Here is a 56,486-nt window from a genome sequence, read left to right on the forward strand (position 1 = left end):
GGCGGCGGCAACGGGCATCGTAGCGAAGACACGGTCGCTGGAAAAAGATGCAGGAGGCGCATCGCCGGCGAAAAACAGGTACAGAAAGGCAAGGAACTCGATCATGCAGAGCGGCATCGAAAGGGAGCTTACGGGCGACCTCCCATTTCCTGGAACTTTGGTCGGAGCAAACGAGATGGCGGTCTCCAGCGACGCGGAACAGAAGTTCGACCGGGTCAAGGCCCAGTTGAAGGCGCGCCTGGGAACCGAAGTCTATTCAAGCTGGTTCGGCCGCATGAAGGTCGCGGAAGCTTCCAAGGGCATTGTCCGCATCTCCGTGCCCACCGCGTTCCTGCGCTCGTGGATCAACGGCCACTATCACGATCTCATTTCCGAGCTGTGGAAGCACGAGGATCCCGAGCTTCTCAAGATCGAAATCGTCGTGCGCACCGCGACCCGTCAGGGGCGCAGCCAGCCCGAACCGGAATTGGCGCCGGCGCGCAAGATGACGCGGCAGACGCAGACGGCGCTGGCCGCCGGCACCGTCAGCCCAGGCAGGGTCGAGCGGTCTCCCGTGCCGCGTCCGGGTGCGCCGGTCGAGAGCGAGTTCCGCCACAATGTGCTGGGGTCACCGCTTGATCCGCGTTACACGTTCGGCTCCTTCATCGAAGGGCCCTCGAACCGCGTGGCTTTCGCCGCCGCCAAGGCCGTGGCGGAATCTCAATCGAGCGCGGTGCGCTTCAATCCGCTTTTCCTGCATGCCACCGTCGGGCTCGGCAAGACACATCTCTTGCAGGCCATCGCCGCGGAATCGCTGAAGCAGAATCCGAAGTCGCGCGTCGTCTATCTCACCGCCGAGTATTTCATGTGGCGCTTCGCCACCGCGATCCGCGACAACAACGCATTGACGCTCAAGGAGCAGCTGCGCGACATCGACCTCCTGATCATCGACGACATGCAGTTCCTACAGGGCAAGTCGATCCAGCACGAATTCTGCCATCTGATCAACATGCTGCTCGACAGCGCCAAGCAGGTCGTCGTCGCGGCCGACCGGCCACCGTCGGAGCTGGAATCGCTCGAACCACGGGTCCGTTCGCGCCTCAATGGCGGCGTCGCGCTCGAAATGTCGGCACCCGATTTCGCCATGCGGCTCGGCATGCTCAAACTGCGCCTGGCCACAGCCAGGGTCGACGATGCGTCGCTCGACATTTCCGAAGAGATCCTCAACCACGTTGCCCGCACCGTGACAGGCAGCGGACGTGAACTGGAAGGCGCCTTCAACCAGCTCTTGTTTCGCCAGTCGTTCGAGCCGCAGATCACCATCGACCGCATCGACGAGATCCTCGGCCACATCTATCGCACGGGCGAACCGAAGCGGGTCCGCATCGAGGACATCCAGCGCATCGTGGCGCGCCACTACAACGTCTCGAAGACGGAACTCTTGTCCAACCGGCGCACGCGCACCATCGTCAAGCCACGACAGGTCGCCATGTACCTGTCGAAGGTGATGACGCCGCGCTCGCTGCCGGAGATCGGGCGGCGCTTCGGCGGCCGCGACCACACGACGGTGCTGCACGCCGTGCGCAAGATCGAGGACCTTTCCGGCGCCGACAACACACTGGCACAGGAACTGGAATTGCTGAGAAGGCTGATCAACGACCAGGCCTGACCGGCCAGAAACGGCCCGCTTGCAGGGTTGACCAGCTTTATCCCCAGAAAGCCCGCGTAACCGGCCCGAACCGGTGGCGCGGGCTTGCGTTCACTGGTTTTTTCCTGTCAGTTTGCGTAGATTCTGAAGCCTGTTCAGACCTTTTGCGGGGCGCCGTCAGCCGGAGACCCGTTCATTCATTCAAGCGAGCCTGTTTCGTCATGCGTGTTATCCTGGAACGGTCAAATCTCCTGAAGTCGCTCAACCACGTGCACCGCGTGGTCGAACGGCGCAACACCATACCGATCCTGTCCAACGTGCTGCTCAGCGCCGAAGGCGCCAGCCTCGAAATGAAGGCCACCGACCTCGACCTGGAGGTGACGGAAGCGACGCCGGCCAAAGTCGAGCGCGGCGGCGCGACGACGGTGCCCGCGCACCTGCTCTACGACATCGTGCGCAAGCTTTCCGACGGCGCCGAGGTGATGCTGAAGACGGATGAGGACGGCAACGCCATGACGGTGACGTCGGGCCGCTCGAGCTTCCGCCTGCAGTGCCTGCCGCAATCCGACTTTCCCGAGCTTTCGGCCGGATCCTTCTCGCATATCTTCCGTCTCGACTCGGTGGCGCTAAAGGGCCTGATCGAGAAGACGCAGTTCGCCATCTCCACCGAGGAGACGCGCTACTATCTCAACGGCATCTACCTGCACACGCATGAAGTCGGCGGCAAGCTGAAGCTGCGCTCGGTGGCGACCGACGGCCATCGCCTGGCGCGTGCCGAGATCGACGCGCCGGCTGGCTCCGAGGGCATGCCTGGCATCATCATTCCGCGCAAGACGGTGAGCGAACTGCAGAAGCTGGTCGACGATCCGGATGTCGCCGTGACCACCGAACTGTCCGACACCAAGATCCGCTTCACCATCGGCAGCGTCGTCCTGACCTCGAAGCTGATCGACGGCACCTTCCCGGACTATCAGCGGGTCATTCCGACCGGCAACGACAAGAAGCTGATCCTCGACCGCCAGAGCTTCGCGGCCGCGGTCGACCGCGTCTCGACCATCTCTTCCGAACGCGGCCGCGCTGTGAAGCTTTCGATCAGCGAAGGCCAGGTGACGCTTGCCGTCAACAATCCGGATTCGGGCAGCGCAACGGAAGAACTGGCGGCCGACTATTCGTCCGACCCGATCGAGATCGGATTCAACGCGAAATATCTGCTCGATGTCGCCGCGCAGCTGACCGGCACGGAAGCCAAATTCATGCTCGCCGATGCGGGTTCGCCAACGCTGATCCACGACATGGCCGACGAGACCGCGCTTTACGTGCTGATGCCGATGCGGGTATAGCCGGCGCGGCGTCGCCCGACGATACGACCGGCGGCGGGCATTGGTTGCGGTGACGTCTACAGGTGGATAGCGGTTGCCGGCACAAACCCACATAAGTAAGCTTACGCTTACCAATTTTCGCAATTATGCGACCCTGGCGATAGATGTTGCTCCAGGCGCCGTGGTCTTTTCCGGCGACAATGGTGCCGGCAAGACCAATCTCCTCGAAGCGATCTCCTTTTTGACGCCGGGGCGCGGCTTGCGCCGCGCGCCTTACGGGGATGTCGCACGCGAGGGTGGCGATGGCGGTTTTGCCCTGCATGCCCGGCTCGACGGACCTGACGGCGAGGTCGAGATCGGCACGGGCATCTCCGGGGGCGACACGGCGGAGAGCGGCAGGCGGGTGCGTATAAACGGAGCCGCCGCGCGGGCCGAGGACATGCTGGAATGGCTGCGGGTCGTGTGGCTGACGCCAGCGATGGATTCGTTGTTCACCGGACCAGCCGCGGATCGCCGGCGGTTTCTCGACCGGCTGGTGCTGGCGATCGATCCCGGACACGGCCAGCGTGCGCTCGACTACGAGAAGGCGATGCGTGGCCGTAACCGTTTGCTGACGGAAGGCTCACGCGATATCGGCTGGTTCGAGGCGATAGAGACACAGATGGCGGAGACCGGCGTGGCGATCGCCGCGGCGCGCTCCGAGATGGTGCGGCTGCTGGCCGCCATGATCGGCAGGCTGCCCGACACGGGGCCGTTTCCGCAGGCCGATATCGGCCTTTCGGGTGACCTGGAGGCCGACATTGCCGGTGCACCGGCGGTCGATGTCGAGGAGCGGTTCCACCGGGCGCTTGCCGATGGCCGAGACCGTGACCGCGCCGCCGGACGTACCCTCGAAGGCCCGCACCGCTCAGACCTCATGGTCCGGCACCGGCCCAAGGCGATGCCGGCCGAACTCTGCTCGACCGGCGAACAAAAGGCGCTGCTGGTCGGCATCGTGCTGTCGCATGCGCGGCTGACCGGCGAAATGTCCGGCCTGACGCCGATCCTGCTGCTCGATGAGATCGCGGCGCACCTCGATGGCGGTCGGCGCGCGGCGCTGTTTTCGATCCTGGAGGACCTGAACTGCCAGGCTTTCATGACGGGAACCGATGCGGCGCTGTTTTCCAGCCTGCATGGCCGCGCGCAGTTCCTCACGGTCGACCATGGCACGGTTGGGCCAACCGAAGACCCCTGACAAGGTTTTTCGTCCGCTATATGGTCCCGATATGACCACTGCGCTGACCGCCGACGAGATCGAACGCTATGCCCGCCACATCGTGCTGCCGGAGGTCGGCGGCGCGGGCCAGCAGAAGCTCAAGCAGGCGCGGGTCCTGGTGATCGGCGCCGGCGGGCTCGGTGCGCCGGTGCTTGAATATCTCGCCGCGGCCGGTGTCGGCACGCTCGGCATTGTCGACGACGACACAGTTTCGCTCTCCAACCTGCAACGCCAGGTCATCCATGGCACCGATACGATCGGCATGCTGAAAACCCAGAGCGCCGGGGCGGCGATCACCCGCATCAATCCCAACATATCAGTCGAAACGCACACATTCCGGCTGACCGCGGAGAACGCCCCCGCCCTCGTCGCCAAGTACGACATCGTCGTCGATGGGTCCGACAATTTCGAGACGCGTTATGTGGTGGCCGATGCATGCGCGGCCGAAGGGAAACCGCTGGTGCATGCAGCCGTCGGACGTTTCGACGGCTCGGTGACCGTGCTGAAGCCTTTCGAAAGCGGCAGCGACGGCAAGCCGAACCCAAGCTATCGGGATCTGTTTCCCGAAGCACCGCCGCCGGGCCTGGTGCCGTCCTGTGCCGAGGCCGGGGTGCTGGGCGCATTGACCGGGGTCATCGGCACGCTGCAAGCGATGGAGGCGATCAAGCTGATCACCGGCATAGGCGAGCCGCTGATCGGCCGGCTGCTGCTCTATGATGCGCTGGCCGCGCGCTTCGAGACTATCCGCTACAAGAGACGCTGACCTTGGAACAATGCCGTGTTTCGATCACGCGGATCCCGGCCGATTTCGGCCGCTGGGGCGATGTGCTTGCCCTCATCATGCGTGCCTTCGCCTTCATGGACGGCATCATCGACCCGCCGTCGTCGGCTCACCTGCTCACAGTCGATGCGCTGCGCGCCAAGGCCCTGCGGGAGACAGGCTTTCTGGCACTCGACGGCGACAGGATCGTCGGCTGCGTTTTTGCTCTCGAAAGGGCTGACGGTTTTTATGTCGGCAAGCTCGCCGTCACCCCGAACCGCCAGGGCCAAGGCATTGGCCGGCGGCTGATGCAAGCGGCCGAGGATCTGGCCCGCAGCCATGGCAAGGCGGCCATCGAGCTCGAGACGAGGATCGAGCTCACCGCCAACCATGCCGCCTTTGCCCGGCTCGGCTTTCACGAGACCGAACGGACGGCGCATGAGGGCTATGACAGGCCGACCTCCATCACCATGCGCAAAACGATCTCGTAAACGGCGAGCCGAGCCCTGGAAGGTTTCAGGTTCTGAGCGGCAGCACGCGGTCCGGCGGGCGATGGCCGTCGACGAAGGCGCGGATGTTGATGATGACCTTCTCGCCCATGTCGATACGGCCCTCGAGCGTGGCCGAGCCCATATGTGGCAGAAGCACGACCTTGTTCCTGGCGGCGAGCTTCAAGAGCTTGCCGTTCAGGGCCGGCTCGTGTTCGTAGACGTCGAGGCCGGCACCGGCGATCTTGCCGTCCTGGATCAGCTTGACCAGCGCTTCTTCATCGATGATGTCGCCGCGGGCGGTGTTGACGATATAAGCGGTGGGCTGCAGCAGCGCCAGCCGCCGTGCCGACAGAAGATGGAAGGTCGCCGGCGTCGACGGACAATTGACCGAGATGATGTCCATGCGGGCGAGCATCTGGTCGAGACTTTCCCAATAGGTCGCCTCCAGACCGTCCTCGACCGCCGGCAGCACGCGGTGGCGGTTATGGTAGTGGATGGACAGGCCAAAAGCCTTGGCCCGCCGGGCAACGGCCGTGCCGATGCGGCCCATGCCGACAATGCCGAGCCGCTTGCCCCAGATGCGCCGGCCAAGCATCCAGGTCGGCGACCAGCCGGCCCATTTCTTGTCGCCGGTAAGCACGCTGGCGCCTTCGGCCAACCGGCGCGGCACCGCAAGCATCAGCGCCATGGTCATGTCGGCGGTATCTTCGGTGAGCACATTGGGCGTGTTGGTGACCGTGATGCCTCTCTTGGCCGCCGCCGCCACGTCGATCTTGTCGACGCCGTTGCCGAAATTGGCGATTAGCTTGAGGTTGTCGCCGGCCTGGGCGATCAGCGCGGCATCGATCTGGTCGGTCACGGTCGGTACCAGCACGTCGGCTTCCTTGACCGCTGCGACCAGTTCCGGCTGCGTCATCGGCCTGTCCTTGACATTCAGCCTTGCGTCGAACAGTTCGCGCATGCGGGTCTCGACCGGGTCGGGCAGCTTTCGCGTGATGACCACGAGAGGCTTCTTTTTGCCTGGCATTGTTTCCCTCGTTGAGACCTCTTTAACCAAGACCGGCGAAACTGAAAGCTGGTCGCGGCAGCCGATTTACCCATGTAACAAGCGGTGCCGCCGAAGACAAAGAAAAAGGGGTGCCGCAACCGTCGGGCCGGCGCCGAAAGGAACGAAAGTGTCTGGTTTCGCGTCGCTTCGCCTGGCCTTCAGCGCAGCATTTCTCGGCGCTTTCCTCTATTCTCCGCTTGCCGGCGCGCAGAGCGCGGCCGCCCCTGCCCAGAGCGCCATCACGCTCGGACCGAGCGGCCTGCCGCTGCCGCGATTCGTCAGCCTGAAATCCGGCCGCGTCAACTCGCGCGTCGGCCCCGGCGCCAACTATTCGGTCGACTGGATGTATATGAAGGCTGGCCTGCCGATGGAAATCATCCAGGAGTTCGACACGTGGCGGCGTGTGCGCGACGCCGATGGCTCGGAAGGATGGATCAACCAGTCGCTGCTGTCGGGCCGGCGCACGGCGATCATCGCGCCCTGGCAGCGCGGCAAGGGCGGCCAGGTCAATCTTCTGAAAGGTCCCGACAAGGATGCAAGGGTGGTGGCGATCGTCGAACCCGGCGTGATGGGCACGATCAAGTCCTGCGACGGCCAGTGGTGCGAAATGACGCTCGACGGCCACACCGGCTGGCTTGCCCAGTCGGTCGTCTGGGGTGCTTATCCGGGCGAGCGGGTCAAGGACTGAACGTTTCGCGTTTGCGCCCGATAGCGCCAAGATGGGTATCCTGAAACCCTGTCGACAGCTTCAAGCCGTAGCCGAGTGCACGGTCGATCGCGATATGGGCGATCCATATCAGTGCGATGGCGCTGCCGACCGCACTGCCGGCGAGATGCCCGGCAAGCAGCAGAAGCACCGGTACGAGCAGGGTGTGCAAGGCGTTGTAGGCAATGGCTCCGAGGCGCGGGCCCGCCAGATAGAAGACCATCGACAGGTCCGGCGCCAGGATGAGCAACGCGAAGAGCCACCAGGAGACGCCTGTCGCGCCATAGAAGACGATTGCGGCAACCGCCACGACGGCCCATTCGAGCCGGACTATCCAATCGAGGGACTTCATCCCAGACGGATTATTCCGGCCAGACGGATTATTCCGGCCAGGCCGATTATTCCGGCCCGGCTGATTGTTCCAGCATAGCCAATTATTTCGGCCTCGCCGGTCATTCCGGACGCTTGGGACGGAGCCTCACCACGATATCGACATTGGCTATTTCCATACCCTCGGGCGGGTCCGGCAGATTGGAGACCGTTACCGGACCGTTGGCGATGTCGAAAATCCTGTTTTCGCCTTCGATATAGAAATGATGGTGGTCGGAGGTGTTGGTGTCGAAATAGGTCTTGGAACCTTCGACGGCGAGGATACGCAGCAGCCCCGCCTGGGTAAACTGGTGAAGCGCGTTGTAGACGGTGGCCAGCGACACCGGCACGCCGGCGGCCTGCGCCTCCTCGTGCAGTTCCTCAGCCGACAAATGGCGGTCGCCCTTGGCGAAAAGCAGGTCGGCCAGCGCGATACGCTGACGCGTCGGCCTCAGGCCGGCTTCACGTACCCGCTTGTCCACAGCGACATTTTCCTTCCGGCAGCCCCGGTCCATCTGGTCTTCCAAGCTCACAGTCCCGCTTCAAGACACGCCCAGAATGGCAAAAAAATGAATGTCTGCCGAAACCGGACCCCTGTTGACATATATTCTGTCGCCCGAATGCGATCAATAGCGCGCATTGACCCGGGCAGACTGGCGGGTTAAGCGCAAACGCCGGTTTCCGGCCTGAAACAGATTGTGTTAGGACACCAACGACAAGGGCGCGCTACCGCCCGGACGATATGGGGAAGAAATTGATGGCGGGTTCGAAATCCAGCTACGACTACGAAGAATTGCTGGCCTGCGCCCGCGGCGAGCTGTTCGGAGAGGGCAATGCCCAGTTGCCCTACCCGCCGATGCTGATGTTCGACCGTATCACCGAGGTCAGCGAGACCGGCGGCGCCTTCGACAAGGGTTTCATTCGCGCGGAATTCGATATCAAGCCCGACCTGTGGTTCTTTGCCTGCCATTTCATCGGCAATCCGATCATGCCAGGGTGCCTCGGCCTGGACGCCCTGTGGCAATTGACGGGCTTTTATCTCGGCTGGCTAGGCGAACCCGGCAAGGGAATGGCGCTGTCGACCGGAGAGGTCAAGTTCAAGGGCATGGTCACGCCGTCGGTCAAGAAGGTCGAGTATGGCGTGGATTTCAAGCGTGTGATGCGCGGCCGGCTGGTGCTCGGCATCGCCGATGGCTGGATGAAGGCGGATGGCGAGCCCATATATGCGGCGACAGACCTGAAGGTCGGCCTGTCGAAGCAGTCGGCGGTCGCTTGACCGCAGCCCTGGCCCGCCCATTGGCCAGTATCCCTGGAAGGAGTTGCGAATGAGACGTGTCGTAGTCACAGGCCTCGGCATCGTGTCGTCGATCGGCAACAATGCCAACGAGGTGCAGACCTCGCTGCATGACGCCAGATCCGGCATCAGCTTTTCCGATTCCTTTGCCGAGCATGGCTTCCGCTGCCAAGTCTGGGGCGCGCCGACGCTCGACCCTACCGCCATGATCGACCGCCGCGCGATGCGCTTCCTGAGCCAGGGCGCGGCCTGGAATCACGTCGCCATGGACCAGGCGATCGCGGACGCCGGCCTTGACGAAAGCGACATCACCAACGAGCGCACCGGCATCGTCATGGGTTCGGGCGGCCCCTCCACCCGCACCATCGTCGAGGCGGCCGAAACCACGCTCAAGAACGGCAGCCCCAAGCGCATCGGTCCCTTCGCGGTGCCGAAGGCTATGTCGTCGACCGCGTCGGCGACGCTGGCCACATGGTTCAAGATCCATGGCGTCAACTATTCGATCTCGTCGGCCTGCTCGACCTCGGCGCATTGCATCGGCAACGGCTACGAGTTGATCCAATGGGGCAAGCAGGACATAGTCTTTGCCGGCGGCCACGAGGATCTCGATTGGACAATGTCGGACCTGTTCGATGCCATGGGCGCCATGTCGTCGAAGTTCAACGACAGGGCCTCGACCGCATCGCGCGCCTATGACGCCAATCGCGACGGCTTCGTCATTGCCGGCGGCGCCGGCGTGCTGGTGCTGGAAGAGCTGGAGCATGCCAAGGCGCGCGGCGCCAAGATCTACGCCGAGATCGTCGGCTATGGCGCGACCTCGGACGGCTACGACATGGTGGCGCCCTCGGGCGAAGGCGCGGTCCGGTGCATGCGCCAGGCGCTGGCGACGGTCTCCACGCCGGTCGACTACATCAACACCCACGGCACCTCGACGCCGGTCGGGGATTCCAAGGAAATGGGCGCGATCCGTGAAGTGTTCGGCGAGAAGATGCCGTTCATCACGTCGACGAAGTCGCTGACCGGCCATTCGCTGGGCGCGGCTGGCGTGCAGGAATCCATCTATTCGATCCTGATGATGCAAGGCGGCTTCATCGGCGAAAGCGCCCATATCGAGACGCTCGATCCGGAATTCGAGGGGATGCCGATCGTGCGCAAGCGCATCGACAACGCAGGGATCGACACTGTCCTGTCGAATTCCTTCGGTTTCGGCGGCACCAACGCAACGCTCGTTTTCCAGCGCTATTCCGCATAGGGCCAAGTTTTTTATACAAGGATTTGCCGGCCATGGACGGATTGATGAAAGGCAAGCGCGGGCTTGTCATGGGTGTCGCCAACGATCATTCGATCGCCTGGGGCATCGCCCGGAAATTGTCCGAACATGGGGCGGAACTCGCCTTCACCTACCAGGGCGAGGCTTTCGGTCGCCGCGTCAAGCCGCTCGCCGACAAGCTTGGCGCTTCGCTGGTCGTTCCTTGCGACGTCGAGGACAGCGCTTCGGTCGCAGCCACGTTCGAGACGCTTGGCAAGGCCTGGGGCGGCCTGGACTTTGTCGTCCATGCCATCGGTTTCTCAGACAAGAACGAGTTGAAGGGCCTCTACGCCGACACCAGCCGGGACAATTTCGTCCGCACCATGGTGATCTCCTGCTATTCCTTCACCGAGGTGGCCCGCAATGCCGCGCCGCTGATGACCAATGGCGGCTCGATGATCACGCTGACCTATGCCGGCTCGGTCCGCGTCATGCCGAACTACAATGTCATGGGCGTCGCCAAGGCTGGGCTCGAGGCCAGCGTGCGCTACCTCGCCAACGATTACGGTCCGCGCGGCATCCGCGTCAACGGCATCTCGGCCGGTCCGGTGCGCACACTGGCCGGCGCCGGCATTTCCGACGCCCGCCACATGTTCTCCTACCAGCAGCGCAACTCGCCATTGCGCCGGACCGTGACGATCGACGAGGTCGGCGGCTCCTCGCTCTATCTCCTGTCCGACCTTGCTTCTGGTGTCACCGGCGAAATCCACTATGTCGATTCCGGCTACCATATCGTCTCGATGCCGACGCTCGACGAGTTGAAGCAGACGGATGGCGGGCGTGACTGAAAAGCGGGCCCGCCAACCGGGTCTTTGCCAGTAAAGAAAATAATCCTCTCCAGTAAAATTGGATTCATTCGCGGAAACTCATTTTAAGGAGGTTTCCGCTATAGAGATCCCCGATCTGGGGGACCTTTTCATGCCTGCCGTCAGCAACCCGAAGCGAACACCTGTGTTCCGACTGCTCACGATAGCAAGTTCGGGCATTGGCAGTTTCGTCCTCGGCATCTGGGGCCTGAAGCACGGTCTCGGCGACGGGTTTGCCGGCATATCGGCTGATATGATGGCGTCGGTGATGGCCGCGCTTTGCGCGTTGGCGGCATCGGTGGCGGCGATGTCCTTCTTCGCCGGCGTCGATGAATCGGCGGATTTCGTCTTCAACGAAACCCATTTCGACAAGCTGACCGGACTGCTGGCGCGCCCGGCAATGGTCGGCAAGATCGCCGAGGCGGCATGCGCGACTAGCCGCACCGGGGAACCGGTGTTCCTGATCGACATCGACATCGACCGGTTCAAGCAGATCAACGACGCGATTGGCTACACCCAGGGCGATGAATTGATCCGCGCCTTCACCAAGCGGCTGCGCAGCTGCGTGCCCGCGCGCGCCCTGATCGGCCGCATCGGGGCCGGCGAGTTCGCGGTGCTGCTCCCGGACCATCTGATTCGGGGGACCCTGGAAAGCATGGTCGAGAGGCTCATCGACGAGATGATGGAGCCGTATGAGCTCAGCAGTCACCAGCAATCGGTGAGCCTGTCGGTCGGCATCGTGGCGATGCCCAAGGACGGTATCGATCCGGTCCTTATCCTGCGGCGCTCCAACCTGGCGCTACAGAATGCGCGTGCCAGAGGGGTTGGCAACTGGTCGGTCTTCGACAGCGAGATGGGGCGCGTCGCCGACCATCGCCAATGGGTCGAATCCGAACTGCATAGCGCCTTTGAACGCGGTGATTTCGACCTGCACTATCAGCCACAGCTCGACCTCCCGACCGGCCGCATCGTCGGCTACGAGGCGTTGATCCGCTGGAAGCATCCCGAACGCGGCATGATCCCGCCGATGGAGTTCATCCAGATCGCCGAGGAGACCGGCATGATCAACCCGATCGGCGAATGGGTGCTGCGCAAGGCCTGCAGCGATGCCCGCCACCTGCCGGACGACTGCTTCGTCGCCGTCAACATTTCGCCGGTCCAGTTCATGACCAAGGACTTCGTCGGCATTGTGCGCGACACGATGCGGGCCACCGGCATCAAGCCGTCACGGCTGGAGCTGGAAGTCACCGAGACGGCGATGATGCAGGACCGCGACCGCGCGGCCGCCATCCTCAAAGAGCTTGCCGAGATGGGCATCTCGGTCGCCGTCGATGATTTCGGCACCGGCTATTCCAACCTCAGCTATCTGATCGACTTCTCGTTCGGCAAACTGAAAATCGACCGTTCCTTCGTCAGCCGCATCGATACCGATGCCAGCTCCGGCGCGGTCGTGTCGACCATTGTCGGGCTTTCGCGGGCGCTCGGCGTCAGCATCATCGCCGAAGGCGTCGAGACCGAAAGCCAGGCGACGCTCTTGCGGGCAGCCGGCTGCGAGGTGGTGCAGGGTTATCTCTTCGGCCGGCCAGCGCCGCTCAAGATCAGCGTTGGCGACGGGCATGTCGCCGAAGACATGAGGCGCGTCGCCAATCTGCATTGATAACCCTCCGCACCGTATTACCGGCGCGCGACAAACACCTTGAACATGCCGTCGCGGGCAAGCTCCGCATGACTGGCAAAGGCGGCCGACAGCACCTGCTCATAAGGAAGCTGGCGGTTGGCGACCATGAACAGGCGTCCACCGGGCTTCAGGGCCTTGGCGGCCGCGCGGATCATGCCGGCACCGATCTCGGGCTCCGCCGCACGGCTGCGATGGAAGGGCGGGTTCATGGCGATGACGTCGTAGCGGCGCTCGACAGGCTCGGCGAGCAGATCCATCCAGAAGAAGCCCTGCGCCACGGTGTTGCCGAGATTGCCCCTGGCTGCCTCCAGCGCATCGAAATCGGCCTCGTAAAGATCAAGGGCCGACAAGCCCGACGAGCGGGCCGCCATCTCGGCTGCCACATAGCCCCAGCCGGCGCAGAAATCGGCCGCACTGCCACGCAGATCGCCGGGCAGGTTGTCGACCAGTAGTTTCGAACCGGCATCAATGCGGTCGAAGGAGAACATGCCGGGTGCGGTGTGGAACCGGTCCCCGACCAGCAAGGCGGGATTGGCGGTGCGAAGCGCGGCCGCGGCTTGCATGGCGGCCGGGCGGCGCAGCCAGAAGGCAATGCCGTGATATTTCGGCATGTGGCCTTCGATCGGCACGAGATCGCCGACGCGCTTGCGCAGGCTGGCGACGCCATCCTCCTTGCCACCGGCAATGAGGATCAATCCGCCCTCGGCCACGCGCTCGAGAACCTCGGCGATGCGCAGTTCGTTCTGGCCGCGATGGCGGCCGGCAAGCACGAGCGCGGCATCAAGACCATCGCCGGTCGATTGCGGCGTGACCGTGAAGCCCGCCGCCTGCAATGCACGGAAATGCGGCCGGAAGCCCTGTACGAGATCGAGCGTCGCCTCGAAAGCCGGCGGCAGGCGCAGGCCGGGTTCGGCGCCAAGGAAGAGAACGCGCTCGCCCTTCCGCGGCAAGGAAAGAGCCTCGGCCTCGAACGGGTGAAAAAGCGTCTTCAGCGCTTCAGCGGACATAGCCGTGCTCCATAAACAAAAACGGGCGCGACCTAAGCCGCGCCCGTCTTATTTTTCCGTCAGATCGCTCAGGCGGCGTTTTCTTCGCCTTCGGTCTTCTTGTCGCGGGCGATTTCCTTGCCGGTGGCCTGGTCGACGACCTTCATCGACAGACGAACCTTGCCGCGCTCGTCGAAGCCCATCAGCTTGACCCAGACCTTGTCGCCTTCCTTGACGACGTCCGAGGTCTTGGCGACCCGGTCGTTGGCGAGCTGCGAGATGTGGACGAGGCCGTCACGCGGACCGAAGAAGTTGACGAAGGCGCCGAAGTCGGCGGTCTTGACGACCGTGCCTTCGTAGATTTCGCCGACTTCCGGCTCGGCGACGATGGTGTGGATCCACTTCTTCGCCGCCTCGATCTCCTTGGCGTTCGAGGAAGCGATCTTGACCGTGCCGTCGTCCTCGATGTTGATCTTGGCGCCGGTCTTCTCGACGATCTCGCGGATGACCTTGCCGCCCGAACCGATGACGTCGCGGATCTTGTCGGTCGGGATGTGCATGACCTCGATGCGCGGCGCGAACTCACCGAGTTCCGAACGCGCGCCGGAGAGCGCGTGGCCCATTTCGCCGAGGATATGCAGGCGACCGTCCTTGGCCTGGCCAAGGGCGATCTTCATGATCTCCTCGGTGATGCCGTCGATCTTGATATCCATCTGCAGCGAGGTGATGCCACCTTCGGTGCCGGCGACCTTGAAGTCCATGTCGCCGAGGTGATCCTCGTCACCAAGGATGTCGGAGAGCACGGCGAAGCGCTCACCTTCCTTGATCAGGCCCATGGCGATGCCGGCGACCGGCTTGGCCAGCGGCACGCCGGCATCCATCAGCGCCAGCGAGGTACCGCAGACGGTGGCCATCGACGACGAGCCGTTGGACTCGGTGATCTCCGAGACGACGCGCAGCGTGTAGGGGAACTGGTCGGAGGTCGGCAGCATCGGACGGATAGCGCGCCAAGCGAGCTTGCCGTGGCCGATTTCGCGACGGCCCGGCGAACCCATGCGGCCGGTCTCACCAACGGAGTAGGGAGGGAAGTTGTAGTGAAGGAGGAACTTCTCCTTGTACATGCCGGTCAGCGAATCGACGTACTGCTCGTCCTCGCCGGTGCCGAGCGTGGCAACGACCAGCGCTTGGGTCTCGCCGCGGGTGAACAGCGCCGAGCCGTGGGTGCGCGGCAGGACGCCGACCTCGGAGACGATCTTGCGAACCGTCTTCAGGTCGCGGCCATCGATGCGCGAGCCGGTGTCGAGAATGTTCCAGCGCACGACCTTGGCTTGGAGTTCCTTGAATACCGAGCCGATCTGTTCGGAGGTGTACTTTGCGTCCTCGCCTTCGGCCGGGGCAAACGCTGCCTTGACCTTCGCCTTGACAGCGTCGACCGCGGCGTAACGCTTCTGCTTGTCGACGTTCTTGTAGGCATCGCTGAGCTCGTCGCCGACGATCTTCAGCATCTCGGCCTCGAGCGCGGAATAATCCGGCGCGGTGAAGTCGCGCGGCTCCTTGGCGGCAACTTCGGCCAGCTTGATGATGGCGTCGATGACCGGCTGGAAACCCTTGTGGCCAAACATGACGGCGCCGAGCATCAGCTCTTCGCCAAGTTCCTTGGCTTCGGACTCGACCATCAGCACGGCGTCGGCGGTGCCGGCGACAACGAGGTCGAGCTTGGATTCCTGCATCTCGTCGACATGCGGGTTCAGCACATATTCGCCATTGATGTAACCGACGCGGGCGCCGCCGACCGGGCCCATGAACGGAACGCCGGAGAGCGTCAGAGCGGCCGAGGTGGCAACGATCGACAGGATGTCCGGGTCATTTTCGAGGTCATGCTGGACGACGGTGACGACGATCTGCGTGTCGTTCTTGTAGCCCGCCGCGAAGAGCGGGCGGATCGGGCGGTCGATGAGGCGGGAAACCAGCGTTTCCTTTTCGCTCGGACGGCCTTCGCGCTTGAAATAGCCGCCCGGGATCTTGCCGGCGGCATAGGTCTTTTCCTGGTAGTTGACGGTCAGCGGAAAGAAGTCGAGGCCGGGCTTCGGCTCCTTCATCGAAACGACGGTGGCCAAAACCTTGGTCTCGCCGTAGGTGGCGAGCACCGCGCCGTCGGCCTGGCGCGCGATCTTGCCGGTTTCGAGGATGAGCGGACGGCCGCCCCATTCGATTTCCACTTTGTGGTGATTGAACATGTCTTGTCCTTGATAAGCGGAAAGGGGCGCGCCGTTTCACGGTGCGCGGATGCCCTTTCCCTGGCTTCCTTTCTCGGGCAGCCACGGGCAAGACAACGGGAAGCTCGGATGATTTAGGCGCGACGAGCGCGCACGAGCGTCCTGCAATCCTGCCCCATGACCGTCCATGGGCGGTTTCGAGTGGCCCTCTGCACGCTCGAAACCGGGTCTGGCCAGCCGATATGACTGGCAGAATGTGTGACCGGCGGACTTCCCTGGGAAAGTCCGCCGGTCAATTCGTCAACGGCGCAGACCGAGCTTCTCGATCAGTGTCTGATAGCGCGCGTCGTCCTTGCGCTTGAGATAATCAAGCAGGCTGCGGCGCTGGGACACGAGAGCGAGCAGACCACGGCGGGAATGGTTATCCTTCTTGTGGTCCTTGAAATGGTCGGTCAGGTTCTTGATGCGCTCGGAAAGGATGGCCACCTGGACTTCCGGAGACCCGGTATCGCCCTTGGCGGTTGCGAATTCACCCATCAATTCCTGTTTGCGCTCGGCAGTAATCGACATCGTGTTTTTCCTTATCTGTTTGAGGAAACGGGTCGCCCACAGCCGGGATGTCGTCCAGCAGGGGCCGTGCATGCAAAGCGTCAATGCGCAATGCTGCGGCGCATATAGTGCAATTCCCCGAAAAACACCAGCCCAATTCACAAGCCGGCTTTTGACGCTCAAATGGCAGGTTCAATCCCAGTCAAAGCCACTTCTTCCATTTGAAGAATGCAATCAGCCCGACAACGATGGCAGCCATGAACAGCAGCGACAAGGGATAACCGTAGTACGCCTTCAGCTCCGGCATGTTCCAAGGCGAGCTCGCGGGGTCGAAGTTCATGCCCCAGATGCCGACCAGGAAGGTGAGCGGCATGAAGATGACCGAGACGATGGTAAGATAGGAGATGACGTCGTTGGTGCGGGCCTGGCTCAGCGACAGATGCATTTCGATCAGGCCGGTCAGCATATCGCGCTGGGTCTCGACCAACTCGATCAGCCGGAGCGAATGGTCGAGCGTGTCGTTGAGGAAGACCTTGGTCTCGGCTCTGACATAGGACACGTCGTTGCGGATCAGCGTCGCCAGCGCATCGCGCATCGGCCATAGCACGCCTTTCAGGACATTGGCATCGCGCCGCAATTCGTGAAGTTGCCGCATCTGATGCTTATGCGTCGAATGCAGCATCTGGTCCTCGATGCTGTCTACAAGGTCGCCGGTGGCCTCGATCGGCGGAAAATAGCTGTCGACGATGGCGTCGATCAGCGCGTAGGCGAGATAGTCGGCGCCGCGCGTGCGCAGCCGGTTGGGCGCCGAACTCTCGATGCGCTTGCGCACGGGATTGAACGGATCGCCCTCGCGCTCCTGGAAGGTGACGACGAAGTTCTCGCCGAGGAAGAGAGCGATCTGTTCGTAGCGATGCGACGTGACATCGTCGATCATGCGCATGACGACGAAGGCGTGATCCTCGAAGAAGTCGACTTTCGGCCGCTGGCCGGTGTTGACGACATCCTCCAGCGCCAGCGGATGCAGGCTGAAGATGCGGCCGATCTCCTCGATCAACTGGATGTTGGCGAGGCCTGTGCAGTCGAGCCAGATGACCGGCCATTTCCGGCAATTGGCCGCGACATCGTCGATGCTGGCATTCTCGATCGTCTTGAACTTCTGCGGCGAGATCAGGGTCAGCCGCAATTCGGAGCGCCGCGCCGCCGGATCGGCGATCAACGTGCCCGGCGAGGCGCCGACAGGCGGCCGCCTCGTCTTCACCGGCGCACGTTTCTTGACCGTGTCACCCTTTGCCATGGAGCCCTCTGCCGCGATGTCGCACCGACACTAGATGAGTGGCATCACCCGGCAAAGACCCGCTTGGGCTTGAACATGCCTTGCTCGATCGCGCCGATGGCGACCAGCTTGCCGCGTGACGTCGCGCAGGCCTCTTCGGCCTCCACCGGCGCGTCACGGCCACGGATGATGACCGGATTGCCGAGGCGGATCTTTGTCGCCGCATCGTCGCTTATGGCGATCTGCGGCAGGCAGTCGAGAGCAGCCGAGGTGTCGACCAGGAGCGTGTCGATGGCGCCGAAGTCGATCGGCTTGGCCACCGCGTCAGCCGGGTCGGCTTCGTCGGCCGCTTCCAAATTCTCATCGCCAGTGGCGCCGAAGCGGGCGGCCTCGAGTTCGGCGATGGTGACGAAGTCCTCCGGCGTGAACGGCTCGACCTCGACCCGGCGCAGCTCGCTGATGTGGCCGAAGCAGCCGAGGTCGCGGCCCATGTCGCGGGCCAGCGAACGCACATAGGTGCCCTTGCCGCATTCGACTTCGAAAATCGTCTGGTCCGGCTTGTGCTCGACAATATCGAGCCGGCCGATCTCGATCTCGCGTGCGGGTATGTCGACCGCCTCGCCTTCGCGGGCGAGGTCGTAGGCGCGCTCACCCGCAATCTTGATGGCCGAGAATTGCGGCGGCGTCTGCATGATGACGCCGGTGTATTTCGGCAGCAGCGCCCGCACTTCGGCTTCCGCCGGACGCAGGTCGGAGCTCTTCGTCACCGGCCCTTCAAGATCGTCGGTGGAGCGCTCATCACCCCACGCAACGGTGAAACGATAGACCTTGGCGCCGTCCTGCACGTAGGGCACTGTCTTGGTGGCCTCGCCGAGTGCGATCGGCAGCATGCCGGAGGCAAGTGGGTCGAGCGTGCCGGCATGGCCGGCCTTTTCGGCCTGAAACAGCCATTTGATCTTGGAGACGGCCTCGGTCGAGCCCATGCCGACCGGCTTGTCCAGCACCACCCAGCCGGAGACCGGCCGGCCCTTCTTCTTGCCGCGACGCGCCATTATTCTTCTTCCTTGTTGTCGTCGCTATCCAGATCGCGCGCCACTTCGGGCGACTTCAAGAGGTCGTTGATCCTGGCGAAATTGTCGAAGGAGGTATCCAGCCGGAAGCGGAACTCCGGCATGTATTTCATCTGCCTGAGCGCGCCCGAGACACGGCCGCGCACGAACTTGGCATGCTTGTTCAGCGCCTCGATCACCGCGTCGGCATCCTTGGCGCCGAGCGGCGAAACAAAGGCGGTGGCGATCTTGAGATCGGGCGACATGCGCACTTCGGAGACCGAAACGACCGAGTTTTCAATCAACGGGTCGATGATCTCGCCGCGCTGCAAGGTTTCGGAGAGCGCATGACGCACCTGCTCGCCGACGCGCAGCATGCGCTGGGATGGGCTTGATGTCGTGGAACGGGGCATTGTTCTCAATCCTGAAAGCGTGAGGCGCGGGATAGGACCGTGCCGCATGTCTCAAACGGTCATTCTCAATAGCACTGGGGCGGCGGTCTTTCGACCGCCGCCCGATATCGACAAGCCACTCGAACTCAGAGCGTGCGGGTCACCATCTCGACGCGGAAGCACTCGATGACGTCGCCGACGCGCATGTCCTCGTAGTTCTGGAAGGCCATGCCGCACTCCTGGCCGCCCGGAACTTCCGAAACCTCGTCCTTGAAGCGCTTCAGGGTCTTCAGCGTGCCTTCGTGGATGACGACGTTGTCGCGGATCAGGCGTACGCCCGCGCCACGCTCGACCTTGCCTTCGGTGACACGGCAGCCGGCGATCTTGCCGACCTTGGTGATGTCGAAAATCTCGAGGATCTCGGCATTGCCGATGAAGGTCTCGCGACGCTCCGGCGACAGCAGGCCCGACAGAGCCGCTTTCACATCATCCACCAGGTTGTAGATGATCGAGTAGTAGCGGATCTCGATGCCAGCGGCCGCGGCCGCGGCACGCGCCTGCACATTGGCACGGACGTTGAAGCCGATGATCGCCGCGCCGGACGTTTCCGCTAGCGAGACGTCGCTTTCGGTGATGGCGCCGGCGCCGGAATGGACGATGCGCGCACGCACTTCGTCGGTGCCGAGCTTGTCCAGGGCAGCATTGATCGCTTCGATCGAACCCTGCACGTCGCCCTTGATCACCAGCGGGAATTCCTTCAGCCCGCTCGTCTGCAACTGCGACATCATCTGTTCGAGCGAGCCGCGCTGGCCGGCATGCCTGGCCACCGCTTTCTCGCGCGCCAGACGCTGGCGATATTCGGTGATCTCGCGGGCACGGGCCTCGTTGTTGACCACGGCGAAGCGGTCGCCGGCCTGCGGGGTTCCCTGAAGGCCGAGCACCTCGACCGGCATTGCCGGCGGCGCCTCCTTGATCTGCTCGCCGCGATCGTTGACCAGCGCGCGCACACGGCCCCATTCGTTGCCGGCGACAAGGATGTCGCCCGGCATCAAGGTGCCGGTCTGCACCAGCACGGTGGCGACGGGACCACGGCCCTTGTCGAGCTGCGCCTCGATGACGACGCCTTCGGCGGTGCGGTCGGGGTTGGCCTTGAGGTCGAGGATTTCGGCCTGCAGCAGGATCGCTTCGAGCAACTTGTCGAGATTGGTGCCCTTGGTCGCCGACACCTCGACGTCCAGCACTTCACCGCCCATCGATTCGACGAACACCTCGTGGCGCAAGAGTTCCGAGCGCACCTTCTGCGGATCGGCATCATGCTTGTCGATCTTGTTGATCGCCACGATGATCGGAACGCCGGCCGCCTTGGCATGGCTGATCGATTCGATCGTCTGCGGCATGACGCTGTCGTCGGCGGCCACCACCAGGATGGCGATGTCGGTCGCCTGGGCGCCACGGGCGCGCATCGCCGTGAAGGCGGCGTGCCCGGGCGTGTCGATGAAGGTGATCTTCTGACCGTTCTTCTCGACCTGATAGGCGCCGATATGCTGGGTGATGCCGCCCGCCTCGCCGGAAACGACATTGGCGTTGCGGATGGCATCGAGCAGCGACGTCTTGCCGTGGTCGACGTGGCCCATGATGGTGACGACCGGCGGACGCGACACGAGGTCTTCCGGACGGTCGGCGATGTTGAATAGGCCTTCCTCGATGTCGGACTCGGCGACGCGGCGGACCGTGTGGCCGAATTCGGTGGCCACCAGTTCGGCCGTGTCGGCGTCGATGACGTCGCCCGGCTTCAGGATCTGGCCCTGCTTCATGAAGTACTTGACCAGGTCGACAGCGCGCTCGGACATGCGCTGCGCCAGTTCCTGGATGGTGATGGTCTCGGGCAGGATCACTTCGCGCATGACCTTCTCGCGCGGCTCGTTGTGCATCGCGCGCTTGAATTTTTCCTGGCGGCGACGCATCGACGACAGCGAACGGGCCCGCGCATCCTCGTCGGACAACGCGGAATTCAGCGTCAGCTTGCCACGGCGGCGGTCTTCCTCGCTCTTGGTGGGCTTGGCCGGGCGCGCCACTTCGGGCGTGACCAGGCGGCGCACCGGCGCACCGGCGGTCGCCCGCTTCGGCTTGGCCTCTTCCTCCTCGTCGGCGGTCGCCAACTCAGCGGCTTGCGGCGCGCGACGGCGTGCCTCTTCCTCGGCGCGACGGCGCGATTCGGCCTCGGTCTGCAACCGTGCCTCTTCCTCGGCCTGGCGGCGCGCGGAGTCCTCGCGTTCGCGCTTGCGGCGCTCTTCGTCCTCGGCGCGGCGCTTGGCCTCTTCGGCGGCGCGCTGACGGTCTTCGACCTCGCGGACCTTCGAGCCCTCGAGCGCCCTGCGGCGCGCTTCCATTTCGCTGCGCGACAGTTCGTTCAGCACCATGCCGCTGCGCTCGACCGGAGGCGGCGGAGGCGGAGGCGCCTTGGGCGCTTCCTGCACGACGGGTGCCGCCACGACCGCCGGCTTCGGCGTGAAGACGGGCGCAGGCGGAGCCGCAGCCAGCTCCGGCTTGTCGCCGGGCAGCGAGAACTTGCGCTTCTTGGTCTCGACCACGACCGACTTGGTACGGCCGTGCGAGAAGTTCTGGCGCACAGTGCCCTGTTCCATGCCGGGGCGCTTCAGCGTCAAGGTCTTCTTCGGCGTAACACTCAACGTCTTGTCGTCGCCCGATTTCGTATCGTTCATTCCATATCCTCTGCAGCATCATCTTCGTCAGCAACGGCCGCAAGCATTGCAAGATCGTCCGGGGTTCCGCCCCGATATCGGTCGAGCGCAACCATGCGCTTCTGGACCGCCTTACCCGCGTCTCCCGCGAGGACGGCAGCATGTATCACATTTGTACCCCCCAATGCCAAGCTCAACTCGGCCTCGGAGAAAAGTTTGTAGGCAAGGATGGAAGGGCCGCCTATATGGACGGTCGCCCGCCGCGCCTGGCTGATCTTGCGTACGCCATCCTCGGACGCTTCGGTTGCGTGGAGCACGAAAAGCGCCAGCCCGCCGCGCACCGCGCTCTCGACCTTGGTAGCGCCTAGCGAAATCGCGCCTGCCTTGCGGGCAAGGCCCAGCATGCCCAGAGCGGATCTGGAGAGCAACCCGTCGACCATGCCGCCGAGATCGGCCGGCACGACCACCTGTGCCTTGAAGGCGCGGGCAAAAAGGTTCTTGGCCGCCGCCTTCTCGATATGTAGGCGGTCGGCACTCACCCAGCAACCACGGCCGGGCAGATTTCTCTTGAGATCGGGAACGACGGCCGAATCCGGACCGACGACGAACCGGATCAGTTCATCCGGTTCGGCCTGTTTTCGGGTGACGATGCAGGTGCGATCGTTCATCTCGTCCAAGGGCGGGTTGTGTGCGATGCGGTTTCACCTCACGCACCAACGGCTTCGTCAGCCGTTTCTTCGGCCGCAAGCTCGTCTTCTGTGATCCAGCCGGCCTTGAGGCGAGCGGCCAGAACCATCTGCTCGGCATCGGCGCGCGAAACGCCGTGATTGGCCAGCACGCCGGGATAGACCTTGGTCTCGCCGTCCTTGCGTTCCTTCCAGCCGGTGAGGTCGTCGGCGGCATAGCCGGCGAAATCCTCGATCGTCTTCACGCCGTCCTCGCCGAGCGTCACCATCATGGCGGTGGTGACGCCGGGAATTTCGCGCAGATCATCCGAAACGCCCAGCGCCTTGCGCTTCTCGTCATGCTCGGCTTCGATCTTCTCCAGATATTCGCGGGCGCGGGTCTGGATTTCAGAGGCGGTATCCTCATCGAAGCCGTCGATCGAGGCGATTTCGCCGGCATCGACATAGGCGACTTCCTCGACGCTGGTGAAGCCTTCGGAGGCCAGCACCTGGCCGACCATCTCGTCGACATCGAGGGCTTCCATGAACAGCGCGGAGCGCTCGACGAATTCCTTCTGACGGCGCTCGGATTCCTCTGCCTCGGTCAGGATGTCGATGTCCCAGCCGGTGAGCTGCGAGGCAAGGCGCACATTTTGGCCGCGGCGGCCGATGGCCAGCGACAGCTGATCGTCGGGAACCACCACTTCGATGCGCTCCGCATCCTCGTCGAGCACGACCTTGGCGACTTCCGCCGGCTGCAGCGCGTTGACGATGAAGGAGGCGGCCGAAGGCGACCACGGAATGATGTCGATCTTCTCGCCCTGCAATTCGCCGACGACGGCCTGGACGCGGCTGCCGCGCATACCGACGCAGGCGCCGACCGGATCGATCGAGCTATCACGCGAGATGACGGCGATCTTGGCGCGCGAGCCCGGGTCACGGGCGACCGACTTGATCTCGATGATGCCGTCATAGATCTCCGGCACTTCCATGGTGAAGAGCTTGGCCATGAACTGCGGATGAGTACGCGACAGGAAGATCTGCGGACCGCGCTGCTCGCGACGCACATCGTAGACATAGGCGCGGACGCGATCGCCGTATTTGTAGTTTTCGCGCGGGATCAGCTCGTCGCGGCGGATGATCGCCTCGCCACGGCCGAGATCGACGATGACATTGCCATATTCGACGCGCTTGACGGTGCCGTTGACGATTTCACCGATGCGGTCCTTGTATTCGTCATACTGGCGGTCACGCTCGGCCTCGCGCACTTTCTGGACGATGACCTGCTTGGCCGACTGGGCGGCGATGCGGCCGAAATCCATCGGCGGCAGCTGTTCGGCGATGAAATCGCCAAGCTGGGCGTCGGGATTGCGCTCGCGGGCCGAGGAAATGGCGATCTGCGTGGCGTAGTCGTCGACTTTCTCGACCACTTCCATCAGCCGCTGCAGCTTCATCTCGCCGGTATTCGGGTTGATGTCGGCGCGGATGTTGGTCTCCTGGCCATAACGCGAACGCGCCGCCTTCTGGATCGCATCGGCCATGGCAGCGAGGACGATCGACTTGTCGATCGACTTTTCACGCGCGACCGCATCGGCAATCTGCAGCAGTTCAAGTCTGTTGGCGCTTACAACCATGTTCTTTCTCCCGAGCCTGTTCGCCGGACCTTTGCGCCCGGCAGCTCAATCAAATTTCCTGTTCGTGTTCTTCCGTGGCGTCCGGCTCCGCACCTTCGGACACATCGTCGTCCGGTTCACCGCGGCGTTTCTTGGCTTCCTTACGCGCCCGGTTGTCCTTCGACAACGCTTCGCGAATGAGGTCGTCGGTCAGGATCAGCCGGACATCGGCAATGGCATCGTAGGGCACGCGCACCGTCGGCTCCTCACCATAGGCCGCCTTGTCGCGCTCGATCAGCACGTCGTTCTCACCGGCCTCGGCGATCTTGCCCTTGAAGCGCTTGCGGTCAGCGACGACGACCGACGTCTCCATCTTCACCAGATGACCGGTCCAGGTCACGAAATCCGATTTGCGCACCAAGGGCCGATCGATTCCAGGCGAGGAAACTTCGAGATGATACGCCTTTTCGATCGGATCATCGACGTCGAGTGCCGGCGACACCGCGCGGCTGACCTCTTCGCAATCCTCGACGGTCATGGTGCCGTCCTCGCGCTCGGCCATGATCTGCAGCGTCAGCCCGTTCTGGCCGGACAGATGCACGCGCACGAGGCGAAAGCCGATGCCGCGCAGCACCGGCTGGACGATTAGCGCAATGCGCGCATCGATGCCGCTTTCGCGGATGATGCGGTCGTCACCTTCGCTTGCCGTTGCAGTCATCAATTGCCTGTCGTTCGTTTCGAACCTATCGGCAGGTAATAAAAAAGAGCGGGACCGGGTGGACCCACTCTTCGTCATACCGACCAAGAATTTGAGGTCGATATAAACGATCCGGGCTGGTGTTTCAAGTCCCAACCGGCCAAAAGCCTGTGGCTCCAGGGCTGTTCCAGGCGCATGGCCGCCATGCGGCAATCCCCCTGTGAGAGCCTGTGGGGCGCTCTTATTTGTTAGCCATCAAACGAATTGAATTGGCGCGCGCTGGCGCGCGAAAGGACAAGGCCATGAGCAAGCGCAAGATATTTTCCACCTTGGGCGATCTCTTCACCACATTCGGCAGCGCCGTTGCCGCATCGCGCGCCGTGGAAGCCGGGCGTAATCCCAGAGCCGACGACCTGCGCAATCTCGGCATGGACCCGGCCGTATTCAACAGGATCGGTCGTTTCTGACTGCGATAAGCACTCAACCCAGACTCCCGACAGCTTGCTGGAGCCATTGCCGGTTGGGCTCGCTTACGTCCTGATAAAGGTCAGATAGGCCGGTCGGCGGCCCTCGCGGATGGCCTTCGCCTCATAGCGCGTACCCGGCCAGCCCTCATAGGAGCGATGCCAGTCCGCCGCTTCCGCGGCCTGCCATGCGAAGGCGCCATGCGCGCGGCAATGCAGCAAGGTCCAGTTCACATAAGTGTCGATGTCGGACGCGAAGCGAAATTTTGAGCCCGGCTTCAGGACGCGCGCGAAACGGTCGAGATTGACCGGGCTGACGAAACGCCGCTTCCAGTGCTTCTTCTTCGGCCAGGGGTCGGGATAGAGAAGGTCGATACCGTCGAGCGAGGCCGGTGGCAGCCAGTCAAGCAGCTGGGTGGCGTCGTCGTCGTAGACCCTGAGATTGGCCAGCGGCGCTGCCCGCACGGCCATCATCATCTTGGCCATGCCGTTGACGAAGGGTTCTACGCCGATGAAGCCGATCGTCGGCGCCTCGGTCGCGCGATGCAGGAGATGTTCGCCGCCGCCAAAGCCGATCTCGAGCCGAACCGCCGAAACGTCGGTTTTGAACAAGGTTCGCAGATCCGATGGGGCTTCAGCCGTCAGATCGAGCCGGTAGGCGCCGAGGCCGCTTTGCAGCGCCGCCGCCTGCTGTGGGCGAACGGGTTTGCCGCGCCGACGGCCGAAGAAGGCTTCGGTCGTGCGGCTTGGCCTGTCTTGCTGGCTCATCTGGTCGCGTGGGTCCGTCGTGGCGATCAGGCCGCGACGGCATCCTTGAGCGCCTTGGCGAGATCTGTCTTTTCCCAGGAGAAAGACCCGTCACGGCCGGCCTTGCGGCCGAAATGGCCGTAAGACGACGTCTTGGCGTAAATCGGCTTGTTGAGATCGAGATGACGGCGAATGCCGGACGGCGACAGGTCCATCACGCTGCGCAACGCATCCTCGAGTCTGGCCTCGTCGACCTTGCCGGTGCCATGCAGGTCGACATAGACCGACAGTGGCTGGGCGACGCCGATGGCGTAGGAAAGCTGGATGGTGCAGCGGTCGGCAAGTTTTGCCGCCACGACGTTCTTGGCCAGATAGCGCGCCGCATAGGCAGCCGACCGATCGACCTTGGTGGTGTCCTTGCCGGAGAAGGCGCCGCCACCATGAGGGGCCGCGCCGCCATAGGTGTCGACGATGATCTTGCGGCCGGTCAGGCCGGCATCGCCGTCCGGGCCGCCGATGACGAACTTGCCGGTCGGGTTGATATACCACATGCAGTCGTCGGCGATCTTGAGGTCGCCGAGTGCTTCACGGATATAGGGTTCGACAACCTTGCGGACCTTCTTGGAATCCCAGGTCGAATCGAGATGCTGGGTCGACAGCACGATCTGCGTCGCCTCGGCGGCCTTGCCGTCGACATAGCGGACGGTGACCTGGCTCTTGGCATCGGGGCCGAGCTTCCCGGCCTCGCCGTTGTTTTCGTGACGGGCAGCGGCCAGGAGTTCGAGGATCTTGTGGCTGTAGTAGATCGGCGCCGGCATCAGGTCCGGCGTCTCGCGGCAGGCATAGCCGAACATGATGCCTTGGTCGCCGGCACCTTCCTCGCCCTGACGGTCGGCGGCGTTGTCGACGCCCTGGCCGATGTCGGGCGACTGGCCATGCAGCAGGACCTCGATCTTGGCCGTCTTCCAGTGGAAGCCGGCCTGCTCGTAGCCGATCTCGCGGATCGCCTTGCGGGCGACGGATTTGAACTTCGCCGGGTTGACGACAGGGTGGCCCGCGGCGTCCTTGAGGATGTTGCCGGCCTTGTCCTTCTTCAAGAGCGTCTCGGGGACGCGCACCTCGCCGGCGATGACGACGCGGTTGGTGGTCGCCAGGGTCTCGCAAGCGACACGGACTTTCCACGGGTCCATGCCGGTCTTCTTGGCTTCACGATAGACCAGATCGACAATTTCGTCGGAGATCCGGTCACAGACTTTGTCGGGATGGCCCTCGGCAACGGATTCCGAGGTAAAGAAGTAGTTCTGCCGCGTCACGGGTGTCCCCTCTTGAAAAACGATCGGCAGGCTGCCGATTTTGGCGCGCCACGTGTTAGCGGGGCAAAGCGCTGCTCGTCAAGCGTTGCCGCGGGTCTGGCCCGAATGTCGGAGGCGATATCTTGTGCCACCGGCGGCGCACGCCGCCGGTGCAAGGCGCATTGCGGATCAGTCGAGATCGTCCTCGGCGAGCGATTTCACCAGGTCTATGATCCTGCGGCGCACCTTGACATCGGCGATCTTGACAAAAGCCCGGTTGAGCTGAAGTCCTTCGGGACTGCCGCAGAATTCGACGGCGAAAGCCATCGAGCTATCCTCGGCAAAGCCACGGTTGGCCGTCAGTTCCTGGCCCGGCGCGTCCTCGAAAAAGAAGGCGACTGGCACGCCGAGTATGGAGGCTATCGCCTGCAGACGGCTGGCACCGACGCGATTGGTGCCCTTTTCATATTTCTGGATTTGTTGAAACGTGATGCCGAGATTCTCGCCCAGCTTTTCCTGGCTCATTCCGAGCATATTGCGGCGAAGCCGGACCCGGCTTCCAACGTGAATATCGATGGGATTGGGCTTCTTCTTGTTTTCTTCTGTCATTTTTTCCTCGCCGAATTTTTTCGGCTTTTGATTTTTTCCTGCCCAAACAAAGCCGGAGGCGACTGCCCCAACAGAACGATCCACCGGCTTCGAGAAATTTTCAGGCGGTACAGTATGGGTTTCTAATGTGCCAACTGTCAATTCACCCGTAGCCTTCGCCTTACGTTCGACAGCACCCCTACAAGCGCAAACAGCAACATGATCAGCATTCCGTTAATGCGCCGCTGGCGGGGCGAAATGACCGTCTGTTCGGAAACAGGCACCTTCACATCGATGGCTCCGCGCGCGTCGATCGCCAGCGCATCGACAACGCGGCCACGTGGGTCGACAACGGCCGAAATGCCGTTGTTGGCGGCACGCAACAAGGGCAATCCGTTTTCCACCGCGCGAATCTGGGCCTGCCTGAAATGCTGATACGGTCCCGGCGTGTCGCCGAACCACGCATCATTGGTAACGTTCACAATAAGCTGCGCTGACGTAGCGTCAACTGCCACCAGGTCGGGAAAGATCACCTCATAACAGATAAATGGCAGGGCACGAATGCCGCCCGGCAGCGTGATGGGATGACGCGCGTTGCCGGCCGTGAACGTCATGGGTCCCGCGACGAGCTGTTCGATGCCGAAACGGCGGAGCAGGTCGGCAAAAGGCAGGTACTCGCCGAACGGCACCAGATGGACCTTGTCCACGGCATCGGCGATCTCGCCCTTGTCGTTGATCGCCACCACGGAGTTGTAATAGCGGCTGTCGGCACTTGCCGCCGAGCCGCCCTCCTCACGCACGACGCCGGCAATCAGCATCTGGCCGTCGCCCAGCATGTCGCCCAAGGCCGTCAAGGCATCGGGACGCTCGGTGAAAAGGAACGGCACCGAGGTTTCCGGCCAGAGAATCAGCTGTGGTTTTTCGTGACCTGGGTCCGGCGCCTTGGCGGACAGGCCCAGCAAGGTGGCGAAGATACGGTCGCGCACCGAGGCATCCCATTTTTCCGACAGGTCGACGGCCGGCTGGACGATGCGGACATCGAGACTGCGCGACGCCGGCTTTTCGGGGGCGGTGAGCCTGACATAGCCAAAGCCGGCATGGGCGGCCGCGAGCGCGACAAACAGCGCGGCGCCCAGCCGAAGATGCCGGCGCGCCGCCAGCAGCGCCGGCAGTGCGAAAACGAAGACCGCGAGCGCGTTCATGCCGATCATGCCGGTCACCGAGACGCTCTGCATCAAAAGGGGTACAGGCATCGCCGCGTAGCCGATGGCATTCCACGGAAAACCGGTGAACAGGAAGCCGCGCAGCCACTCCGCCAGCGCAAAACCGAAGGCAAGGGCAGCGATGCGGCCGATATCGCTGCTCCACAGGAGCCGGGCAACCATCGTTGCGAAGCCATAGAAAAATGCGAGCGCGAAAGGAATGCCGACCACAGCGAAGGGAAGCGCCCAGGCAAAGTCGTCGGCCTCGACCAGCAGCGCCGAGCCGATCCACCAGAGGCCGGCGAGGAAATAGCCGAAGCCGAACCACCAGCCGATGGCGAAAGCCGGCCGCAGGCGCCGCAACAGGCTGCCCGAAGCTTCGCCGGTCGCGCCGTCGAGCAGCCAGACCAGAACCGGAAACGAAATGAAACAGGCGGCGAAGAAATCGTAAGGCGCCTGGCCCAGCACCGCCAGCGCCCCGGCGAGAAAGGCCACCAGCGCACGGCGCCAGCCCCAGAGCAGAATTATCCGGCCGGCAAGGCGCACCATGAATACTTCCGAGTCGCGCGAATCAGGACGCAAGATTTATCAGGCTGTGGCCTGCACTCCAAACGCCGGCGCGACGACCCGGCTGCGGTTCTACCGGTGCCAGCCTTCGATGTGCAAGCCACCCAACCGCTCGGCCTCTTCACGGGAAACAGAACGGATTGGCTGCGTGAACGTCCAGACATGGCCTTCGGGATCGCGCGCCCGATACTGGCGTTCGCCGTAGAACTGGTCCGCCGGCTCCTGGATTATGGCAGCACCGGCCGCGCGGGCCTGCTCGCAATGCGCATCCAGACCGTCTTTCAGCCTGACATAGACCGACTGCGTGTTCTTGCCGCGGACCGATGCGGGGCTCGCGACATGATCGGCCCATTCGGAATCGACGATGATGTAGCCATCCCCGAACCGCATCTCGGCATGGACCAGTTTTCCGCCGGTATCGCTGACCACCATGCTGGGCTCGAAGCCGAAGGCCGCTTCGAGCCAATCCATCGCCGCACGCGGGTCGCGGTAGAACACGCCAGAACCGAGGACCGGATGCTTGAACGGATCCTCGACCGTCATGGCGCGGCAGCTTCTCAAGCCTGTTCGGTGCGCGCCGTGGCGCGCCGGCGGCGCTCGCCCTTCTGGCTCTGCACGATGCGCACACGCTTGACGCGGCGCGGATCGGCATCGAGCACATGGAACTCGAAGCCGGGAATGGCCTGTACCACCTCGCCGCGTGCCGGCACGCGGCCGAGCGTGTTGAAGATCATGCCGCCAATGGTGTCGACATATTCGCCATGTTCGCCCGCGGTGAAATCCTCGCCGATCATCTTGGCGACCTCGTCGATCTCGGCCTTGCCGTCGACGATGAACACGCCGTCGCCGGTCTGGGTGATCAGCGGCTCGTCGTCATCGTGCTCGTCCTCGATGTCGCCGACCACCATTTCGACAATGTCCTCGAGCGAGACGAGGCCGTCCGTGCCGCCATATTCATCGATGACCAGGGCCATTTGCGTGCGTGTCGTCTGCATGCGGCCCATCAGGTCGGAAGCGAGCATCGACGGCGGCACGAACAGGACCTGGCGGATCAGGTTGAGCTCCCCGATGGTGCGCGCCAGGTCGACCTTGGCAAGATCGAGAACCGTGGCGACGGGCGCTTTGCGGGTTGCACGGCCCTTCCTGACGCGCGCGATCTTGGTGATATGGGCCAGCACGTCGCGGATATGGACCATGCCGCGCGGGTCGTCGAGCGTCTCGGAATAGACCGGCATGCGGGAATGGCCGGATTGTTCGAACATGCCAAGGAGATCGCCGAGCGTCGTGGCGATCTCGACCGCCTCGATATCGGCGCGCGGCACCATGACGTCCTCGACGCGCACTTCGCGCAGCCGCAGGATGTTGTTGAGCATGGCGCGCTCGCCAGGCGAGAAGGATTCGACATCGCTCGTCGTCTCGGCGAGCGCGCCGGCGATCTCCTCGCGCAGGCTGGTGCCGTTGCGTTGCCGGAACAGGCCCAGCACGCGGTTGAACAGGGAGGGACCGGCAGGCAACTGCTCGACGGCGGCGCTGCCGGTGTTGGCAACACCAGGGGTGACGGTACTCGGACTTGATCCCTCTTCCGACGTATTGGAAGCCTTGATCGCACTGCCGGCATCGGGGCGGGCGGCAGTCTCTGGTTTGTCGTTCATCGTCGTCCGGTCAATTGATCTTTTTTAGTTACGCGTAGGGATCGGGAATGGCAAGCCTTGCAAGCGCGGCGCGCTCGATGGCTTCCATCTCCTCCGCCTCGGCGTCGTTCTCGTGATCATGGCCCATGAGATGCAGCAGGCCATGGATGACGAGATGGCAGATATGGTTCTCCAGCGGCTTGTCTTCCAGTGCCGCCTCGCGCGCCACTGTCTCGGCGGCAAGCACGATGTCGCCGAGCATCGGCGGCAGCGGACCACCTTTCACATGCGGAAAAGCCGGGAAAGACAAGACGTTGGTGGGCTTGTCCTTGCCACGCCAGTCCGCATTCAAGCTACGGATATGGGCATCGTCGGAAAAAACAACGCTGAGTTCGGAACGACCCGTCGCGCCGGTCTCGGCAAAGGCGGCGTCAACCGCGCGATCGACCAGCCGCGCCAGGCTTGCTTCATCGGGCCAGTCGCCCGCTTCAACCGATATATCGATCTCGACGGGAACCGGACGGCTCCCGCCGCCGGATATGTTGTCCTCAGGCATGAGGCCGCATCGTCACATCAATTCTCGGCACCGAGGCCACGAGCCAGCTTGGTGTCCCGGTCATAGGCCCTGACGATTTCCGCCACCAGCGGATGGCGAACGACGTCGACATCGTTGAAGCGCACGGTTACCGCGCCAGCCACACCGTCGAGGACACGCAAGGCTTCGACCAGGCCTGACTTGGTGCTCGGAGGAAGATCGATTTGGGAGGGATCGCCGGTGACGATCATGCGCGAGTTCTCGCCGAGACGGGTGAGAAACATCTTCATCTGCATCGGCGTGGTGTTCTGTGCCTCGTCGAGAATGACGGCGGCGTGCGCCAGCGTGCGGCCGCGCATGAAGGCAAGCGGCGCGATTTCGATCACTTCGGCGGCAATCGCACGCTCGACCTTGTCGGCCGGCATCATGTCGTAGAGCGCGTCATAGAGCGGGCGCAGATACGGATCGACCTTCTCCTTCATGTCGCCCGGCAGGAAGCCCAGCCGTTCGCCGGCTTCGACGGCCGGCCGCGACAGAATGATGCGCTCGACCATGCCGCGCTCGAGCAGCATCGCCGCGTGCGCCACCGCCAGATAGGTCTTGCCGGTGCCGGCCGGACCGATGCCGAACACCAGCTCCGAACGCTCCAGCGCCCGCATATAGGCGTCCTGGTTAAGCGAACGGGCATAGATGGTCTTCTTGCGGGTGGCGATCTGGGCGGCGGAAACCTTGCCCTTGCGCTCCAGCGTCGGCAGCGTCAGCTGATCGTCGGCCGCAACCGCCATACGCACTGCGCCGTCGACATCGGACTGGCCGATGTCGACGCCCTTCTGCAGGATGCCGTAGAGATTGTCCAAGGCACGGCGTGCCTGTTCGGCGGCCGAAGCGGACCCCTTTATGGTCAGCTGGTTGCCGCGCGAGCGGATGTCGACGCCGAGCTTCTGCTCGAGCCGGGCCAGGTTCTCATCGAACTGGCCGTAAAGGGCGCTGGCAAGCTTGTTGTTGTCGAAAGTCAGAACGATGTGCGCCATGTCAGAAGCCCCGGATGCCGGTACCGGGGGCAGATTCTTCAACTCCGCTGCGCTCAACCGTCTCTCCTCATCTGCCGAGACCCTCAGGCCAATTCGGCGAACAGGCTGTTGTAGCCCGTCTTCGTGATTCGCACCTTGATAATGTCACCGATTTCACCGGCCATTTCATCAACAATAACCGGCTGCAGCCAAGGCGAGCGGCCGACTTTCTGGCCGGCCTGACGGCCGGGCTTCTCGATCAACGTATCTATGGTGCTGCCGACCAAACTCAAGCCGAAATCCTGCTGTTGTTTCAACAGCAGCGCCTGCAGGCGCTGCAAGCGCTCGTCCTTGACCGCTTCCGGCACGTGGTCGGGCATGTCGGCGCCGGGCGTGCCGGGACGCGGCGAATATTTGAACGAGAAGGCCGAGGCGTAGTTCACCTGGCGCACCAGTTCCATGGTCGCCTCGAAATCGGTTTCCGTCTCGCCGGGGAACCCGACGATGAAGTCGCCCGACAGTGCGATATCGGGCCGGGCGCCCCGGATGCGGTCGAGCAGCGCCAGATAGTCTTGCGCCGTATGCCTGCGGTTCATCGCCTTCAGAATGCGATCCGAGCCTGATTGCACCGGTAGATGCAGATAGGGCATCAGCGACGGCAGGTCGCGATGGGCCGCGATCAATTCGTCGTCCATGTCGCGCGGATGGCTGGTCGTGTAGCGCAGCCGCGCCAGTCCGGGGATTTCGGACAACCTGAACAGCAGGCGGCCGAGACCCCATTCCTGACCGTTCTCGCCCTGGCCATGCCAGGCGTTGACGTTCTGGCCGAGCAGCGTCACCTCGCGCACACCGGCCTCCGCCAGGCGCTCGGCCTCCGCGACGATCTGCGCCACCGGCCGCGACACTTCCGAGCCTCTGGTATAGGGCACGACGCAGAAGGTGCAGAACTTGTCGCAGCCTTCCTGGACGGTGAGGAAGGCGGTGACGCCGCGCTTGATCACCTCGGCGCGCTTGGGCTGCGGCAGATGCTCGAACTTGTCCTCGATGGCGTAGTCGGTCTCGACGATCTTCTCGCCGCCGCGAACCCGGGCCAATACGTCGGGCAGACGGTGATAGGTCTGCGGACCGATGACCAGGTCGACGGCCGGCGACCGGCGGATGATCTCGGCGCCCTCGGCCTGCGCCACGCAACCAGCGACGCCGATCAGCATCTCGCGGCCGGCGCTGGCGCGCTCGGCTTTCATGTCACGGATGCGGCCAAGTTCGGAATAGACCTTTTCGGCCGCTTTTTCCCTGATGTGGCAGGTGTTGAGCAGCACCAGATCGGCCTCGCCGATGGCATCGGTCGCGGTATAGCCGTCGGCGGCCAGCGCATCGGTCATGCGCTGTGAATCATAGACGTTCATCTGGCAGCCATAGGTCTTGACGAAGACCTTCTTGCCTGCCGTGGCGCGCGCCGCCGGCTGTCCGGCCACGGTGCCGAGTTCGTCGCTTTCAATCGTGTTCAAGTCCATCCGGCGGCTTCTAACGCCTTTCCGTGACAAAAAACAGACGATTCTCCGCATGCGCCGGCTGGCGCATGCCGGCGGCTAACGGCTCGGGTGCGGATCGGCGAGGGCCGCCTGCATCATCTCGCGCACTCGGCCCTCCATCAGCTTGGCCGTTTCCTTGCGGTTGGAACCCTTGGCAAAGGCGATCGGTTCGCCGAAATGCACCTCGACGTCGAGCGAGCCCTCGGCCATCAGCACCTTGAGATGCGGCATCAGGTCCTCGTCGCCGATCCAGGCCGCGATCGGGCGGTGGCGGCGGCCAAGCGGGACGCCGTGCAGGCGCGTGTAGGCGATCGCCACCGGCTGGATGAACACTTCCTGCGCGGCACCTTCCGAGATCGCCATCGAGGCGGCGCCGAACAGCGTGCTCTTGAAGGGCAGCACGACATTGCCATCACCGGTCGACCCCTCCGCGAACAGCACCATGGCATCGCCCTTGGCCATGCGATTGGCGATCTCGCTGGCCTGGTCGCCCGAGGAGCGCTTGCGCTCGCGCTCGATGAAGACGGTGCGCTGCAGCTTCGACAGCATGCCGATCAACGGCCAGCCTTCCATGTCGGCCCTGGCGATGAACTTCACATCGGCAAAGGAGCCCAGCACCATGATGTCGGTCCAGGAGATGTGGTTTGAGGCCACCAGCAAGGGACGCTTGGTCGACAGCGTTCCCCTGACATGAATGCGCATGCCGAGCGCCCGGATGATCAACCTGTGCCAGGTCTTGAGGATGACGGTTTCCGGCCACCAGCCGGTTTTCATCGACAGTATCTGCAGCGGCACGAGAACCAGCGACCCGGCGACGACAAGGCCCAGCGCCAGGAAAATCCTGATTTTTCCGATCATATGTCCTGGCCCTACCCGATCCCTCGCTAGCGAAGATCGCGGCGCATGACAAGCGCGCCCGTCGGCCCCCGACCCGGCGACTTGTAGTAATCCGGGCGCTTGCCGACTTCCCGAAAACCCAGCCGACGATAGAGGGCGATCGCGGCGGCATTGGTCTCATCGACCTCCAGGAACAGGGCCTCGGCGCGCTGCGAATGCAGCTCGCGCAGCACCGCGTCCATCAACTGCCAGCCCAGGCCCTGGCGGCGATGCGACCGCGCCACCGCGACAGTCAGGATTTCACCCTCGCCCGCCGCCAATCGAGCGAGAACGAAGCCAACGGGCGGTTTGGCGCCCTGCCCTGTTTCGCGCGCGGCATAACCGAAGACGGTATCCTGTTCGAGCAGGGCGGCGAACTCACCGTCGGTCCATGGGCGGACAAAGTCCTCGCGGTGCAGCACCGAGACAGCGGGGCTGTCGGTGATCCTGAGCGGCTCGAGCGCGTAGTCCCGGCGGCGGGATTGGAGAAATGGTATGCGCATCAATTCTCGTTTTCTCGTCTGACCATGATCTGTGGGCAAACGGGACCGCTTGTCCGCGAAAACCGGCTTCCACTTTTCGCTAACGCGGTCCTTCGGTTCGGGATCATGGTCTTTGCCTCGAAAGTATAAATCCGGCCTGCGGCTTGGCATCGGCACCGCGCAGATAAAGCGGTTTCGGCCTTTCGCCCTGGCCCTTTGCGACAGCCAGCCGGGCGTAGGTGAGGATGTCGGCGGTGGCCGTCCGAGGCCCGACATCGAAGGTGCGGCCGGCCGCTTCGGCGATCGGCGTCGCCGCCGTGCCGGCGAGCACAGCGGAACATTCCGACGCCATGGCCACCGCGTCCGCAAGCGTGACCACCGCCGGACCGTAAGTCAATGCTGACATTTCATCGTAGAGCGCGGCATGGATTTCGTCGCGTCCGGCATCGAGCGCCGCCAGCATGGCACGGCCTGGAAATGCGGTGGCCGCCTCGGCCGCCAGCGCCTCGAGGGTCGTCACCCCGATTGCCGGAACCTTGAGCGCCAGCGCCAGGCCGCGCGCGGTCGACACACCGACGCGCAGGCCGGTGAAGGAGCCGGGGCCGACGGAAACGGCAACGGCGCCAAGGCCGGCGTAGTCGGTCGCGCCAGCCTTCAATGCTTCGGCGATGACGGCCATCAGGTGCTCGGCATGGCCTTTGCCCAGGTCAAGCACCGAACGGCCGAGCTCCCGCCCGACCGCCGCGTCGTAGACACAGGCGGCGCAGAGGCTGGCGGCACAGTCGATGGCGAGAACTTTCATGAAACGACCGGTTCGAGAAACATTCCCTGTGCCCGCCATGGCGCGCAACCGCAAGGGTATAGTGCACAATTTGTTAAGCGGCTTCGGTTTGGCCTGGCAGAGGACCTTATGCCGCCTGGCCTATGCGCAGCATGTGGTTGTCCCAGACATAGTCCGGTTCCGACCGCGTGGCACCACCGCCCTCGATGATCTCGCCGGCGCCCGTTGTCGCCATGAAACCGGCCCCGTCGGGCGCCACGCCGCAGACTTCGACCAGCGCGCTGGAGGAGACGACCCCGCCGCTGCCCGCATCGATCACGACCAGTGAATTGCCTTCCGGCGAGGAGACGGCGACGGTACCGGCAACAGGATTGGCGGCGACCGAGCCGATATAGTTGCGGAAACCGGACAGCACGTCCTGCGGCATGTCGAGCAAAGCCAACGCCTTGCCACGCGCGGCGCGGCCGACCAGCAGCGGACGATCGGTGCCGGGGCCCCGGTACTGGCAACCGAACCAGACGGCGCCGGTCTGGTCGATATCCATGTGGCGGATCGACAATTGGTGCAGTGCGGCCGGCAATTCATGCTTTTCGATCAGATCGCCGGTGGCGCGGTCGACCAGCACATAGGAGGGTTTCATAGTGGCAATGTTGAGCTCGGCGTGGCCATAGTCGGGATGGGTCTCGATGCCGCCATTGGCGACCGCGATCGTCCTGCCGTCGCCCAGCAGCAGAAGTTCGTGCGGGCCCATGCCGTAGGTCGGGAATTCGCCGATGCGATTGAATTTCGCCCGCGCGTCATAGACGCCGACCACGCCGGCCGCGTTGTCGAAATCGTTCTCGGTGGCGTAGAGCAATGCGCCGTCGGGCGAGAACACGCCGTGACCGAAGAAGTGCCGGCCGGTGATGCTGGCGATGGTCAGCGGAGCATCGCGTCCCGTGTGATCGAAAACGACGGCGAAAGTGCCGGGCTGGCGGGCAAAGACCACCGAACGCTTCAATACGGGATCGAAGGTGACGTCATGGCCGCGATCGGGCAGGTCGATCGCATGCAGCACCTTGCCGGCTTCGGACAGGACGGCAGCGCCAAAACTGCCGTCGCGCTTGACGAAGGCGGTGGCAAAGACGGCATCCGCCGCAAGCGTGTTCGCCCAGGCTGAGGGCGTCAGGGCGGCGGCAAAGCTTGCACCTGCCACTTTAAGGAAATCGCGGCGGTCGATGAGCAATCTCTTCATGCTCAGTCCCCATCCAGCGACGAGAAGCCGGCGGTCAGGCCGAATTCGGCGGTCAACCTGGTGCCGATCAGGGTCGACAGGCTGGAGGTGATCAGGACGAAATGCTCGAGTTTTTCGCGCAGCGCCGGATCGGCGAGCGTCTTGTCGATCGGGTCCTGGACAGCCTTGGCGACCGCGACGCCGTTGACCAGCTGGATGTGGATCGATTCCGCCATCCAACGCGCATCAGGCGGCAGCGCGTCGCCAAGCTTCGACACCTGGAACAGCGCATCGATGCCGGCCAGATTTCCAGCCAGCGCATTGGCGGTGTTTTGCGAACGCCAGTAGATCGCCTGTTTTGGCTTGTCGGCCTCGGGCTTGGCACCCAGAAAACCCTTCAGGCGCACATCGCGGACCATTTCCAGCTCGTTGATGAAGACCCCGACCAGTTCGGTGACCGCCTCGTTGCCATCACGATAGAGCGCATTTTGCGGCCCCGGATTGGCCCAGAGCGCCGCGAATCCCTCCGGTTTGTTCCAGGCCGCGCTGACGTCGGCGGTGATGGTTTCGATGTTGCCGGCAACGGCCGCGCCATAGGCACAGCGATAGAGTTCAGCCTTGCCCGTCAAGGCATCGGCGCCCTCGCCGTAAAGCACGAATTCCAACGCGCCCAGCCCCTGCATGGCAACGCTTTTGCCGGCGAGCTGCGCAGGATCGGCGGCGGCTGGATCCTTGTCCGACAGCGCCGCCTGCACCTGTTTCAGGCCGATGCTCTTGCGGTCCGGCCAGAACAGCATGCGCTCCAGCCTGTTGTTCTCCTTGATCGGCCCGAAACCGATGATCTCGGCCGATGACCAGGCATGGACGGTAGCCGAGAACGCAGCCCGCGCGGCTTCGAGGTCGGCTTGCGAGGGCGCCTCGCAGAGCTTGTGCATCGCTTTGGCGAGGGCCTCGGCATGCTGGTGCAGGCCGTCATATGCCGGGCGGACAAAGCCGTCGATCGCGCGCTGGATGACGTCAGAGGCTTTCACCGCGGCCGATGCGGGGAGAGCGCTCAGCAGAACCAGCGGAAGAAGGAGAACCAGCGCGAAACGCTTCGGCATCAAAGTGACTCCAGGAATTTGACCAACGCATCGCGCTCGGTGGCGCTGGTGGCGGCAAAGCGATCGCGCGCCTTCCGCGCCTCGCCACCATGCCACAGGATAGCCTCGACCAAAGAGCGCGCACGGCCATCGTGCAGATAGAAGGAATTGCCGTTGACGGTTTCGGTGAGGCCGATGCCCCACAGCGGCGGGGTGCGCCACTCATTGCCAGTCGCCTCGCCCACGGCCTGGCCATCGGCAAGATCCGGCCCCATGTCGTGCAGCAGGAAATCGGAATAAGGCCAGATCAACTGGAACGCCTGCGCCTTGTCGGGCGCATCGCGACGGGTGACGAATTTCGGCGTGTGACAGGCAACGCAGCCGATTTCGTAAAAGACCTTCTTGCCGGCGAGCACATCGGGCGAGGCGAGGTCGCGCCGCGCCGGCACTGCCAGGTTCCGCGAATAAAAGGTGACGAGATCCATCACCGGCGCCGGCGCCTCGGCAGGGCCGAGGCGCGCCTGCACGCCGTTGGGCATGGCGAGGCATTTTTCCTGCGCGGCGGTGCAATCACCCCAGTGTTTCGGCTCTTGCGGCGTCGAGATGCCGATATCGCCGGCAAAGGCATCCGCCGCCTGCTGGCGGATCGACGCCGTCTGCGCCTTCCAGCCGAAACGGCCAAGCGTCAGCTCGCCGCTCAGGCCATCGCGCACGATGTTCGGCTTGCCGGAGATCCCATCGCCATCCCTATCGTCCGGGTCGGCAAGGGCCAGAATGTCGCCGGGCGCGATCTGCTCGATCAGGCCAAGCCCGATCACGGGCGGAGTCAGGCGTGGCGACAGGGTGGTGCGTGGATCGAGCGGCCCGTAGGCAAGATCGGTAACGGAATAACTGGGCTTGCGCAGGGAAACCACGGCGCCATCCGTCAGCTTCACCTTACGCTCCTGATAGTCGACACGCATCCTGCCCTCACCCCTGAGGCCAGGGACGGCCAGTTCCTGCAACTGCGTACCATAGACCGGGTCCGGGAGATTGAGCAGCCTGTGGTCGACGAACGCCGCCTTCTCTTCCGCGCTGCTTGCGTCGCGCGCCAGCCGCAGGAACATCGAGGTGGTGCCGGCATCGCCTTGCGGCGGCCGGCCGCGGCCATCCTTCAGATGGCAGTTCTGGCAGGCGCGTTCGTTGAACAGGGGGCCAAGCCCATCCGACGCCTGCGTCGAGGATGGCGACGACACCCAGTTCTTGCGGAACAGGGCGTTGCCGAGCTTGAAGGTGCCTTCTTCCTCGAAGCTGATGTTGGCCGAGGATTGCGAGAAGGAATCGCGGCTGACGTCCTTCCGCGAGGTGCCCGCGCCACCTTGCATCAGTTCGAAAGCCTCGGGTTGGGAGAAATCCGTGGTCGGCCTGGTGACGGCGGTGACGCGCGCCTGATCCTTGGCATTGAGATCGGTGCGCGTGGTGGCGAGGCCGGCGGGTTGAAGGTCGCCGGCGATCGCGGAGGATGTCAACGCCAGCATGAGAATGATGCCGCGCCGACCAGCCGATATGGCTGGCGCTTTCCGGAGGGGCAGCGGGGCTTTGGCCCGCCGCAAGCGGCGCAGGAAGTCTAAGAGGCGCCGCATTCCCGCATATCCTTAATCCGCCTCGTCCGCCGATGCGGCGTTGAGCTGGCCGTACTTTTCCTCGCCGATCGAGGCCAGCAGGTCGAGCTGCGTCTCGAGGAAGTCGATGTGGCCTTCCTCGTCGGCCAGCAGTTCCTCGAACAGTTTCATCGATACGTAGTCGCCCGCCTCATCGCAGATTTCGCGCGAGCGCTTGTAGGCAGTGCGCGCGTCATATTCACCGGCAAGATCGGATTCGAGCACTTCCTTGACGTTCTGGCCGATGCGCAGCGGCGCCACGGACTGCAGGTTGGGATGGCCTTCGAGGAAGATGATGCGGGCGACCAGCTTGTCGGCGTGGTGCATCTCCTCGATCGATTCCGCCCGCTCCTTCTTGGCCAGCTTGGCATATCCCCAATCCTCGAGCAGGCGGAAATGCACCCAATACTGGTTGACGGCGCCGAGCTCCAGAAAAAGAGCCTCGTTAAGCCGCTCGATGACCTGTGGTTCGCCTTTCATGGGTTCTGCTCCCGTATTGGACGCGCAGGCCTCTGACGCGATCCAGATGTGAAACGATGTCCACGCCGCTCGCCTGCGAGCGGGCATGGTAGTTCTCGGTGACCCGAATGATCGTTTCGACCACATTTGGGAAACAGCCGCAACAGCGGCCCCTTTTGTGCATGGCGTGATAGACCTTCGCCGGCACGATGAGCTGCCAGGGATCCTGATCCAGCAGGCCGATGATCGTCTGCTCGATCTCCTTCTCGGTGATGATGTTGCAATGGCAGATCAGCATTTCGTCGCTCTGGCTGACGGCGCCGGTGCGGCGCCGTTTGGCTTGGGGATGGTAGGGCTACTTGAACACCTTGTCGGGTGCGTCGAGGCTGTCGGAGCCTTCGAAGGCGATGGCGTTCAACTTCAACGAACCGACCGCGCGCTCGATCGACTTGGTCTGGTCGATCAGCGCGTCGATCGCCGCCTGAACGGTGGCATTGCCCGCGGTATTGCCTTCGGCGATCTGCTGGTCATAGGCCTCGCCGGCCTCGGCCCGCGCCTTGATCGCCTCCATCCTGGCGACGGTGACATCGAGTTTGTCAGACAGTTCCTTGTCGATCGCCGGATCGGCCGCCTTCACCATCTCCGAAACCGATGGCCCCGAAACGACGGTGCCGTCCAGCCTGGTGTAGCTGGCGTGGTAGGCGGCGCGGATGCCGATGGCGTCATAGAGATGGGAATTGTAGGTGTTGTCGGAGAAGCAGTCCTGCTCCTCTTCCGGGTCATGCAGCAACAGGCCGAGCTTCATGCGTTCGCCTGCCAGTTCGCCGTAGGAGAGCGAGCCCATGCCGGTGAAGATGACCGAGATGGAGGTGTTCGGCGCACCGTCGAGCAGGTTCTTGCGCGCCGCACCGTCTTCCTTCCAGTTGCCGACCATCTCCTGCAGGTCCGAGACCAGAAGGGTGCTGGCGGACTTCAGATATTCGGCGCGGCGGTCGCAATTGCCGCTGGTGCAGTTCTTTGGGTCATAGTCGGTGTAGGGGCGCTCGCCGGCGCCCGGGCCGGTGCCGTGCAGGTCCTGGCCCCAGAGCAGGAATTCGATGGCATGATAGCCGGTGGCGACATTGGCCTCGACGCCGCCGGCCTCCTGCAGCGTGCCGGAGAGGAACTCCGGTGAGAGCTTCGAGGCATCGACCTTCTTGCCGTTGATCTCGATTTCCTTGTTGGCGATCACATTGGCTGTGTAGAGCGAATTCGCGTCGGACTCGGTGCCGTAGCTCTTGGCGACATAGTCGATCAGGCCTTCGTCCAGCGGCCAGGAATTCACCTTGCCTTCCCAGTCGTCGACGATCTTGTTGCCGAAGCGATAGACCTCGGTCTGCTGGTAGGGCACGCGCGATGCCTTCCAGGCGTCGCGGGCGGCATTGAGCGTTTCCGCCGACGGATCGGCAAGCAGCGCGTCGACCGCCTTATCGAGCGCCTGCGCCGTGGTCAGCGAATCCTCGTATTTGGCAAGCCCGATGTCGGCATAGGTCTTGATGACCGCCTTTGCATCGGTTTCCGCCTTGGCAGGCAGCACGAGCACCGCTGCGGTCAGCAGCGCCGTGGCGCCGATCGCCGTCAGCCTGCAGCCATATCGTGCTGTCATTATCGCTCTCCAGTTTCTCGGGAATTTTCCAAGCGGCGCGCGCGCCAACCCGCGCCAGGCCACATTCATGCCATTGGGCGCAAGACATGCCGCGCGATCGCGCGGCTCAGGGAAGAAAGACACCAAAATGCCTCCAATCGAACGGGTTCAAGGCCCAGACATCAAAGGGATGCGCCAATGCGCGAGCTTCCTTAAAGCTTCGAGTCCGAAGGAAGTCAATGGACAATTTCCGGAAAACTCAATCGAAACAATAGTTTAGAATTATTCTAAACTACGATTGTCAACTTTACGCGTCCGCTGCACCGGCTTTGCGGCCGAACTGTACGATTGACAGTCACCGTCCCGGGTGCGACCCGCAAACTCTCTCTTGCGGCGGCGCCAGACAATTGCCACTTGGCGAGACGTCCTAGGATCGAACGGGATCGGAATGCGATGAAGAACGGCGTGGTCATTGTCGGTGCGGGTCATGCGGGCGTGCAGGCGGCCGCCAGTCTGCGCGAGGATGGCTACGATGGGCCGGTGATCCTGGTCGGCGACGAGAACGAACTGCCCTACCACAAGCCGCCGCTGTCGAAGACCTTCATCAAGGATGCCGAAGCCAAGCCTCAACCGCTTCGGGGCGAGGCCTTCTATACCGGCAGCGCCATCGACTACTGGCCAGGGATCCGGATCGAGCGCATCGATGCCGGCAGCCACAGTCTCGACATTGCGGGCGGCGGCGCACTTGCCTTCGACCATCTGATCCTGGCGACCGGATCGTGTCCACGCGCCCTGGCGCTGCCCGGGGCGGATCTGTCCGGCGTGGTGTCGCTGCGCTCGCTGGCCGATGCGCGGTTGATCCGGGAGCTGAGCGCGCGGAGCGAGGATGTGGTCATCCTCGGCGGCGGCTTCATCGGGCTGGAGATCGCAGCGACGCTGCGGGTCGCCGGCCGCACCGTGACGGTTGTCGAAGCCGTCGACCGGCTGCTCGGCCGCGCCGTGGCGCTGGCGGTGGCGAGCCATGTCCGGCAAAGGCTGGAAGCGACAGGCGTGCGCATTCTCACCGGGACCTCGATTTCAAGGCTCGAAGGCGAAAACGGCCATGTCACGGCCGCGATCACCTCGTCAGGCGAAAGACTGCCGGCGCGTATGGTCGTGGTCGGCATCGGCGCCGTGCCGAATGTCGAGCTGGCGCAAGCCGCGGGCCTTGCCGTCGCCAACGGCATCCGCGTCGATCACCAGATGCGCAGCTCGGCGCCGGAGATTCTGGCGATCGGCGACGCCGCCTCGTACCGGCACTGGTTCACCGGCGGCGACGTGCGGCTGGAATCGGTGCAAAACGCCACCGACCAGGCACGGCTTGCCGCCAGGACAATTACCGGTCACACCGACGCCTACTCGGCGGTGCCATGGTTCTGGTCCGACATTGGCGACATGAAGCTGCAGATGGTTGGCCTGACCGCCGGCGGCGACAGCCATGTCGTACTCGGCGATCTTCCCGACAACAAATTCTCGATCTACCACTATGCCGGCGACCGCCTGCTCGGTATCGAATCCGTCAACCGCCCCGGCGACCACATGCTTGGCCGCAAGATGCTCGGCGCCGGTTTCTCGCCGACGCCGCAGACGGTAGCCACGGGTCCCGAGGGGCTAAAGGCGGCGTTGGCCGCATTTCAGAACATGGAGTCAGTCAAGGTTAGGGCCTAGGGTTGCCAATTTTGCCATGGGCAATAAAATCTCGCAATGAGCACAATGAACATCTCGCTGCCTGACAGCCTGAAGCATTTTGTCGATCAACAAGTGACGGATCGCGGCTTCGGCACGAGCAGCGAGTATGTGCGTGAATTGATCCGCCGTGACCAGGATCGCCAGCTTCTCCGCAGTTTGCTCCTTGAGGGCGCATCATCCGCGCCAGGCGCTCCCGTTGACGATGATTATTTTGCTGCGTTGCGAAAGCACGCGCAGGGCCAATAGATCAGGTGGCCGCAAAGGCAATTATTCCTCGAAGCCTTGCTCTGCGCGATATCGAGGAGGCTGTTGATTATTTTGCCCGCGAAGTTGGTTCGCAAATGGCGTTGGGCTATGTCGACGATCTCCAGAACGCCCACGAACTGATAGCCAGCCATCCGGCATCGGCTCTCCGAGATATGGCTACGAAATTGGATTGCCCGGCCTGCGCAGCGTGCAACTCAAGCGCTATCCATACCTGATTTTCTATCTTGAGCGGACCGACCATATCGACGTCTGGCGGGCGCTGCACGCCAGAATGAACATCCCAGCTTGGTTGCAGAATCCGAGCTCCTGACGGCACGGCCACCGGCTTCGTCGTAGACCGTCAGGAGAAAAAGGCGCTGCCTTTTCAGGCGGCGCAGACTTCGCGGATCGAGCTTTCCAGAATGTCGAGCGCTTCGTTCATGACCTCGTCCTGGATGGTGATCGGCGCCAGGAAGCGGATGACGTTGCCGTAGACGCCGCAGGTCAGCAGGATCAGGCCCTTGTCGAGCGCCTTCAGGCGGATCGCGTTGGCGATCTCGGCCGACGGCAGGCCCTTCTTGACGTCGTTGAACTCGACCGCGTTCATGAAGCCCAAACCCCTGATGTCGACAATCTCGGGCACGTCGTCACGGATCGACTGCAGACGCTGCTTCAGCCTCGCACCCAGCGTGTTGGCGCGGTCGCAGAGCTTTTCGTCCTCGATGACGTCAAGCACGGCATGTGCCGCGGCAACGCCGATCGGGCTGCCGCCATAGGTGCCACCGAGGCCGCCGGGGCTGGGCGCATCCATGATCTCGGCGCGGCCGGTGACCGCCGACAGCGGAAAGCCGCCAGCGAGGCTCTTGGCCATGGTGGTGATGTCGGCCGCCACCTCATGATGGTCCATGGCGAACATCTTGCCGGTGCGGGCAAAGCCGGTCTGCACCTCATCGGCGATGAGCAGCATGCCGTGCTGGTCGCAGAGCTTGCGCAGCGCCGTCAGGAGTTCACGCGGCGCGTCGTAGAAGCCGCCCTCGCCCTGAACCGGCTCGATGATGATCGCTGCGACGCGGGCCGGATCGACATCCGCCTTGAACAGCTTGTCGAGCGCGGCCAGCGAATCGGCGACCGAGACACCATGCAGTTGCACGGGGAACGGCACGTGGTAGACGTCGCCCGGCATGGCCCCAAAGCCAACCTTGTAGGGCACGACCTTGCCGGTCAGCGCCATGCCCATGAAGGTGCGGCCGTGGAAGCCGCCGCCGAAGGCGATGACGGCCTGGCGGCCGGTGGCGTTGCGAGCGATCTTGATGGCATTCTCCACCGCCTCGGCACCGGTGGTGACGAAGATGGTCTTCTTCTCGAACTTGCCGGGCAGCATGGCGTTCAGCCGTTCGGCCAGCCGTACATAGCTCTCATAAGGCACGACCTGATGGCAGGTGTGGGTGAAGCGGTCGAGCTGCGCCTTGACCGCCTCGATCACCCTGGGGTGGCGGTGGCCGGTGTTGACGACGGCGATACCCGAGGAGAAGTCGATATAGCGGCGGCCTTCGACATCCCAGATTTCCGAATTCTCGGCCCGATCGGCGTAGATCTGCGTGGTCATGCCGACGCCGCGCGAGATCGACTGGTTCTTGCGTTCGGAAATGGCGGAGTTCTTCATGATATCCCTCACCGGGCCGGCGCCCGTTCTGTTTGATGTCGTTGAACTCCCCTTCTGGCCTTATTTCAGATTTTCCTCAAGTCGGCACCATCACCGGGTCGATTGGGCCTGACTTGACCAGTCCAGCGATACACGCGGCCGTGGTGCCGCTGATGCTGTTCGTCATGGCGACCATCCTGATGGTGCAGTTGCAGAGCTTCCAACGCTTATTCCTGGTGGTGGCGGTGGCGCCGCTCGGGCTGATCGGCGTGGTGGCCTACGCCATGATGGGCGGCATTATCGCGGGCACCGCGATCACGCTGCTGTTCCTGCCGGCGCTTTATTTGACGTGGTTCCGGATCAAGGAGCCGAAAGAGCGCGGCAAGGCGAAGGGTGGGATCCTGCCGGAAAGCGGAGCGGCCTGAGGCGGGAAATACACTTTGCGTCGGACAACTATCGTCAAACTTGCTCGCGAGCGGTTCTCACAAACCCGTCGCTGGCCCGCAAGAGGTTGCGCGTATAATCCTTCGTCACGCGGCGCTCGACCAGATCGTTCGCCACCAGATTCTCCACCGCCTCGCCGCCCTGCATCACCATCAGCCGCTCGCACATATGGGTGATGATGGCGAGGTCGTGGCTGACCATCAGGAAGGTCAGCTTGCGCCGGCGGCGGACTTCTTCCAGCAGGTTGAGCACTTCCGCCTGCACCGAGGCGTCGAGCGCCGAGGTCGGCTCGTCGAGCAGCAGGATCGAGGGTTCGAGGATCAGCGCGCGTGCGATCGCCACACGCTGACGCTGGCCACCCGACAATTGGTGGGCGTAACGGAAGCGAAAGCCGTTGCCCAGGCCGACCTCGTCGAGTGCGCGTTCGATCCGCTTTTCACCATCGGCAAAGCCGTGGATGGCAAGCGGCTCCTGCAGCAGTCGATCGACGGTCTGGCGCGGGTGCAGCGAGCCATACGGATCCTGGAAGACCATCTGCACTTCGCGGTAGAAGGCCTTGTCGCGGCGCGCGCCGAGCGTCTTGCCGTTGACGACAATGCTGCCCGAGGCAACCGGCGCGAGGCCGGCGATGGCCCGCAGCAATGTCGATTTGCCGGAACCGGATTCGCCGACAAGGCCGAAGGATTCGCCCGGCTGCACGTCGAGGCTGACGCCCTTCAGCGCGCGGAAGCGGTCGAAGATCACCTCCAGCCTGTCGACGGCAATCGCAGAAGTCATGCCGCCCACTCCGGCTTGCGGTCGAGCACCGGCAGTGGGTGACGGTCGGCGCCGATCTTGGGCATGCAGTTGAGCAGCCCGCGCGTGTAGGGATGCTGGGCCTGGCTGAGTTCCGAGGCCTTGAGCTGCTCGACCACCTTGCCGGCATACATGACGATGACGCGGTCGCAGAAGGACGAGACCAAGCGCAGATCGTGCGAGATGAAGATCAGTCCCATGCCACGCTCTGCGACCAGCCGGTCGAGGATGCCGAGGACATCGAGCTGCACCGTGACGTCGAGCGCCGAGGTCGGCTCGTCGGCGATCATCATTTCCGGCCCGGCGATCAGCATCATGGCGATCATGGCGCGCTGGCCCATGCCGCCCGACACTTCGTGCGGATGCAGGTCGAAGACGCGTTTGGGGTCGCGGATCTGCACCGCTTCCAGCATGGCCAACGCGCGCTCGCGCGCCTCCGCCTTGCCGACCTTTTCATGGGTGCGTAGCGTTTCGACGATCTGACGGCCGATGCTCATCACCGGGTCGAGCGAATATTTCGGGTCCTGCAGGATCATGGCGATGCGGTTGCCGCGCAACGCCCGGCGTTGGCGCGCCGAGACGCCGAGCAGGTCGATACCGTCGAAGGTCAATTTGGTGGCCGATATCCGGGCCTGCGGCGGTGTCAGTCCCATGATGGCACGGCCCGTCTGCGACTTGCCCGAGCCGGATTCGCCGACGATGCCGAGCCGCTCGCGGCCGAGCGAAAAGGAAACGCCGCGCACCGCCTCGATCATGCCGGTGCGGGTCGGAAAGGTGACCCGCAGATCCTCGACGTCGAGAAGCGTGCTCTTTGATCGCGGCTGATCAGGGGAGCCACTCATTGGTCACCGCTGCGGGGATCGAGTGCGTCGCGCAGGCCGTCGCCGAGCAGGTTGAACCCAAGGCTGACGATCAGGATGGCGAAGCCAGGCGCGCCGGCCACCCACCATTGGTCTAGGATGAAGCGGCGGCCCGAAGCGATCATGGTGCCCCATTCCGGCAGCGGCGGCTGCGCGCCGAGGCCGAGGAAGCCGAGGCCCGCGGCCGTCAGGATGATGCCGGCCATGTCGAGCGTCACGCGGACGATCAGCGAGGAGATGCACAACGGCATGATGTGGCGCAGCACGATGCGGAACGGCGAGGCGCCCATCAATTGCACCGCCTTGATGTAGTCCGAGTTGCGCACGGTGAGCGTCTCGGCCCGAGCGATACGCGCATAAGGCGGCCAGGAGGTGATGGCGATCGCCAGCACGGCGTTCTCGATGCCGGGACCAAGGGCGGCGACGAAGGCCAGCGCCAGCACCAGCTTGGGGAAGGCAAGGAAGATGTCGGTGATGCGCATCAGCACGGCATCGGTCCAACCGCCGGCATAGCCGGCGACGGTGCCGACCAGAAGACCGATGGGGGCGGCGATGATGGCGACCAGGACGACGACATAGAGCGTCCAGCGGGAGCCGTAGAGGATGCGCGAATAGATGTCGCGGCCGAGGTCGTCGGTGCCGAACCAGTACTGCCCGCTCGGCGCCAGCAGCCGCGCGTTCTTCAAGTCACCGAAGGTCGGCGAATACGGCGCCAGCACACCGGCAAGGGCGGCGACGAGCAGCAGGGCAATGATGATCAGCAGACCGACAAAGGCCAGACGATTGGCGGAAAAGCGCCGCCACGCGACATAGGCGCGGCCGAGTCTTGCCTGCATGCGCGATGCCGGCCGCTCCGACAGCAACCATTCGCGACGGCTCTGGATGGTCTCGGCGCTCATCCTGTCTTGGTCCTCGGGTCGAGCACACGGTAGAGCAGGTCGGACAGAAGGTTGATGCCGATGAACACCGAGCCGATGACGATGGTACCGCCAAGCACCGCGTTCATGTCGGCGTTCTGCAGCGAGTTGGTGATGTAGAGGCCGATGCCCGGCCAGGAGAAGACGGTCTCGGTCAGCACCGAGCCTTCGAGCAGCCCGGCGTAGGAGAGCGCGATCACCGTCACCATCGGCACGGCGGCATTGCGCAGCGCGTGGCCCCAGATGATGCGGGTTTCCGACAGGCCCTTGGCGCGCGCCGCGACGACATATTCCTGGGCGAGTTCATTGAGCATGAACGAGCGCGTCATGCGGCTGATATAGGCGAGCGAGAAATAGCCGAGCAGCGAGGCCGGCAGGATGATGTGCCGGAAGGCGTCGTAAAAGACGTCCCACTGTCCCTGTATCGCGGAATCGAGCAGGTAGAAACCGGTGATCGGCGTGAAAGTGTATTCGTAGACAACGTCGAGCCGTGCCGGGAAGGCCACCCATTGCAGCTTGGCATAGAACAGGACGAGCCCAAGCAGGCCGAGCCAGAAGATCGGCACGGAATAACCGATCAGGCCGATGACGCGCACGATCTGATCGACGAGGCTGCCGCGTTTGACCGCGGCCAGCACCCCGAGCGGCACACCCAACAGCGCGCCGATCAGTGTCCCCAATGTCGCCAGTTCCGTCGTTGCGGGAAGAGCGCGGCGGATGTCGGTCATGACAGGATTGGTAGTCAGCACCGAGATACCGAAATCACCGCTCAGCGCGTGTTTCACATAGATATAGAACTGTTCGATCAACGGCAGGTCGAGGCCCATTTCGCGGCGCGTGCGCTCCACGACATTGGCAGGTGCCCGGTCGCCCAGAACGGCGAGCACCGGGTCGATCGGGATGACGCGGCCAATGAAGAAGGTGACCGCGAGAAGACCAAGATAGGTCGTCACCGCGATGACCAGGAAGCGGCCGAGCGATGATGCAAGGGCGGCGGCGCGGGCGCTGCCGCGCCCGCTTTCGTTTTCAATCGCGCTCATGCGGCGTGTCCGCGAACGCTATTCCTTGGAAACCGGCCCGACGAAGTTGGTGTCGAAGCTCGGACCGAGCACGAAGCCCTTGAGGTTCTTGCGCAGACCCGCGACTTCCAGCTGCTGGTGGATGATGACGAAGGGGCTGGTGTCGAGGACTTTCTTTTCGAGATCCTTGTACATATCGGCGCGCTTGCCCGAATCCTTCTCCAGCAGTGCTGCTTCCGTTTCCTTGGTCAGGTCCGGAATGTCCCAGCTGTTGCGCCAGGCGAGCGTGTGGGACTTGCCGGCATCCGAATTGTCCGGGTTCGAGGCAAAGGTCTGCGCGTTCGAATTCGGATCGAAATAATCCTGGCCCCACTGGCCGATATAAATGTCATGGTTGCGGGCGCGGTATTTTGTCAGCGTCTGTTTGCCATCGCCGGGGATGATCTCCAGCTTGATCCCGGCCTGCCCCAGCGTCTGCTGGATCGATTCCGCCATGCCGGTGTATGGCTGGCCGGTGCGCACGTCCATGGTGACGCTGAAGCCGTCCGGCAGGCCGGCCTTGGCCAGCAACTCCTTGGCCTTGGCGACATCGAGCTTGAACGGGTTTTCGTCCAGTTCGCCGAGAACGCCCTTGGGCAGGAAGGTCTGGTGGATTTCGCCGATGCCCTTGAGGATGGTCGAGCTCAGCGCATCATAATCGACAAGGTATTTGAAGGCCTGGCGAACCTCGGGCTTGGCAAGGTTCGGGTTCTTCTGGTTGAGGCTGATGTAAAAAACTGTGCCCTTCGGCGCACTGGTGGTGGTCAGGTCGGCGTTCTTGGCGATGGCGCCGAGATCGTTCGGCTCGAGATTGCGGGCAACGTCGATGTCGCCGGCTTCGAGTGCCAGGCGCTGCGCCGAGCTTTCCTTCATGTTGCGGTAGATGACGCGGGCGAGCTTGGCCTTTTCGCCGTGATAATTGTCGTTGCGCTCCATGACGACGGCTTCGTTGGCACGCCACTCGCGCAGCTTGTAGGCGCCGGAACCAGCATAGCCTGTTTTCAGCCAGGCGTTGCCGAAGTCGTTGTCCCATTTGTAGTCGGCAGTGGGCGCTGCCTTGACGACGTGCTCCTTGACCAGCTTGCTGTCGACGACCGAGGCGACCGTCGCCGACAGGCAGTTCAGGACGAAACTTGGCGCGTAGGCCTTGTCGACGGTGAACTGGAAGGTGGTGTCGTCGACCGCCTTGGCCTTTTCGGTGACGTTGTCGCCGCTGATGCCGAACTGGTCGATGATGAAGGCGGGACTCTTGTCCAGCTTGACGGCGCGCTCGAACGAGTAGGCGACGTCGGCTGCGGTGATCGGGTTGCCGGAGGCGAATTTCAGGCCCGGCTTGAGCTTGAACGTATAGGTCAGGCCATCGTCGGAGACGGTCCAGCTTTCGGCGAGATCTGGCTTGACCTTCGAGGTGTCGCTGAGGTCGAGGCGGACAAGAAGGTCATAGGTGTTGCCGGTGACTTCGGCGGTCGACAGCTCGAACGCCTCGCCCGGATCCATCGAGATGATGTCGTCGATGGCAAAACCTTCGACAAGCGTGTCGGCGGGGGTGACCGCGCTAGCCGGCGCTCCGGCCAGAAGCAGCGCCGACATGGCGGCGCCCGCAAGCAAGATGCGGGATCGTAGAGCAAGCTTTTCCATCATCATAATGATTGTTCCCTGTTTTGTTGTTTGTCGACCTGAGTTCCCGGCTCAGGGTTGCGGTGTTCTTTCAGGGCTCCAACGAGAGCCCTGGCCCACTACCGTCGTGGTTTTTGTCCAGTTGGTCAACACCATATCCGGCGACTCCGGGGCCGGCAACGAGGATTTATGAAACAGCATGAGTGGATCAGAATCCGCTGTGGCGTGTCCATGCATGCGCCGGCCAATCGATGCCGCGTATCGGGAAAAATCTGCTAAAATTCGAAGCTATTTCAACGCGGCGACCAGGACTGCGTCGGGAAAGCAGGTGGCGGCCCGACCATTCTTTTCCTGCCATCTGCCAATCGAGCGGCGGGTCTTGAAGCCGGGCAGGCCGTCGGCGCTGCCGACGTCATAGCCCTTGGCTTCCAGCGACCGTTGCAGGGCGGCGATGTCGGAGCGGTGGAGATCGCCGACCGGACCCCAGCTGCCGGAAAAATTCTGATCGCCATGGGCGATGCGGTCGGCGCCATGGCCGATGAACAGCGCGTAGAGGTCGCTGGTGTTGTATTCCTTCAGCACGTAGAAATTGGGGGTCGCGATGAAGGCCGGGCCGCTGCGCCCGGCCGGCATCAGCAGGAAGCCTTCCGCCTTCATCTCGGCGGCCGGGAAGGCCTTGCCGCCGACGCGCTCGATGCCCATGGCGGCCCATTGCGATATCTTCTTGCCCTGGTCCGGACCTTCCAGCGAACAGGACACGCTCTGAGGCACGGTCACCTCGAAACCCCAGCCGCGTCCCCTCACCCAGCCGTAGTGGACAAGATAATTGGCGATCGAAGCCAGCACGTCGGGAGTCGAATTCCAGATGTCGACGCGGCCGTCGCCGTCGAAATCGACCGCATGCTTGAGGAAGGAGGTCGGCATGAATTGCGGCTGGCCGAGCGCACCGGCCCAGGACGATTTCATCGCGCCGACCGGGGCCAGCCCGCGCTCGACGATTTCGAGCGCCGCCATTAGTTCGGTGCGGAAGAAATCCTTTTTCGTCGACATGAACGCCTTGGTGCCCAGCACCTCGAAGGCATCGTAGGGCATCTTCGCCGCGCCGAAGCCGGTCTCGCGGCCCCAGATCGCCAGAGGGATTTCGCCCGGCACGCCATAGCGCTTTTCGATCGCGGCAAGCGTGCGGGCATTGGCGGCTTCGCGGGCGCGTCCGCCCGATGTCACCGCGCGAACCGTCTTCTCGGCAAAATAGGCGCCGGGCGAACCGAACTCGGCCTGGTGCTGCTTCTGCGGCGTCTTAGGCTTCTCGCCCGGCATGACAAGATCGGGGAGATTGAGATTGGGCTTGATGCCGTTGAACGCGGCATCGAACGTTTTCTTGGAAATGCCTTTCGCCTTGGCGTCGGGCCAGAGGTCGGTTTGGAGCCAGGCGCGGAACTGATCGTCGATCTGCGCGGCGGAGGCGGGGATGGTGAGAAAGATGGCGAGGAGCGCGGCCATAAAGAAAATAAAGCCGAATTTGCGAATGCCGCGTTTTGTGGCGCCCCCCTCTGTCCTGCCGGACAGCTCCCCCTCAAGGGGGGAGATTGGCAGCTTCGACCTTGCCGCCAATCTTGCAGCGTTGAAAATCAGCGACCGCAGACAAATCTGGCGATCTCCCCCCTTGAGGGGGAGATGTCCGGCAGGACAGAGTGGGGCGTGCACCACCAACTTCGAAGGAGACGCAATCATCGTGCCCATCCGCCCCGCCGATCTTGTCAAAACGCCGTTCGCGAGCGCAGCGCGGCGGCCAGCGTGCCTTCGTCGAGATAGTCGAGTTCGCCGCCGACCGGCACGCCGTGCGCCAGCCGGGTTATCTTGACCTCGAAGCCGGAGAGCTGATCGGTGAGGTAGTGCGCGGTGGTCTGGCCCTCGACCGTCGCGTTGACGGCGAGGATGACCTCCTTGACCTCGCCGCCGGCGATGCGGTCGATCAGCGAACGGATGTTGAGCTGATCGGGGCCGATGCCGTCGAGCGGCGACAGCGTGCCGCCGAGCACGTGGTAACGCACATTCATCGCCGCCGCCCGCTCCAGGGCCCACAGATCCGAGACGTCCTCGACGATGATCAGGGTGGCGGCATCACGACGGGCGTCCGTGCAGATCATGCAGGGGTCCGACGTATCGACATTGCCGCATGTCGAGCAGATGCGCACCTTGTCGGCCGCCTCGCCCATCGCGGCGGCGAGCGGCGACAGCAACTGTTCCTTCTTCTTGATCAGGTGCAGCGCCGCGCGCCTGGCCGAACGAGGGCCAAGCCCCGGCACCTTGGCCAGGAGTTGGATCAGGCGTTCGATCTCGGGACCGGCGATTCGCTTGGACATCGCTCTGATCTAGGATTTTTCAGAACGCTTTGAAACATCCCCATCGACGCATGGCCCGCCATGCTGCCATGCGGAGGGGATCAGTTGGCTTCGAGCGGGCGGCCCTGGCTGACGATCATCGCGCCGATGGCATCGGTGTTCTCAGGCGTCGACTGGAAGCCCATCGACGCTTCCTGCGGAGCGTCTTCAACCGAGGAGATGACCCTTTTGCTCGAGGTTCCGCTGTTCAAGGTTCCGCCAAAACGGGCGGCATCCGGCTCTTCCATCGGCTCCTGCATGGCAACTTCGATCGGCTTGGCCTGGATCCGCGCGGACTTTGCCGTCGGTGCTGCGGATGCCGTCAGATAGGTCTGCTGCGCGGGGGCGATGCGGGCGGGCGACGGCTTGGTCGCCGGTTCCGCGGCGGCGGTCACGTAGACCTGCTGTGCCGGAGCGGTGTGAGCGGTTGCCGTCTTGCTGGGGCGTGACGGTTCCGCCGCAGCGGTCATGTAGACCTGCTGTGCCGGAGCATTGCGAGCGGGCGTCTTGGCCGGGCGCGCCATCTCGACGGACGCGACACGCGTCGCGGGTACTCCCGGCAACGCGGTCGGCGGCTCGGCCGACGCTACCATCGGCTCATCCGGCAGCGGCTGCCAGTTGCGGCCGCGCTTTTCGTAGAAGGCATTGCCGCCCGCAACCATGGTGTAGTGCATGTTCTTGTAAGGGAAGCGCAGGCCGGCGGTGTGGAAATACATCGTGTTCTTGAGCTTGGCCTTGCGCTCGCCCTTGAGCACGGCGTCGGCGGCCTCCTCGACATCGGGCATTGCGCGCGAATTCATCGGCCTGGTCATGACGCCCGGCGCGAACTGCCCGGGTTCACCCACCACCTGGCAGATGGTGCTGCCATGATTGCCCGAGCGCAGCCGGTTCATCACCACCGTGCCGACGGCGATCATGCCGTCGCGGCTCGACCGGTTGGATTCGAAGAACATTGCCCGTTCCAGGCATTCCCTGTCCTTCGGCGTGTGGCTGTAGGCGCGCGAACTCAGGAAACTCGGCGTGATGGCGTCGGTCAGGCTGGCAACCGACATGCCGTGCGAGGTGGTCTGGCTGCAAGCGGCCAAGAAAAGGGGAGACGTGACGACGCCGAGCAACAGCGGCGTCTTCCATCGCATGGCGATCAACAGGTAACCCTCTCACTTCAATGCCCGCCCCCAGGCTGCGGCAAGAATGAGACACTTTCGGGCAAAATGATGGCCAAAACGTTATTAACGGCGGACTGTTGCCGAATTGACACAAATCGAGGCTTTCCAGATGGATCGAGCCGTCGTTTCACATAGACGATGACCACCTTTTCTTCGTTTCGCCGCAATTCCCTTGGGGAAGCGCCATGCGCTTTTCCCGGGAAAGCCGCGCCACGCTTTCTCAAAAACAGCCTATCGCCCGGCGGCGATTGCTGCCGGTCGACCGGGTTCGACCTCTTCGACCGTCTCTGAAAACAGGCCCCGCCCGAGAAACAGCGCCCGCGCCTCCCTGGCCGTCGGCGCGATCTTGCCCGGCCAGTCGCTGTCGATGAACTCGGCCTTGGTGAAATCAGGATTTGTTTCGGAGGCCGCCTCCAGGAATTCGGCGATTTCCAACACGATCGCGCGTTCGTCCTTCGAAAGCGCCGACGTGCCGGCTTCGATCGAAGGGCGGTGCACGAAATCCTCGAAGAGATTGAAGTAGCCCTTGATGCCGACGAGATCGACGCCCGCATCGCAATCGGCGAGGATTTCCAGAATCTCGTAGATCCTGTTGCGGATACGCTGCTCGATCAGTCTTTCGGACGGCTCGCCGATCATGGCCGCGCCGGTCTCAGCTTTATGCATATCGTTGCCCCAAAACCGCTGCGCACTTTTGGGCGACATGCATTAGAAAGGCAGTTTCATTCCTGGCGGGATGGGTAGGCCGGCGGTCAGCGCCTTGGTCTTTTCCTGCATGATCTGCTCGACCTTGGCCTTGGCGTCGTTGTGCGCGGCGAGAATCAAATCTTCCAGGATTTCGACCTCGTCTTCCCTAAACAAAGACGGGTCGATCTTCAGCGACTTGATGTCGAACTTTCCGCTCAACGTGACGCTGACCAAGCCGCCGCCGGCCTGGCCGACGGCTTCGACGGTGGCGATCTCGTCCTGCATGGCCTGGAACTTGGCCTGCATTTCCTTCGCCTTGCCCATCAGGCCGAGAAGATCTTTCATGGTCCGATCCTTTGCGGATTAGTGCTGGATATCAGGGTTCGTCGTCATCGGCCGGCGGCTCGACCGGC

At 63.4% G+C, this 56,486-nt stretch carries 56 protein-coding genes and 2 pseudogenes (1 of these 58 only partly in view); 15 read left to right on the forward strand and 43 right to left on the reverse strand.

Annotated features, from left to right (window positions below; translation table 11 throughout):
- The first annotated feature begins 103 nt into the window (after positions 1-103).
- From dnaA to LB543_RS03690, 5 genes are all read left to right on the forward strand, one after another.
- Positions 104-1,648 carry a chromosomal replication initiator protein DnaA gene (gene dnaA / locus LB543_RS03670; protein WP_140757865.1) on the forward strand — a complete coding sequence of 515 codons (1,545 nt, stop codon included), beginning with the start codon at positions 104-106 and terminating at the stop codon, positions 1,646-1,648.
- A 200-nt stretch (positions 1,649-1,848) separates the two neighbouring features.
- A complete protein-coding gene (gene dnaN, locus LB543_RS03675; protein WP_010913340.1) occupies positions 1,849-2,967 on the forward strand; it encodes a DNA polymerase III subunit beta in 1,119 nt (372 codons plus the stop codon).
- 73 nt (positions 2,968-3,040) lie between these two features.
- Positions 3,041-4,180 (forward strand): DNA replication/repair protein RecF, encoded by a 1,140-nt coding sequence (gene recF / locus LB543_RS03680; RefSeq protein WP_224613085.1) that lies wholly within the window; start codon positions 3,041-3,043, stop codon positions 4,178-4,180.
- Positions 4,181-4,211: 31 nt separating this feature from the next.
- Entirely contained in the window at positions 4,212-4,964 is a 753-nt protein-coding gene (locus LB543_RS03685; RefSeq protein ID WP_224613086.1) for a molybdopterin-synthase adenylyltransferase MoeB, read from the forward strand.
- 2 nt (positions 4,965-4,966) lie between these two features.
- The gene (locus LB543_RS03690; protein WP_224613087.1) at positions 4,967-5,452 is read left to right on the forward strand and encodes a GNAT family N-acetyltransferase; all 486 of its coding nucleotides are present in this window, start codon (positions 4,967-4,969) and stop codon (positions 5,450-5,452) included.
- A 25-nt stretch (positions 5,453-5,477) separates the two neighbouring features.
- On the opposite strand, the gene LB543_RS03695 is transcribed toward LB543_RS03690, so the two are convergent.
- Entirely contained in the window at positions 5,478-6,479 is a 1,002-nt protein-coding gene (locus LB543_RS03695) for a 2-hydroxyacid dehydrogenase (protein WP_224613088.1), read from the reverse strand.
- Between the two features lie 148 nt (positions 6,480-6,627).
- On the opposite strand from LB543_RS03695, the gene LB543_RS03700 reads away from it, so the two are divergent.
- Positions 6,628-7,188, forward strand: a complete 561-nt coding sequence (locus LB543_RS03700) for an SH3 domain-containing protein (RefSeq protein WP_140757870.1) — start codon at positions 6,628-6,630, stop codon at positions 7,186-7,188.
- Here the strand turns inward: LB543_RS03700 and LB543_RS03705 are convergent.
- On the reverse strand, positions 7,178-7,558 hold the full coding sequence (locus LB543_RS03705) for a DUF4260 domain-containing protein (protein WP_224613089.1): 381 nt from the start codon (positions 7,556-7,558) through the stop codon (positions 7,178-7,180). The genes LB543_RS03700 and LB543_RS03705 overlap by 11 nt on opposite strands.
- 100 nt (positions 7,559-7,658) lie before the next feature.
- Complete coding sequence (gene irrA / locus LB543_RS03710; RefSeq protein ID WP_181178441.1) at positions 7,659-8,090, reverse strand: iron response transcriptional regulator IrrA; 432 nt, start codon at positions 8,088-8,090, stop codon at positions 7,659-7,661.
- A gap of 242 nt (positions 8,091-8,332) precedes the next feature.
- Here irrA and fabA point away from each other — a divergent pair, with 242 nt between their 5' ends.
- The 4 genes from fabA to LB543_RS03730 all read left to right on the forward strand — a co-directional run bounded on the left by fabA (position 8,333) and on the right by LB543_RS03730 (position 12,641).
- Positions 8,333-8,851 carry a 3-hydroxyacyl-[acyl-carrier-protein] dehydratase FabA gene (gene fabA / locus LB543_RS03715; RefSeq protein WP_127276870.1) on the forward strand — a complete coding sequence of 173 codons (519 nt, stop codon included), beginning with the start codon at positions 8,333-8,335 and terminating at the stop codon, positions 8,849-8,851.
- A 49-nt stretch (positions 8,852-8,900) separates the two neighbouring features.
- Positions 8,901-10,121, forward strand: a complete 1,221-nt coding sequence (fabB, locus tag LB543_RS03720; RefSeq protein ID WP_140757873.1) for a beta-ketoacyl-ACP synthase I — start codon at positions 8,901-8,903, stop codon at positions 10,119-10,121.
- Positions 10,122-10,153: 32 nt separating this feature from the next.
- On the forward strand, positions 10,154-10,966 hold the full coding sequence (gene fabI / locus LB543_RS03725) for an enoyl-ACP reductase FabI (protein ID WP_224594079.1): 813 nt from the start codon (positions 10,154-10,156) through the stop codon (positions 10,964-10,966).
- A gap of 130 nt (positions 10,967-11,096) precedes the next feature.
- On the forward strand, positions 11,097-12,641 hold the full coding sequence (locus LB543_RS03730) for a putative bifunctional diguanylate cyclase/phosphodiesterase (protein ID WP_224613090.1): 1,545 nt from the start codon (positions 11,097-11,099) through the stop codon (positions 12,639-12,641).
- Positions 12,642-12,658: 17 nt separating this feature from the next.
- Here LB543_RS03730 and LB543_RS03735 read toward each other — a convergent pair whose 3' ends face one another.
- From LB543_RS03735 to rimP, 10 genes are all read right to left on the reverse strand, one after another.
- Complete coding sequence (locus LB543_RS03735) at positions 12,659-13,669, reverse strand: class I SAM-dependent methyltransferase (RefSeq protein WP_224613091.1); 1,011 nt, start codon at positions 13,667-13,669, stop codon at positions 12,659-12,661.
- Between the two features lie 68 nt (positions 13,670-13,737).
- Positions 13,738-15,885, reverse strand: coding sequence for a polyribonucleotide nucleotidyltransferase (pnp, locus tag LB543_RS03740; protein ID WP_140757877.1), 2,148 nt, complete (start codon positions 15,883-15,885; stop codon positions 13,738-13,740).
- 279 nt (positions 15,886-16,164) lie between these two features.
- A complete protein-coding gene (gene rpsO, locus LB543_RS03745) occupies positions 16,165-16,506 on the reverse strand; it encodes a 30S ribosomal protein S15 (RefSeq protein WP_281040214.1) in 342 nt (113 codons plus the stop codon).
- Between the two features lie 109 nt (positions 16,507-16,615).
- Entirely contained in the window at positions 16,616-17,710 is a 1,095-nt protein-coding gene (gene corA / locus LB543_RS03750) for a magnesium/cobalt transporter CorA (protein WP_224613092.1), read from the reverse strand.
- Between the two features lie 44 nt (positions 17,711-17,754).
- Positions 17,755-18,741 carry a tRNA pseudouridine(55) synthase TruB gene (gene truB, locus LB543_RS03755; RefSeq protein ID WP_224613093.1) on the reverse strand — a complete coding sequence of 329 codons (987 nt, stop codon included), beginning with the start codon at positions 18,739-18,741 and terminating at the stop codon, positions 17,755-17,757.
- A complete protein-coding gene (gene rbfA / locus LB543_RS03760) occupies positions 18,741-19,151 on the reverse strand; it encodes a 30S ribosome-binding factor RbfA (protein ID WP_027142034.1) in 411 nt (136 codons plus the stop codon). Before rbfA ends, truB begins: the two co-directional genes overlap by 1 nt.
- Before the next feature lie 125 nt (positions 19,152-19,276).
- On the reverse strand, positions 19,277-21,853 hold the full coding sequence (gene infB, locus LB543_RS03765) for a translation initiation factor IF-2 (protein WP_140757880.1): 2,577 nt from the start codon (positions 21,851-21,853) through the stop codon (positions 19,277-19,279).
- Positions 21,850-22,500, reverse strand: coding sequence for an RNA-binding protein (locus LB543_RS03770; protein WP_140757881.1), 651 nt, complete (start codon positions 22,498-22,500; stop codon positions 21,850-21,852). The genes infB and LB543_RS03770 overlap by 4 nt, the downstream gene beginning before the upstream one ends.
- Before the next feature lie 38 nt (positions 22,501-22,538).
- Positions 22,539-24,131, reverse strand: coding sequence for a transcription termination factor NusA (gene nusA, locus LB543_RS03775; RefSeq protein ID WP_140757882.1), 1,593 nt, complete (start codon positions 24,129-24,131; stop codon positions 22,539-22,541).
- 49 nt (positions 24,132-24,180) lie between these two features.
- Positions 24,181-24,828, reverse strand: coding sequence for a ribosome maturation factor RimP (gene rimP, locus LB543_RS03780; RefSeq protein ID WP_140757883.1), 648 nt, complete (start codon positions 24,826-24,828; stop codon positions 24,181-24,183).
- Positions 24,829-25,109: 281 nt separating this feature from the next.
- Between rimP and LB543_RS03785 the strand changes: the two genes are divergently transcribed.
- Positions 25,110-25,274: a hypothetical protein gene (locus tag LB543_RS03785; RefSeq protein ID WP_224613094.1), complete on the forward strand. Its 165-nt coding sequence runs from the start codon at positions 25,110-25,112 to the stop codon at positions 25,272-25,274.
- A 63-nt stretch (positions 25,275-25,337) separates the two neighbouring features.
- On the opposite strand, the gene trmB is transcribed toward LB543_RS03785, so the two are convergent.
- The 18 genes from trmB to LB543_RS03875 form a co-directional block, all read right to left on the reverse strand.
- A complete protein-coding gene (gene trmB / locus LB543_RS03790) occupies positions 25,338-26,039 on the reverse strand; it encodes a tRNA (guanine(46)-N(7))-methyltransferase TrmB (RefSeq protein WP_224613095.1) in 702 nt (233 codons plus the stop codon).
- Positions 26,040-26,065: 26 nt separating this feature from the next.
- Positions 26,066-27,331: a methionine adenosyltransferase gene (gene metK / locus LB543_RS03795; protein ID WP_140810938.1), complete on the reverse strand. Its 1,266-nt coding sequence runs from the start codon at positions 27,329-27,331 to the stop codon at positions 26,066-26,068.
- 168 nt (positions 27,332-27,499) lie between these two features.
- The gene (locus LB543_RS03800; protein WP_127279029.1) at positions 27,500-27,919 is read right to left on the reverse strand and encodes a helix-turn-helix domain-containing protein; all 420 of its coding nucleotides are present in this window, start codon (positions 27,917-27,919) and stop codon (positions 27,500-27,502) included.
- A 137-nt stretch (positions 27,920-28,056) separates the two neighbouring features.
- On the reverse strand, positions 28,057-29,649 hold the full coding sequence (gene lnt, locus LB543_RS03805) for an apolipoprotein N-acyltransferase (protein WP_224613096.1): 1,593 nt from the start codon (positions 29,647-29,649) through the stop codon (positions 28,057-28,059).
- A gap of 90 nt (positions 29,650-29,739) precedes the next feature.
- Positions 29,740-30,210 (reverse strand): VOC family protein, encoded by a 471-nt coding sequence (locus tag LB543_RS03810; protein ID WP_224613097.1) that lies wholly within the window; start codon positions 30,208-30,210, stop codon positions 29,740-29,742.
- 14 nt (positions 30,211-30,224) lie between these two features.
- Positions 30,225-31,319, reverse strand: coding sequence for a hemolysin family protein (locus tag LB543_RS03815; protein ID WP_224613098.1), 1,095 nt, complete (start codon positions 31,317-31,319; stop codon positions 30,225-30,227).
- A gap of 28 nt (positions 31,320-31,347) precedes the next feature.
- A complete protein-coding gene (gene ybeY, locus LB543_RS03820) occupies positions 31,348-31,854 on the reverse strand; it encodes an rRNA maturation RNase YbeY (RefSeq protein WP_224613099.1) in 507 nt (168 codons plus the stop codon).
- Between the two features lie 17 nt (positions 31,855-31,871).
- Positions 31,872-32,864, reverse strand: a complete 993-nt coding sequence (locus LB543_RS03825) for a PhoH family protein (protein WP_224594177.1) — start codon at positions 32,862-32,864, stop codon at positions 31,872-31,874.
- Positions 32,865-32,947: 83 nt separating this feature from the next.
- Complete coding sequence (miaB, locus tag LB543_RS03830; RefSeq protein ID WP_224613100.1) at positions 32,948-34,357, reverse strand: tRNA (N6-isopentenyl adenosine(37)-C2)-methylthiotransferase MiaB; 1,410 nt, start codon at positions 34,355-34,357, stop codon at positions 32,948-32,950.
- Between the two features lie 75 nt (positions 34,358-34,432).
- Positions 34,433-35,233, reverse strand: coding sequence for a lysophospholipid acyltransferase family protein (locus LB543_RS03835; RefSeq protein WP_140810931.1), 801 nt, complete (start codon positions 35,231-35,233; stop codon positions 34,433-34,435).
- A 26-nt stretch (positions 35,234-35,259) separates the two neighbouring features.
- A complete protein-coding gene (gene rimI, locus LB543_RS03840; protein ID WP_140810929.1) occupies positions 35,260-35,754 on the reverse strand; it encodes a ribosomal protein S18-alanine N-acetyltransferase in 495 nt (164 codons plus the stop codon).
- 103 nt (positions 35,755-35,857) lie between these two features.
- A complete protein-coding gene (tsaB, locus tag LB543_RS03845) occupies positions 35,858-36,535 on the reverse strand; it encodes a tRNA (adenosine(37)-N6)-threonylcarbamoyltransferase complex dimerization subunit type 1 TsaB (RefSeq protein ID WP_224613101.1) in 678 nt (225 codons plus the stop codon).
- Positions 36,536-36,641: 106 nt separating this feature from the next.
- A complete protein-coding gene (locus LB543_RS03850; RefSeq protein ID WP_140810927.1) occupies positions 36,642-37,748 on the reverse strand; it encodes a DUF1513 domain-containing protein in 1,107 nt (368 codons plus the stop codon).
- Positions 37,749-37,750: 2 nt separating this feature from the next.
- Complete coding sequence (locus LB543_RS03855) at positions 37,751-38,830, reverse strand: imelysin family protein (RefSeq protein WP_224613102.1); 1,080 nt, start codon at positions 38,828-38,830, stop codon at positions 37,751-37,753.
- The gene (locus LB543_RS03860) at positions 38,830-40,431 is read right to left on the reverse strand and encodes a di-heme oxidoredictase family protein (protein WP_224613103.1); all 1,602 of its coding nucleotides are present in this window, start codon (positions 40,429-40,431) and stop codon (positions 38,830-38,832) included. The genes LB543_RS03855 and LB543_RS03860 overlap by 1 nt, the downstream gene beginning before the upstream one ends.
- 12 nt (positions 40,432-40,443) lie before the next feature.
- Complete coding sequence (gene bfr / locus LB543_RS03865) at positions 40,444-40,929, reverse strand: bacterioferritin (protein ID WP_140757898.1); 486 nt, start codon at positions 40,927-40,929, stop codon at positions 40,444-40,446.
- On the reverse strand, positions 40,895-41,206 hold the full coding sequence (locus LB543_RS03870; RefSeq protein WP_140507681.1) for a (2Fe-2S)-binding protein: 312 nt from the start codon (positions 41,204-41,206) through the stop codon (positions 40,895-40,897). Before LB543_RS03870 ends, bfr begins: the two co-directional genes overlap by 35 nt.
- 57 nt (positions 41,207-41,263) lie before the next feature.
- Positions 41,264-42,553 carry an imelysin family protein gene (locus tag LB543_RS03875; RefSeq protein ID WP_224613104.1) on the reverse strand — a complete coding sequence of 430 codons (1,290 nt, stop codon included), beginning with the start codon at positions 42,551-42,553 and terminating at the stop codon, positions 41,264-41,266.
- Between the two features lie 432 nt (positions 42,554-42,985).
- Here LB543_RS03875 and LB543_RS03880 point away from each other — a divergent pair, with 432 nt between their 5' ends.
- The 3 genes and pseudogenes from LB543_RS03880 (at position 42,986) to LB543_RS03890 (ending at position 44,837) form a co-directional block, all read left to right on the forward strand.
- Complete coding sequence (locus tag LB543_RS03880) at positions 42,986-44,239, forward strand: NAD(P)/FAD-dependent oxidoreductase (protein WP_224613105.1); 1,254 nt, start codon at positions 42,986-42,988, stop codon at positions 44,237-44,239.
- 36 nt (positions 44,240-44,275) lie between these two features.
- On the forward strand, positions 44,276-44,506 hold the full coding sequence (locus LB543_RS03885) for a type II toxin-antitoxin system ParD family antitoxin (RefSeq protein ID WP_224613106.1): 231 nt from the start codon (positions 44,276-44,278) through the stop codon (positions 44,504-44,506).
- A 5-nt stretch (positions 44,507-44,511) separates the two neighbouring features.
- A pseudogene (locus LB543_RS03890) lies at positions 44,512-44,837 on the forward strand (type II toxin-antitoxin system RelE/ParE family toxin).
- Between the two features lie 54 nt (positions 44,838-44,891).
- Here LB543_RS03890 and LB543_RS03895 read toward each other — a convergent pair.
- A complete protein-coding gene (locus LB543_RS03895) occupies positions 44,892-46,169 on the reverse strand; it encodes a 4-aminobutyrate--2-oxoglutarate transaminase (RefSeq protein ID WP_127870729.1) in 1,278 nt (425 codons plus the stop codon).
- Positions 46,170-46,303: 134 nt separating this feature from the next.
- On the opposite strand from LB543_RS03895, the pseudogene LB543_RS03900 reads away from it, so the two are divergent.
- A pseudogene (locus LB543_RS03900) lies at positions 46,304-46,573 on the forward strand (hypothetical protein); the annotation flags it as partial.
- Positions 46,574-46,607: 34 nt separating this feature from the next.
- Here LB543_RS03900 and LB543_RS03905 read toward each other — a convergent pair.
- From LB543_RS03905 to LB543_RS03955, 11 genes are all read right to left on the reverse strand, one after another.
- Positions 46,608-47,369 carry an ABC transporter ATP-binding protein gene (locus LB543_RS03905; protein ID WP_224613107.1) on the reverse strand — a complete coding sequence of 254 codons (762 nt, stop codon included), beginning with the start codon at positions 47,367-47,369 and terminating at the stop codon, positions 46,608-46,610.
- Positions 47,366-48,229, reverse strand: coding sequence for an ABC transporter ATP-binding protein (locus tag LB543_RS03910; RefSeq protein ID WP_224613108.1), 864 nt, complete (start codon positions 48,227-48,229; stop codon positions 47,366-47,368). Before LB543_RS03910 ends, LB543_RS03905 begins: the two co-directional genes overlap by 4 nt.
- Positions 48,226-49,146 (reverse strand): nickel transporter permease, encoded by a 921-nt coding sequence (gene nikC, locus LB543_RS03915; protein WP_224613109.1) that lies wholly within the window; start codon positions 49,144-49,146, stop codon positions 48,226-48,228. Before nikC ends, LB543_RS03910 begins: the two co-directional genes overlap by 4 nt.
- Positions 49,143-50,204, reverse strand: coding sequence for an ABC transporter permease (locus LB543_RS03920; RefSeq protein ID WP_224613110.1), 1,062 nt, complete (start codon positions 50,202-50,204; stop codon positions 49,143-49,145). Before LB543_RS03920 ends, nikC begins: the two co-directional genes overlap by 4 nt.
- Positions 50,205-50,222: 18 nt before the next feature.
- A complete protein-coding gene (locus LB543_RS03925) occupies positions 50,223-51,863 on the reverse strand; it encodes an ABC transporter substrate-binding protein (protein ID WP_411908737.1) in 1,641 nt (546 codons plus the stop codon).
- A 264-nt stretch (positions 51,864-52,127) separates the two neighbouring features.
- A complete protein-coding gene (locus LB543_RS03930) occupies positions 52,128-53,339 on the reverse strand; it encodes a lytic murein transglycosylase (RefSeq protein WP_224613112.1) in 1,212 nt (403 codons plus the stop codon).
- Between the two features lie 257 nt (positions 53,340-53,596).
- A complete protein-coding gene (gene recR, locus LB543_RS03935) occupies positions 53,597-54,202 on the reverse strand; it encodes a recombination mediator RecR (RefSeq protein WP_140757910.1) in 606 nt (201 codons plus the stop codon).
- 80 nt (positions 54,203-54,282) lie between these two features.
- A complete protein-coding gene (locus LB543_RS03940) occupies positions 54,283-55,365 on the reverse strand; it encodes a cell wall hydrolase (RefSeq protein ID WP_224613113.1) in 1,083 nt (360 codons plus the stop codon).
- 252 nt (positions 55,366-55,617) lie between these two features.
- Positions 55,618-56,025, reverse strand: coding sequence for a hypothetical protein (locus LB543_RS03945; RefSeq protein ID WP_140810943.1), 408 nt, complete (start codon positions 56,023-56,025; stop codon positions 55,618-55,620).
- A 69-nt stretch (positions 56,026-56,094) separates the two neighbouring features.
- Complete coding sequence (locus LB543_RS03950; RefSeq protein WP_224613114.1) at positions 56,095-56,418, reverse strand: YbaB/EbfC family nucleoid-associated protein; 324 nt, start codon at positions 56,416-56,418, stop codon at positions 56,095-56,097.
- Positions 56,419-56,449: 31 nt separating this feature from the next.
- Positions 56,450-56,486 carry the final stretch of a DNA polymerase III subunit gamma/tau gene (locus LB543_RS03955; RefSeq protein WP_224613115.1) on the reverse strand. Its footprint extends 1,793 nt past the window's final position, so the window shows 37 of its 1,830 coding nt (coding positions 1,794-1,830); its start codon lies beyond the right edge, outside the window; its stop codon occupies positions 56,450-56,452.

Source organism: Mesorhizobium sp. ESP7-2 (genome assembly GCF_020164715.1).
Classification (GTDB): domain Bacteria; phylum Pseudomonadota; class Alphaproteobacteria; order Rhizobiales; family Rhizobiaceae; genus Mesorhizobium.

Bases quoted from the DNA above. Each gene is read 5' to 3' on its own strand.
- dnaA (WP_140757865.1), top strand. From the start codon at position 104: ATGCAGAGCGGCATCGAAAGGGAGCTTACGGGCGACCTCCCATTTCCT.
- dnaN (WP_010913340.1), top strand. From the start codon at position 1,849: ATGCGTGTTATCCTGGAACGGTCAAATCTCCTGAAGTCGCTCAACCAC.
- LB543_RS03685 (WP_224613086.1), top strand. From the start codon at position 4,212: ATGACCACTGCGCTGACCGCCGACGAGATCGAACGCTATGCCCGCCAC.
- LB543_RS03695 (WP_224613088.1), bottom strand. From the start codon at position 6,479: ATGCCAGGCAAAAAGAAGCCTCTCGTGGTCATCACGCGAAAGCTGCCC.
- LB543_RS03705 (WP_224613089.1), bottom strand. From the start codon at position 7,558: ATGAAGTCCCTCGATTGGATAGTCCGGCTCGAATGGGCCGTCGTGGCG.
- irrA (WP_181178441.1), bottom strand. From the start codon at position 8,090: ATGGACCGGGGCTGCCGGAAGGAAAATGTCGCTGTGGACAAGCGGGTA.
- fabA (WP_127276870.1), top strand. From the start codon at position 8,333: ATGGCGGGTTCGAAATCCAGCTACGACTACGAAGAATTGCTGGCCTGC.
- fabB (WP_140757873.1), top strand. From the start codon at position 8,901: ATGAGACGTGTCGTAGTCACAGGCCTCGGCATCGTGTCGTCGATCGGC.
- fabI (WP_224594079.1), top strand. From the start codon at position 10,154: ATGGACGGATTGATGAAAGGCAAGCGCGGGCTTGTCATGGGTGTCGCC.
- LB543_RS03730 (WP_224613090.1), top strand. From the start codon at position 11,097: ATGCCTGCCGTCAGCAACCCGAAGCGAACACCTGTGTTCCGACTGCTC.
- LB543_RS03735 (WP_224613091.1), bottom strand. From the start codon at position 13,669: ATGTCCGCTGAAGCGCTGAAGACGCTTTTTCACCCGTTCGAGGCCGAG.
- pnp (WP_140757877.1), bottom strand. From the start codon at position 15,885: ATGTTCAATCACCACAAAGTGGAAATCGAATGGGGCGGCCGTCCGCTC.
- rpsO (WP_281040214.1), bottom strand. From the start codon at position 16,506: ATGCACGGCCCCTGCTGGACGACATCCCGGCTGTGGGCGACCCGTTTC.
- corA (WP_224613092.1), bottom strand. From the start codon at position 17,710: ATGGCAAAGGGTGACACGGTCAAGAAACGTGCGCCGGTGAAGACGAGG.
- truB (WP_224613093.1), bottom strand. From the start codon at position 18,741: ATGGCGCGTCGCGGCAAGAAGAAGGGCCGGCCGGTCTCCGGCTGGGTG.
- rbfA (WP_027142034.1), bottom strand. From the start codon at position 19,151: ATGCCCCGTTCCACGACATCAAGCCCATCCCAGCGCATGCTGCGCGTC.
- infB (WP_140757880.1), bottom strand. From the start codon at position 21,853: ATGAACGATACGAAATCGGGCGACGACAAGACGTTGAGTGTTACGCCG.
- LB543_RS03770 (WP_140757881.1), bottom strand. From the start codon at position 22,500: ATGAACGATCGCACCTGCATCGTCACCCGAAAACAGGCCGAACCGGAT.
- nusA (WP_140757882.1), bottom strand. From the start codon at position 24,131: ATGGTTGTAAGCGCCAACAGACTTGAACTGCTGCAGATTGCCGATGCG.
- rimP (WP_140757883.1), bottom strand. From the start codon at position 24,828: ATGACTGCAACGGCAAGCGAAGGTGACGACCGCATCATCCGCGAAAGC.
- LB543_RS03785 (WP_224613094.1), top strand. From the start codon at position 25,110: ATGAGCAAGCGCAAGATATTTTCCACCTTGGGCGATCTCTTCACCACA.
- trmB (WP_224613095.1), bottom strand. From the start codon at position 26,039: ATGAGCCAGCAAGACAGGCCAAGCCGCACGACCGAAGCCTTCTTCGGC.
- LB543_RS03800 (WP_127279029.1), bottom strand. From the start codon at position 27,919: ATGACAGAAGAAAACAAGAAGAAGCCCAATCCCATCGATATTCACGTT.
- lnt (WP_224613096.1), bottom strand. From the start codon at position 29,649: ATGGTGCGCCTTGCCGGCCGGATAATTCTGCTCTGGGGCTGGCGCCGT.
- LB543_RS03810 (WP_224613097.1), bottom strand. From the start codon at position 30,210: ATGACGGTCGAGGATCCGTTCAAGCATCCGGTCCTCGGTTCTGGCGTG.
- LB543_RS03815 (WP_224613098.1), bottom strand. From the start codon at position 31,319: ATGAACGACAAACCAGAGACTGCCGCCCGCCCCGATGCCGGCAGTGCG.
- ybeY (WP_224613099.1), bottom strand. From the start codon at position 31,854: ATGCCTGAGGACAACATATCCGGCGGCGGGAGCCGTCCGGTTCCCGTC.
- LB543_RS03825 (WP_224594177.1), bottom strand. From the start codon at position 32,864: ATGGCGCACATCGTTCTGACTTTCGACAACAACAAGCTTGCCAGCGCC.
- miaB (WP_224613100.1), bottom strand. From the start codon at position 34,357: ATGGACTTGAACACGATTGAAAGCGACGAACTCGGCACCGTGGCCGGA.
- LB543_RS03835 (WP_140810931.1), bottom strand. From the start codon at position 35,233: ATGATCGGAAAAATCAGGATTTTCCTGGCGCTGGGCCTTGTCGTCGCC.
- rimI (WP_140810929.1), bottom strand. From the start codon at position 35,754: ATGCGCATACCATTTCTCCAATCCCGCCGCCGGGACTACGCGCTCGAG.
- tsaB (WP_224613101.1), bottom strand. From the start codon at position 36,535: ATGAAAGTTCTCGCCATCGACTGTGCCGCCAGCCTCTGCGCCGCCTGT.
- LB543_RS03850 (WP_140810927.1), bottom strand. From the start codon at position 37,748: ATGAAGAGATTGCTCATCGACCGCCGCGATTTCCTTAAAGTGGCAGGT.
- LB543_RS03855 (WP_224613102.1), bottom strand. From the start codon at position 38,830: ATGCCGAAGCGTTTCGCGCTGGTTCTCCTTCTTCCGCTGGTTCTGCTG.
- LB543_RS03860 (WP_224613103.1), bottom strand. From the start codon at position 40,431: ATGCGGCGCCTCTTAGACTTCCTGCGCCGCTTGCGGCGGGCCAAAGCC.
- bfr (WP_140757898.1), bottom strand. From the start codon at position 40,929: ATGAAAGGCGAACCACAGGTCATCGAGCGGCTTAACGAGGCTCTTTTT.
- LB543_RS03870 (WP_140507681.1), bottom strand. From the start codon at position 41,206: ATGCTGATCTGCCATTGCAACATCATCACCGAGAAGGAGATCGAGCAG.
- LB543_RS03875 (WP_224613104.1), bottom strand. From the start codon at position 42,553: ATGACAGCACGATATGGCTGCAGGCTGACGGCGATCGGCGCCACGGCG.
- LB543_RS03880 (WP_224613105.1), top strand. From the start codon at position 42,986: ATGAAGAACGGCGTGGTCATTGTCGGTGCGGGTCATGCGGGCGTGCAG.
- LB543_RS03885 (WP_224613106.1), top strand. From the start codon at position 44,276: ATGAGCACAATGAACATCTCGCTGCCTGACAGCCTGAAGCATTTTGTC.
- LB543_RS03895 (WP_127870729.1), bottom strand. From the start codon at position 46,169: ATGAAGAACTCCGCCATTTCCGAACGCAAGAACCAGTCGATCTCGCGC.
- LB543_RS03905 (WP_224613107.1), bottom strand. From the start codon at position 47,369: ATGACTTCTGCGATTGCCGTCGACAGGCTGGAGGTGATCTTCGACCGC.
- LB543_RS03910 (WP_224613108.1), bottom strand. From the start codon at position 48,229: ATGAGTGGCTCCCCTGATCAGCCGCGATCAAAGAGCACGCTTCTCGAC.
- nikC (WP_224613109.1), bottom strand. From the start codon at position 49,146: ATGAGCGCCGAGACCATCCAGAGCCGTCGCGAATGGTTGCTGTCGGAG.
- LB543_RS03920 (WP_224613110.1), bottom strand. From the start codon at position 50,204: ATGAGCGCGATTGAAAACGAAAGCGGGCGCGGCAGCGCCCGCGCCGCC.
- LB543_RS03925 (WP_411908737.1), bottom strand. From the start codon at position 51,863: ATGATGGAAAAGCTTGCTCTACGATCCCGCATCTTGCTTGCGGGCGCC.
- LB543_RS03930 (WP_224613112.1), bottom strand. From the start codon at position 53,339: ATGGCCGCGCTCCTCGCCATCTTTCTCACCATCCCCGCCTCCGCCGCG.
- recR (WP_140757910.1), bottom strand. From the start codon at position 54,202: ATGTCCAAGCGAATCGCCGGTCCCGAGATCGAACGCCTGATCCAACTC.
- LB543_RS03945 (WP_140810943.1), bottom strand. From the start codon at position 56,025: ATGATCGGCGAGCCGTCCGAAAGACTGATCGAGCAGCGTATCCGCAAC.
- LB543_RS03950 (WP_224613114.1), bottom strand. From the start codon at position 56,418: ATGAAAGATCTTCTCGGCCTGATGGGCAAGGCGAAGGAAATGCAGGCC.